This window comes from Streptomyces noursei (genome assembly GCF_001646665.1).
Taxonomy (GTDB): domain Bacteria; phylum Actinomycetota; class Actinomycetes; order Streptomycetales; family Streptomycetaceae; genus Streptomyces; species Streptomyces lavendulocolor.
Window position 1 is genome coordinate 1 of record NZ_LWBU01000384.1, and the last position, 56,678, is coordinate 56,678.

General features: G+C 71.8%; 52 protein-coding genes, 1 pseudogene and 1 riboswitch (1 of these 54 running past the window's edge). Of the genes and pseudogenes, 21 read left to right on the top strand and 32 right to left on the bottom strand.

Annotated features, from left to right (window positions below; translation table 11 throughout):
- Positions 1–252 precede the first annotated feature (252 nt).
- The 4 genes from A4V12_RS30635 to A4V12_RS37790 form a co-directional block, all read right to left on the bottom strand.
- A complete protein-coding gene (locus tag A4V12_RS30635; RefSeq protein WP_064072734.1) occupies positions 253–477 on the bottom strand; it encodes a hypothetical protein in 225 nt (74 codons plus the stop codon).
- A gap of 51 nt (positions 478–528) precedes the next feature.
- Positions 529–738, bottom strand: coding sequence for a hypothetical protein (locus A4V12_RS30640; RefSeq protein ID WP_159028962.1), 210 nt, complete (start codon positions 736–738; stop codon positions 529–531).
- Between the two features lie 70 nt (positions 739–808).
- The gene (locus A4V12_RS30645; protein ID WP_234372390.1) at positions 809–1,228 is read right to left on the bottom strand and encodes a hypothetical protein; all 420 of its coding nucleotides are present in this window, start codon (positions 1,226–1,228) and stop codon (positions 809–811) included.
- 863 nt (positions 1,229–2,091) lie between these two features.
- Positions 2,092–2,385 carry a hypothetical protein gene (locus A4V12_RS37790; protein WP_159028963.1) on the bottom strand — a complete coding sequence of 98 codons (294 nt, stop codon included), beginning with the start codon at positions 2,383–2,385 and terminating at the stop codon, positions 2,092–2,094.
- A gap of 283 nt (positions 2,386–2,668) precedes the next feature.
- On the opposite strand from A4V12_RS37790, the gene A4V12_RS30650 reads away from it, so the two are divergent.
- The gene (locus A4V12_RS30650; protein WP_064072736.1) at positions 2,669–3,295 is read left to right on the top strand and encodes a hypothetical protein; all 627 of its coding nucleotides are present in this window, start codon (positions 2,669–2,671) and stop codon (positions 3,293–3,295) included.
- Positions 3,296–3,322: 27 nt separating this feature from the next.
- Here A4V12_RS30650 and A4V12_RS37795 read toward each other — a convergent pair whose 3' ends face one another.
- On the bottom strand, positions 3,323–3,853 hold the full coding sequence (locus A4V12_RS37795) for an IS5 family transposase (protein WP_159028964.1): 531 nt from the start codon (positions 3,851–3,853) through the stop codon (positions 3,323–3,325).
- Between the two features lie 430 nt (positions 3,854–4,283).
- Positions 4,284–4,475, bottom strand: a complete 192-nt coding sequence (locus A4V12_RS35785; RefSeq protein WP_079137480.1) for a hypothetical protein — start codon at positions 4,473–4,475, stop codon at positions 4,284–4,286.
- A gap of 166 nt (positions 4,476–4,641) precedes the next feature.
- On the opposite strand from A4V12_RS35785, the gene A4V12_RS30665 reads away from it, so the two are divergent.
- From A4V12_RS30665 to A4V12_RS40050, 3 genes are all read left to right on the top strand, one after another.
- On the top strand, positions 4,642–5,001 hold the full coding sequence (locus tag A4V12_RS30665) for a hypothetical protein (RefSeq protein WP_064072737.1): 360 nt from the start codon (positions 4,642–4,644) through the stop codon (positions 4,999–5,001).
- Between the two features lie 74 nt (positions 5,002–5,075).
- On the top strand, positions 5,076–5,576 hold the full coding sequence (locus tag A4V12_RS30670) for a hypothetical protein (RefSeq protein ID WP_159028965.1): 501 nt from the start codon (positions 5,076–5,078) through the stop codon (positions 5,574–5,576).
- 99 nt (positions 5,577–5,675) lie between these two features.
- Positions 5,676–5,885 carry a helicase associated domain-containing protein gene (locus tag A4V12_RS40050; RefSeq protein WP_423549271.1) on the top strand — a complete coding sequence of 70 codons (210 nt, stop codon included), beginning with the start codon at positions 5,676–5,678 and terminating at the stop codon, positions 5,883–5,885.
- 313 nt (positions 5,886–6,198) lie between these two features.
- Here A4V12_RS40050 and A4V12_RS30680 read toward each other — a convergent pair whose 3' ends face one another.
- Positions 6,199–7,752, bottom strand: a complete 1,554-nt coding sequence (locus tag A4V12_RS30680) for an alpha/beta hydrolase (protein ID WP_064072740.1) — start codon at positions 7,750–7,752, stop codon at positions 6,199–6,201.
- A gap of 268 nt (positions 7,753–8,020) precedes the next feature.
- Positions 8,021–9,511 (bottom strand): hypothetical protein, encoded by a 1,491-nt coding sequence (locus A4V12_RS30685; RefSeq protein ID WP_234372391.1) that lies wholly within the window; start codon positions 9,509–9,511, stop codon positions 8,021–8,023.
- 378 nt (positions 9,512–9,889) lie between these two features.
- Between A4V12_RS30685 and A4V12_RS39265 the strand changes: the two genes are divergently transcribed.
- From A4V12_RS39265 to A4V12_RS30700, 3 genes are all read left to right on the top strand, one after another.
- Entirely contained in the window at positions 9,890–10,096 is a 207-nt protein-coding gene (locus A4V12_RS39265) for a hypothetical protein (protein ID WP_234372392.1), read from the top strand.
- An 82-nt stretch (positions 10,097–10,178) separates the two neighbouring features.
- The gene (locus tag A4V12_RS30695; protein WP_234372393.1) at positions 10,179–10,658 is read left to right on the top strand and encodes a hypothetical protein; all 480 of its coding nucleotides are present in this window, start codon (positions 10,179–10,181) and stop codon (positions 10,656–10,658) included.
- Positions 10,659–10,843: 185 nt separating this feature from the next.
- Positions 10,844–11,485, top strand: a complete 642-nt coding sequence (locus A4V12_RS30700; protein WP_064072742.1) for a carbonic anhydrase — start codon at positions 10,844–10,846, stop codon at positions 11,483–11,485.
- Between the two features lie 32 nt (positions 11,486–11,517).
- On the opposite strand, the pseudogene A4V12_RS39270 reads toward A4V12_RS30700, so the two are convergent.
- Positions 11,518–11,661 (bottom strand): annotated as a pseudogene (locus tag A4V12_RS39270) (Sua5 family C-terminal domain-containing protein); the annotation flags it as partial.
- A 666-nt stretch (positions 11,662–12,327) separates the two neighbouring features.
- On the opposite strand from A4V12_RS39270, the gene rph reads away from it, so the two are divergent.
- Entirely contained in the window at positions 12,328–14,925 is a 2,598-nt protein-coding gene (gene rph, locus A4V12_RS30705; protein WP_064072743.1) for a rifamycin-inactivating phosphotransferase, read from the top strand.
- A 464-nt stretch (positions 14,926–15,389) separates the two neighbouring features.
- Here the strand turns inward: rph and A4V12_RS30710 are convergent, their stop codons facing one another.
- From A4V12_RS30710 to A4V12_RS30725, 4 genes are all read right to left on the bottom strand, one after another.
- Entirely contained in the window at positions 15,390–16,157 is a 768-nt protein-coding gene (locus A4V12_RS30710; RefSeq protein ID WP_064072744.1) for a dienelactone hydrolase family protein, read from the bottom strand.
- A gap of 319 nt (positions 16,158–16,476) precedes the next feature.
- Positions 16,477–17,274, bottom strand: a complete 798-nt coding sequence (locus tag A4V12_RS30715) for a maleylpyruvate isomerase family mycothiol-dependent enzyme (protein ID WP_064072745.1) — start codon at positions 17,272–17,274, stop codon at positions 16,477–16,479.
- Positions 17,275–17,615: 341 nt separating this feature from the next.
- Positions 17,616–18,458: a YhjD/YihY/BrkB family envelope integrity protein gene (locus tag A4V12_RS30720; RefSeq protein ID WP_064072746.1), complete on the bottom strand. Its 843-nt coding sequence runs from the start codon at positions 18,456–18,458 to the stop codon at positions 17,616–17,618.
- Positions 18,459–18,612: 154 nt separating this feature from the next.
- The gene (locus tag A4V12_RS30725; RefSeq protein WP_064072747.1) at positions 18,613–19,374 is read right to left on the bottom strand and encodes a hypothetical protein; all 762 of its coding nucleotides are present in this window, start codon (positions 19,372–19,374) and stop codon (positions 18,613–18,615) included.
- 408 nt (positions 19,375–19,782) lie between these two features.
- Between A4V12_RS30725 and A4V12_RS30730 the strand changes: the two genes are divergently transcribed.
- Positions 19,783–21,066 (top strand): M48 family metallopeptidase, encoded by a 1,284-nt coding sequence (locus A4V12_RS30730; RefSeq protein ID WP_064072748.1) that lies wholly within the window; start codon positions 19,783–19,785, stop codon positions 21,064–21,066.
- 159 nt (positions 21,067–21,225) lie between these two features.
- Here the strand turns inward: A4V12_RS30730 and A4V12_RS30735 are convergent, their stop codons facing one another.
- The gene (locus tag A4V12_RS30735; RefSeq protein ID WP_064072749.1) at positions 21,226–22,686 is read right to left on the bottom strand and encodes a low molecular weight phosphatase family protein; all 1,461 of its coding nucleotides are present in this window, start codon (positions 22,684–22,686) and stop codon (positions 21,226–21,228) included.
- A 690-nt stretch (positions 22,687–23,376) separates the two neighbouring features.
- Here A4V12_RS30735 and A4V12_RS30740 point away from each other — a divergent pair.
- The 5 genes from A4V12_RS30740 to A4V12_RS30760 all read left to right on the top strand — a co-directional run bounded on the left by A4V12_RS30740 (position 23,377) and on the right by A4V12_RS30760 (position 29,846).
- Complete coding sequence (locus tag A4V12_RS30740; RefSeq protein WP_234372394.1) at positions 23,377–23,955, top strand: hypothetical protein; 579 nt, start codon at positions 23,377–23,379, stop codon at positions 23,953–23,955.
- Entirely contained in the window at positions 23,955–26,201 is a 2,247-nt protein-coding gene (locus tag A4V12_RS30745; RefSeq protein WP_064072751.1) for a bifunctional serine/threonine-protein kinase/ABC transporter substrate-binding protein, read from the top strand. The genes A4V12_RS30740 and A4V12_RS30745 overlap by 1 nt, the downstream gene beginning before the upstream one ends.
- Entirely contained in the window at positions 26,201–28,414 is a 2,214-nt protein-coding gene (locus A4V12_RS30750; protein WP_064072909.1) for a bifunctional serine/threonine-protein kinase/ABC transporter substrate-binding protein, read from the top strand. Before A4V12_RS30745 ends, A4V12_RS30750 begins: the two co-directional genes overlap by 1 nt.
- A gap of 213 nt (positions 28,415–28,627) precedes the next feature.
- A complete protein-coding gene (locus tag A4V12_RS30755) occupies positions 28,628–29,206 on the top strand; it encodes an ArsR/SmtB family transcription factor (RefSeq protein ID WP_064072752.1) in 579 nt (192 codons plus the stop codon).
- Between the two features lie 274 nt (positions 29,207–29,480).
- Positions 29,481–29,846 (top strand): peptidase inhibitor family I36 protein, encoded by a 366-nt coding sequence (locus tag A4V12_RS30760; protein ID WP_064072753.1) that lies wholly within the window; start codon positions 29,481–29,483, stop codon positions 29,844–29,846.
- Positions 29,847–30,050: 204 nt separating this feature from the next.
- Here the strand turns inward: A4V12_RS30760 and A4V12_RS30765 are convergent, their stop codons facing one another.
- Positions 30,051–30,947 carry a GNAT family N-acetyltransferase gene (locus tag A4V12_RS30765; protein WP_350498030.1) on the bottom strand — a complete coding sequence of 299 codons (897 nt, stop codon included), beginning with the start codon at positions 30,945–30,947 and terminating at the stop codon, positions 30,051–30,053.
- Between the two features lie 595 nt (positions 30,948–31,542).
- Here A4V12_RS30765 and A4V12_RS30770 point away from each other — a divergent pair.
- On the top strand, positions 31,543–32,421 hold the full coding sequence (locus tag A4V12_RS30770; RefSeq protein WP_064072755.1) for a MurR/RpiR family transcriptional regulator: 879 nt from the start codon (positions 31,543–31,545) through the stop codon (positions 32,419–32,421).
- A 215-nt stretch (positions 32,422–32,636) separates the two neighbouring features.
- Here the strand turns inward: A4V12_RS30770 and A4V12_RS30775 are convergent, their stop codons facing one another.
- From A4V12_RS30775 to A4V12_RS30795, 5 genes are all read right to left on the bottom strand, one after another.
- Positions 32,637–33,926 (bottom strand): cyanophycinase, encoded by a 1,290-nt coding sequence (locus tag A4V12_RS30775; protein ID WP_064072756.1) that lies wholly within the window; start codon positions 33,924–33,926, stop codon positions 32,637–32,639.
- A gap of 197 nt (positions 33,927–34,123) precedes the next feature.
- A complete protein-coding gene (locus A4V12_RS30780) occupies positions 34,124–35,341 on the bottom strand; it encodes a M20 family metallopeptidase (RefSeq protein WP_064072757.1) in 1,218 nt (405 codons plus the stop codon).
- Positions 35,338–36,102, bottom strand: coding sequence for an amino acid ABC transporter ATP-binding protein (locus A4V12_RS30785; RefSeq protein ID WP_064072758.1), 765 nt, complete (start codon positions 36,100–36,102; stop codon positions 35,338–35,340). The genes A4V12_RS30780 and A4V12_RS30785 overlap by 4 nt, the downstream gene beginning before the upstream one ends.
- Positions 36,099–37,064 (bottom strand): amino acid ABC transporter permease, encoded by a 966-nt coding sequence (locus A4V12_RS30790; RefSeq protein ID WP_064072759.1) that lies wholly within the window; start codon positions 37,062–37,064, stop codon positions 36,099–36,101. The genes A4V12_RS30785 and A4V12_RS30790 overlap by 4 nt, the downstream gene beginning before the upstream one ends.
- Before the next feature lie 2 nt (positions 37,065–37,066).
- On the bottom strand, positions 37,067–37,948 hold the full coding sequence (locus A4V12_RS30795) for an ABC transporter substrate-binding protein (RefSeq protein ID WP_234372396.1): 882 nt from the start codon (positions 37,946–37,948) through the stop codon (positions 37,067–37,069).
- Positions 37,949–38,327: 379 nt separating this feature from the next.
- On the opposite strand from A4V12_RS30795, the gene A4V12_RS30800 reads away from it, so the two are divergent.
- Positions 38,328–39,758 (top strand): pre-peptidase C-terminal domain-containing protein, encoded by a 1,431-nt coding sequence (locus A4V12_RS30800; RefSeq protein ID WP_234372397.1) that lies wholly within the window; start codon positions 38,328–38,330, stop codon positions 39,756–39,758.
- Positions 39,759–39,852: 94 nt separating this feature from the next.
- A complete protein-coding gene (locus A4V12_RS30805) occupies positions 39,853–40,398 on the top strand; it encodes a GrpB family protein (protein ID WP_064072761.1) in 546 nt (181 codons plus the stop codon).
- Between the two features lie 412 nt (positions 40,399–40,810).
- Here the strand turns inward: A4V12_RS30805 and A4V12_RS30810 are convergent, their stop codons facing one another.
- Positions 40,811–41,596, bottom strand: coding sequence for a DUF817 domain-containing protein (locus A4V12_RS30810; RefSeq protein WP_064072911.1), 786 nt, complete (start codon positions 41,594–41,596; stop codon positions 40,811–40,813).
- Between the two features lie 161 nt (positions 41,597–41,757).
- Here A4V12_RS30810 and A4V12_RS37805 point away from each other — a divergent pair, with 161 nt between their 5' ends.
- The gene (locus A4V12_RS37805; RefSeq protein ID WP_064072762.1) at positions 41,758–42,027 is read left to right on the top strand and encodes a hypothetical protein; all 270 of its coding nucleotides are present in this window, start codon (positions 41,758–41,760) and stop codon (positions 42,025–42,027) included.
- A gap of 145 nt (positions 42,028–42,172) precedes the next feature.
- On the opposite strand, the gene A4V12_RS30820 is transcribed toward A4V12_RS37805, so the two are convergent.
- Both A4V12_RS30820 and A4V12_RS30825 read right to left on the bottom strand, forming a co-directional pair.
- Positions 42,173–42,709 (bottom strand): hypothetical protein, encoded by a 537-nt coding sequence (locus A4V12_RS30820; RefSeq protein WP_064072763.1) that lies wholly within the window; start codon positions 42,707–42,709, stop codon positions 42,173–42,175.
- A gap of 44 nt (positions 42,710–42,753) precedes the next feature.
- Positions 42,754–43,437 (bottom strand): NAD(P)H oxidoreductase, encoded by a 684-nt coding sequence (locus tag A4V12_RS30825; RefSeq protein WP_064072764.1) that lies wholly within the window; start codon positions 43,435–43,437, stop codon positions 42,754–42,756.
- Between the two features lie 113 nt (positions 43,438–43,550).
- Between A4V12_RS30825 and A4V12_RS30830 the strand changes: the two genes are divergently transcribed.
- Positions 43,551–44,483 carry an AraC family transcriptional regulator gene (locus A4V12_RS30830; protein WP_234372398.1) on the top strand — a complete coding sequence of 311 codons (933 nt, stop codon included), beginning with the start codon at positions 43,551–43,553 and terminating at the stop codon, positions 44,481–44,483.
- Between the two features lie 2 nt (positions 44,484–44,485).
- Here A4V12_RS30830 and A4V12_RS30835 read toward each other — a convergent pair whose 3' ends face one another.
- The 6 genes from A4V12_RS30835 to A4V12_RS30860 all read right to left on the bottom strand — a co-directional run bounded on the left by A4V12_RS30835 (position 44,486) and on the right by A4V12_RS30860 (position 51,067).
- The gene (locus A4V12_RS30835; RefSeq protein WP_064072766.1) at positions 44,486–44,920 is read right to left on the bottom strand and encodes a nuclear transport factor 2 family protein; all 435 of its coding nucleotides are present in this window, start codon (positions 44,918–44,920) and stop codon (positions 44,486–44,488) included.
- Positions 44,921–45,234: 314 nt separating this feature from the next.
- Entirely contained in the window at positions 45,235–45,870 is a 636-nt protein-coding gene (locus A4V12_RS30840) for a GerMN domain-containing protein (RefSeq protein WP_064072767.1), read from the bottom strand.
- Entirely contained in the window at positions 45,867–47,438 is a 1,572-nt protein-coding gene (locus A4V12_RS30845) for an ATP-binding protein (RefSeq protein WP_423564389.1), read from the bottom strand. The genes A4V12_RS30840 and A4V12_RS30845 overlap by 4 nt, the downstream gene beginning before the upstream one ends.
- Positions 47,435–48,118, bottom strand: coding sequence for a response regulator transcription factor (locus tag A4V12_RS30850; protein WP_064072768.1), 684 nt, complete (start codon positions 48,116–48,118; stop codon positions 47,435–47,437). The genes A4V12_RS30845 and A4V12_RS30850 overlap by 4 nt, the downstream gene beginning before the upstream one ends.
- Before the next feature lie 22 nt (positions 48,119–48,140).
- Positions 48,141–49,694 carry a murein biosynthesis integral membrane protein MurJ gene (gene murJ / locus A4V12_RS30855; RefSeq protein WP_064072913.1) on the bottom strand — a complete coding sequence of 518 codons (1,554 nt, stop codon included), beginning with the start codon at positions 49,692–49,694 and terminating at the stop codon, positions 48,141–48,143.
- A gap of 176 nt (positions 49,695–49,870) precedes the next feature.
- Positions 49,871–51,067 carry a lipid II:glycine glycyltransferase FemX gene (locus tag A4V12_RS30860; RefSeq protein ID WP_064072769.1) on the bottom strand — a complete coding sequence of 399 codons (1,197 nt, stop codon included), beginning with the start codon at positions 51,065–51,067 and terminating at the stop codon, positions 49,871–49,873.
- Between the two features lie 227 nt (positions 51,068–51,294).
- Between A4V12_RS30860 and A4V12_RS30865 the strand changes: the two genes are divergently transcribed.
- Positions 51,295–52,497, top strand: a complete 1,203-nt coding sequence (locus A4V12_RS30865) for a L,D-transpeptidase (RefSeq protein WP_064072770.1) — start codon at positions 51,295–51,297, stop codon at positions 52,495–52,497.
- A gap of 188 nt (positions 52,498–52,685) precedes the next feature.
- Here A4V12_RS30865 and A4V12_RS30870 read toward each other — a convergent pair whose 3' ends face one another.
- Genes A4V12_RS30870 through A4V12_RS30880 form a run of 3 tightly spaced genes read right to left on the bottom strand, consistent with a single transcriptional unit; the run spans position 52,686 to position 55,527 of the window.
- Positions 52,686–53,465 (bottom strand): ABC transporter ATP-binding protein, encoded by a 780-nt coding sequence (locus tag A4V12_RS30870; protein WP_064072771.1) that lies wholly within the window; start codon positions 53,463–53,465, stop codon positions 52,686–52,688.
- Positions 53,462–54,475 carry a FecCD family ABC transporter permease gene (locus A4V12_RS30875; RefSeq protein ID WP_064072772.1) on the bottom strand — a complete coding sequence of 338 codons (1,014 nt, stop codon included), beginning with the start codon at positions 54,473–54,475 and terminating at the stop codon, positions 53,462–53,464. The genes A4V12_RS30870 and A4V12_RS30875 overlap by 4 nt, the downstream gene beginning before the upstream one ends.
- Positions 54,472–55,527, bottom strand: coding sequence for an ABC transporter substrate-binding protein (locus tag A4V12_RS30880; RefSeq protein ID WP_079137484.1), 1,056 nt, complete (start codon positions 55,525–55,527; stop codon positions 54,472–54,474). The genes A4V12_RS30875 and A4V12_RS30880 overlap by 4 nt, the downstream gene beginning before the upstream one ends.
- Before the next feature lie 12 nt (positions 55,528–55,539).
- Positions 55,540–55,734: riboswitch (cobalamin riboswitch) on the bottom strand.
- Positions 55,735–55,882: 148 nt separating this feature from the next.
- Between A4V12_RS30880 and A4V12_RS30885 the strand changes: the two genes are divergently transcribed.
- Positions 55,883–56,678, top strand: the 5' portion of a protein-coding gene (locus A4V12_RS30885; RefSeq protein WP_064072774.1) for an ABC transporter substrate-binding protein. It continues 764 nt past the right edge of the window; only the first 796 of its 1,560 coding nucleotides appear in the window; the start codon lies at positions 55,883–55,885; the stop codon falls past the right edge of the window.

Consider the following 56,678-nt stretch of genomic DNA (forward strand, 5'->3'; position numbering starts at 1 on the left):
CATCGTCCTTCCCCCTCCTCAGAGCTCTTGATACCGGCGGGGGTGTGCGGCCTGCGCATCCCCAAAGGCCCGGACGGCCGCACGGCAGCCATCAGCCCGCTGACTAGCCCGACCACGGCCGCCACCCGCCCGCGCACGGCAGGCCGCCTTCAGCGGTCGCCAGCGGTGCCCCGGCCGACCGCGCCCTACCGCCCCTGGGCAGCCACTGCGGATGGACAGGCCGGCCCGGGGCAGCGCCGCCGTCCCTGCGCATCAGGCGGCACTGAACTGGTGAGCAGGCCCGTCGCGCCACTCCACCCACCGCGGGCCGTCCAGGACGGCGTCGGGTTCGGTGATACCGGCGCCCTCGAGGAAGACGACCAGGTCGTGGTCGCTGTAGGCGGTGCCGAGGATCTCGTCCTGGCCGTGCCGGTGCACGGTGACTCGCCGGCCGCCCGAACGGGAGGGCCGGTGCACGACGATCGGCGCGCTGCTCACGCCTCCCAGCGTGCCCCGGGCCGGGCGGATGGGCGAGTCAGCCGGCGACGGTCAGGGCGCGACGCCGGTGTCGAGGCGCAGCGGGAGCGGCTGGGCGCGCTCGGCGTCACGGCCCCGGAACCGGCCCCCGCGGCGAAGGCCAGCGGCGGCCGGGCAACCGCGTAGGAGCGGGGTGTCGCGGCGGCCCGCGCGGACGGTCGCCAGCTGGCTGAAGACGTGGGCGGACGAGGGCGTCGTGGTGCGGGTCAGCGAGGGCACCAAGACCCGTTTCGTCCACCACCGCCACACCTTTGGCAGCACCACCGACTGGGTCGCGCCCGGGCGAGTGGCGTCAGGCGATGGTGATGCTGGCAAGGATGCTTTGGAGCCGGCGGATCGCCTCTTCGGCTTCCACGTATTCCTCAAGGGACGGCGGGACGGCGCCGAAGGTGGCGCCGTCCTCAGCAGGCATCGCACGCCAGTGCAGGACCGGCGAAAGGGCTGTGGCAGCGGCGCCGAGGAACCAGGCAAGGCGCCCGTGGACGTGGGCCAGGGCGATGGCCACAGCAGCGAGCGCTTCCCGCAGGTGCTCCAGCCGTTCGACCTCGGGCAAGCTCTGCTGGGTCTCCGGGTTGCCCACGGCGGCGAACAGATCGGCAGCGGCCTTCGCCGCGACGGTACGGTCGTCGAACGACAGGACCCACACGTGATCGCGGATCAGCCGTTCCGCTTCCTTCACCAATTCTTCGATCTCTGCCCCGATGTTCTCCACGAGCGCCATCCTATGCCCGTTTTCGATCATCAACGGATCCCCCATGAGCACCGGACACCCCAGCGGGATCTATCGGACGAGTCCGCCGTCTGCGAGGAGCGACCCGGCGTAGGGCCGACTCCGATACCCCCTCCGCCGGGTGATCACTCGCCTAATGCGCGCGGCGGCCGCGCTCAGGGGTCGGAGCCGCCACGGAGCGGGCGCGGGTAGGGCGTGCATCCGAGGCCAGCACCGCCCTGGGAAGCGCGCGAGAGCAGATCACTCGCCTGAGGGGCGCAGCGCCGTCACGGGGACGGGATGCGCCGCAGTAGCCGGCCCCGGCCCTAGCTCGCTCTCCACACGGCCGCACCCAACAGCTCCACGCCGCTTTGAAGGGGTCCCACCAGCGCCCCGACGGCGCGAGCCTCACCGCGGAACCCCTTGGCCGTGCCCTACCGCGGCAGCATCCTGGTTGGGACAAGAATGTAGGTGGCGAGTCCCGCCCCAAGGTTTCCGCACTGGTTGGCCGGGTTGCTCACAGGGATGGCGGCGGCCAGGCCGGTGGCGCTGCCACTTCCCGCGGCGGTGGCCGCCTGCGGCCCGGGCCCGGTCGCATTACGGCACAAGTTGTTGAATGCTGCATTACCCGCACCGATGATCGAGGTGGCGGCGCGCTACCGGCGCAGCCGACAACCATCCCTGCCGAGAGCGCGACGGCTGCGGCAGTTGAACCCTTCCTCACATGGACACCTTTCCTGGGCTGGCTTCAGACACTCAACTGCCCCCGGTCCAGCCAGGACACGGATCGGTCGCCCCCTCCGCCTGGTGCGTGTCCAACGGCTCCCCGGCACGGGCGAAGCGCCACACCGGGCTGGTGCGAGCCCCTACGCGTCTGCCGGAATGCGCCGGAGTAGCCGGCCCTGTAGCTCGCTCGCCCACACGGCCACGTCTGGCAGCTCCGCGCCGTCTTGGAGGTAGCCGAGGAGCGCCACGACGGCGCGCGCCTCACCAGCGGTGAGCAGCGGCAGCCGGTCGCCCGGCTCGTCCATCACAAGGTCAAGGTCGTCTTCACCAGGGCCAACCGATCCAGGGTGGGAGCGGGTCTCGCCGCGGCGGATGCGTCCGTTGAACTGGTCTACACGGAAGGCACCCTGCGTGGTCTTCGCAAGGAACGCCAAGGGGTCGAATCTGTCGACCGTTGGGGCGGTGAGGTGCCGAAAGGTCCTATTGGCTCCGCCACTCGGCTCTCGTTTGCGGGGTACTGGCCCGGCTACCACGCCACCGGCGGCTTCCCCGGCGCCGGGCCCGCCCCTTGCCGTATCAGCTCCGCCACGTCATCCGAGTCCAGATGGTCAGCACGGATCGTCACACCAATACAACTAGGAGCTGTCCGGTCGATCACGTGGAGGTGGAGGAAAATGGCGGGACGGGGGTTGCTGGCCCCTGGTAGAACATGGATCGATGGGTATTCAGGAACGTGACCGCAAGGTGTACCGGCCTCTGCGGCGGGCTGGCCTTGAGGTGATCCCCAACGCTGTGCCAGCGGGCACGATGCCGTTCGTCCTCGGATACGGTGCGGAGGACCTGGCCGGAGGCTTCTCGCACCGATACGACACCTCGCGGCTGGTCGAGCGGCTCAATGCGGACTGGTACGACCTGGCGCTCTCCTTGGGCCTTTTCGACTACCGGCGCGAGTTTCTCGTGCAGCTTCCGCAGGGCACCCGTTCGCATCGGGCCACTCTGCAGCACCTGCACAGCGGCAACACTGCACCGGCGCTCTGGACCCGGGTCCGGCTGCTGGATCGCTGGGACATCATGGGCCGAGGCGCGGCATCGGCGTTCCTGGGCGTGCACTCGGGCCACCCGGGCTTCGGCATGATGGCTCTGGACGGCAGCGTGTACGTCGCAGCCTCGACGGGCGAGACCGGCATCGACGTGCTCGTGGTGCATCACCCGGACCGCTCACAGAACGTCCTGCGGCACCTGGAGTGGATCACGCGTTACGACAGCCCCTACGTCAACCGCGAGTTCAAGGAGCGGATCGCCGTCTGGCTCGTCGGCCGTGCAGGGGGTCTTCCGGGTCGCTGACGACGAGGTCCCGGACGGGCTGACTGATCATGTGCGGAGCCAGATGACGAGGGCGGCCGCGGTGACGGTGCCGAGGAAGACGTATCCGCGCTTGTCGTAACGGGTCGCGACGGCGCGGGAGTTCTTCAGCTTGTTGATGGCCCTCTCCACGGTGTTGCGCTTCTTGTACCGCTCTTCGTCGAAGCCCGGTGGCTGGCCACCTCGCGATCCTTTCCGCAGGCGGGCGGCCTGACTGTCGGCTTTCTCCGGGATCGTGTGTCGGATGCCGCGCCGCCGCAGGTACTGACGGCAAGGGCCGTTGCTGTAAGCCTTGTCGGCCGCGACGCTGTCGGGCTTCTTGCGGGGTCTGCCCAGTCCGAGGCGGGGGACCCGGATCTTTTCCAGCACCGGAACGAACTGGGTGCAGTCGGCTCGCTGCCCGGGTGTGACGATCAAGGACAGCGGGCGACAGTAGCCGTCCGCGCTCAGGTGGATGTTGCTGGTGAAGCCGCCGCGTGAGCGGCCCAGGCCCTCGCCTCCCGCACCACCTCCACCAGCCGGCCGACGAGGCTCTGCCACGGACTTTCGCGCTGGTGTTCCAGCGCCTTCTCCCCCTTTGAGGCAGTGAGAGCCGGCGGCGCTCCGGCCCACATCTTCGCGCTGCCGTACGAGCGACTGCCCGACATCCGCGCCCTGGCGGCCCCTGCAGGCCCGTGCTGCCTCTCCGCCGAACTCAGCGACCACCGGTTGGCCGCGCCCTTGGTCCGGCCCTGCCCCGTCGTGTGGTGCTCCGCCTCGAGATCCACTTTCGTACGGTTTTTGTATGTTGAAGGTACGTCCTTCGTGCGCCTTTGTACGCGGATGGCGGTGGTGGTGACGGTTGCGAACCGGGCTGGGCCGGTGTGAACGTAGCCCCTCCGGCGCGGCGGCCGGCCGTACGCCGACCTGGTCCAGGACGTCGCGGGTCAAACCTCGAGGTAGGCGACGACGACCACGGCCCGAAGGGCGGTCACCCAGTACAGAAGGCGCACACGCTCGACTTCATCGGCGTACTGGCGTCGGCGCGGGTCTTGGCCGCGTACGCACGGACCGCGTCGGCGGCCGCGGGCTCCAGCTGCCGGGCGGAGGTGTCGGCGGGGAAGTCACCTCTACCGACTATCTGGACCCGCGCACGGGTTCCTTCCCGGGCGCAGGTTCGCATTTATACAAGCCGTACGGTGAGCGCTACAGCAGTCTGTTGCCCTACAAACCGGGCGTTGAGGTTTGCCGAAGTCCGTACGCGCCGCTATTGGCGGGTGTCCTTGATTTCCTGAGGGGACGATAAGGCGGCCGATACAGCAAAGAAGGGATCAACAGCATGAACAATCGTGCCCTTGCCGTTGTGGGCCGGACTCGTCAGCACGCTGCTCTTCATCGGCCAGACGGCCGCGCACGCCGAAGCGATTCGCTGTTACACCAGCCCGTCCTACCTTGGGCATGCTGTGCTGGACATGACCCAGGACCTCTTCTACGTCGAAGACGGCGATGCAGACGCACGGCGGGTTGTTGCGAGTGCCTACAACTCCGCTGGCACTCGCCTGGCCTATGCCTATGACGCCAACGGCGCCGACAACGGTCCCGGAGCGGGTGTCTATGTTGACGCGTCGCGCGTCTACAGGGTCACGACGTGCACACAGCGGGGCACGGACATCACGACCCGTGCCAACTGCTGGAACACCTACTTCTGAGTGCCTCGCCAGGTGGCTTCGTTCACCTCCAGCAGCGTTTGTGGGGCAGTTAGCGGCTCTCGGGAGTGTCGGGCATGTTCATCAGGAACGAGGGGATCAACGTGCAACGGAAGAAAGATCAGAGGACTTCGCGTAGCTGGGCGCTCGTCGTGACCAGTGGGGCGCTGGCACTGGCAGGGGTATGCGCCTCCGCGGGCACCGCTCAGGCGGCCACCGGGTGGAACGCGACCGGTACCGGAGCCGATGTGGTGGGGGCCTGGGCACATGGCGAGTTCTGGTACGGCGGCACAGCGTCCGACACTGGCTACGCGAAGGTGACGATCACCGACTCGCAGCCGGACGGCGCCAGCGGTCGCCTCTACTTCCGCTGGCGCTGGGCGGTGGGAGGCACCAGCGGCGCGTACGGGCCGCTCACCGCCTCCGGCTACCAGAACGAGAAGACGCAGACGTACTCCTACGTCCGCCAGGGCCTCGACTCGTGGGACCCGTTCGAGGTGAAGGAGTGCCGAGTCGACGACGGAGTGGAAGTCGACTGCGGCGACTGGGACGTTCCGGAGCCCTTCAACAGCCACTGAACGTTCTGTCTGGCCCCGTGGCCACCGGCATAACCCCACTTCTGCCGGTGGCCCAGGTCAGGGCCACCGCTTCGGTGGCCTGAGCGCCCCTCAGCGGTGGTGTGCGAGCCGGGCGAGGAAGCGTGGGAGAACAAGCTCGCCACGCTGCGCTCATACCGGCGGGCGACCGGGCACCTCGCACCGCGGCAGGACGCCGTCTGGGACGACCCGGCCGACGGCAGCCCCGTGCCGATCGGTCAGCACATGGCAAACCTCCGCAGGAAAGGCGGCCTCGGAAAGGACCCGGAGCGGGCCCGCGAGCGTCGCTGAGCCAGGCGGAGCAAAGGCCCTTCAGGGGCCGCGGGCGGCCGGTGGGGGCAGTCGCTCCGGGCGCGCTGAGCGAGGACCGGGCCGCGCAGCTCGCGGAAATCGATCCGGACTGGTGCCCAGCCTGGCCGATCGACTGGCAGCGGCACTACGCGGGCATGCGGGCGCTGGTGGGTCGACGGCGCGGTGCGGCGGTCGATGAGATCACCCCGGAATGACCGTGCACGGCTCGGACCGGGCGGTGTGGTGGTGCACGCCTAGGGCCCCTGCGAACAAACCGGTGTGCTGACGGCCGCCCGGCGGATCCGTACGGGCCTCAGGACATGCTGCCCCGGCACACCGTCCCCACGGCCGGGGTGCGGCCCGTGCGGAGGTATTTGTCGACCGCCTCCGTGACGCAGCGGTTCTGCGGGTATGTGCCGTGGCCCTCCTCCTCGGCCGTCAGGAGCACGCCGACACCGTCGCCCAGGGCGCGTGCCATGTGGCGGGCGCCGGGATATGGGGTAGTCGGGTCGCCGGTGCCGCCGACCACCAGGACGGGGGCCGCGCCGTCGGCGTTCACCTGGGGCGTGGCGCGCTCGCCGTCGAACGGCCAGTCGTAACAGAGGTAGACGCCGGTGGACCAGGCCGCGCCGAAGACAGGTGAGGCGGCTTTGATGCGGGCCTCGTCCCTGTCGAGGCGTTCGAAGCCAGGGCGCAGGTTGGAGTCCGCGCAGGTGATCGCGGTCTGGGCGGCGCGGCTGCTGTCGCGCGGGGTCGCTGCGCGGTCAGCGGAGCCGATGTCGTCCGAGCCCTTGCTCAGCGGACCGCCGTCGTTGTGGTCGATGAGCGCGGTAAGGGCCTTGGCGAGCGGCGACCAGCCGTCTGTGCCGAGGTCGAGATGGTCGCTGACGGTGTGCGCGAGGTCGTCGGCGTCGAGGTTCCTTCCGCCGCCGGCCGGGGCGGGCGTCTTCTCCAGGCGGTCGGCCAGGCGCGCCATGCGTCGCGCGGCCTCCTCGGGCCCATCGCCGGTCGGGCAGTGGCGGATACGGGCCGCGCAGTGCGCAGCGAACCGGTCGAACGCCGCCTGGACCGCCTTGACCTGCGACACCTGCTCCTCGTTGAGGTCCTCGGTCGGATCGACGGACGCTTCGAGGACGAGCCGTCCGACGTGCGACGGGTACAGGTGGGCGTAGACCGCGCCGAGCGCCGTTCCGTACGAGACGCCGAAGTAGTGCAGCCGCTCGTCGCCGAGGAGGTAGCGCATCAGGTCGAGGTCGCGCGCGGTGTGCGAGGTGCCGATGTACGGGAGGAGCGCCCCGGAATGCTCGGCGCAGGCGTCGGCCCCGTCGTAGCCGGTGTCGTCCGCGGTCTTGCCGCAGCGCACGGGGATGGTTGCGCCAACGCCGCGCGGGTCGAAGGAGACCAGGTCGTAGCGGTCGAGGAGCGGCTTGTACTGGTTGAGTCGTTCGGGCAATCCGCTCACGCCGGACACGCCCGGGCCGCCGAAGTTGAGGACGAGTGAGCCGATGCGCCGGGCGTTCGGGCCGGTGGCCTTACGGCGGATCAGGGCGACGTCAATCGTCCTGCCATCTGGTTTCCGGTAGTCGAGGGGGGCCTTCATGGCGGCGCAGTCGTAGCCCGTGCGCGCGGTGGGCGGCGAGGTGCAGCGGGACCAGTGGAGGTGCTGGCCGGTGGTGAGCGCGGTGGGCAGACCGGCGGGCGGGTTGTTCGCGGTGAACTCCGTACGCGGCTCCGCACTCCGGCCGGGAGCGTCGTGCTGGAGCCAGGCGCCGACGGCCCCAATCGCGGCGAGGACGACTCCGGCGATAATCCGCGCACCGACCGAAAGGCCGGGTCTGCGGCTTCGTATCGGATGTGCGTCACTCATCGAAATCCCCGCGCTCCCGCCCCTGGACGCCCGCCCCGTGCCCGCATGCCCGTGTCCGTGATCGTCCGATCGTCGAATGAGTGGAGAGTACAAGCCGTCTCGGACAGCAGCTCAGCTCCTGGCGTCACGGATACCCAACCCGGTGAACGTATGCGGTCACAGCACAAGTGATCACCCCGCAGTCGCTGCTCCGGACATCGAAGCACACGACGACCTGTTGGGGTCAGCCTGCCTCTCAGCCGTGTCGGCCAAGGACGCCGTCGCGGACTCAGGCACCGCCCCGGCGGAGCCCAGCCACCGCCCACTTGGCCCGCGTGGACAGACCGCTGAGGGTCTTTGCCGACTCCGCGCCGATCCGGTCCAGCAGATACCTCCCGTGCGCCATCGTCGTACGTGCGAGGTCCGCGTCACCCGCCTCGACGGCGGCCAGTACCAGCTCCAGGTGCTGCTCGGTGATCAACCGGCCGAGCCCCCTGCGGTGCCACTGGGCGACCGTGTCGTCCGGCGCGCCGCCCTCCACGCCGACCGCCGTCCGCGCCCGGTGCAACGCACGCGCGGCGGCCGCGAGGTCGCCCCTGCCGCGCTCCACCCGGGCGAGGACGTACGCCTCCGACGCGCGGTCCCATGCCGAGTCCTGGAGCGAGAGCAGGTAGACCTGGGCACGGGCCGCCTGCGCGTGGTCACCGACACGCTCCAGGGCACGGCTCAGCTTCCTCAGCCGCCCGGCGTCCGGGCCCGTGTCGTCCAGCAGACGGATGAGGGCGGCCCGGGCATGTTCGATCCGGCCCTGCCGGCGGGCCAGCTCAACCCAGGTGAACGGGCTCTGCGCGGCCGGGCCGAACCGCTCGGCCTCCTGGACACGCGCCCAATCGACAGCTCCGCCGCCACCGCCGGTCGCTGCGGACGTCGCCGAACGCAGCAGCTGAGCGTCCTCGTCGCGCCCGTACGACGCCACCAGCACCGCCGCGAGCCACCGCGTCTCGTATCCCTCCGCACCGACGGCCTCCTCCCGCTCGGGGACCTCCCGTCCCACAACCTCCCGCTCCAGCAGGAAACGGAGCAGCGGCAGATCGTCGTCGCGCCGGTCCTCGTACGCCGCCCACAGCACCCCTGCCCGCAGCACCGCGTCCCCGGCCGCCGCGTCGCGCGCGCCGGGGGCACCGGCCCGCACGCGTCCCAGCGCCTCGCGACCGGGGCCCAGAACGATGTCGCGCAGGGACAGGTGGTAGGACTCGTCGAGCCGGTACGCGCAGAGGTCGCGCGCGTTGAGCAGGACATGGTGCGGATCGGTGCGCCCGGCCGCGGACTCCGCCATGGCGAACAGCTCGACCAGGGGCCTTCGCGGCAGACCGAGACCGCTGAGCAACGCCTCCCGCTGCGCGTCCAGTTCGGGCGCGAACTCCTCGCGCGCCTCGTCGTCGGAGGCACGCACCGCCGCGATCATGCCATCCTCGTCCAGGTCGGTGGTGAGGCCCTCGCACCAATCGGGCAGCCGGACGAGCATCTCCAGCGCCTCGCCGACGCCGTCGGCCATCAGCACGGCCTCGCCCTCGGAGGAGGCGTGGAGGACGGCTGCGCACGCGCACAGGAAGTACGTCCCCCCGGTGTCGTCACCCGCTATCGGCTCCAGCGGCGCACCGGACGCCAGCCGCACGTCCTCGACGTGGTACACCCGTTCCACGTCGAAGTTGAACGGGAAGGCCGCCAGTTCGGCCAGGTCGGGTCGGGTGCGCAGCAGGTGCAGAACGGGGTCGGTCATGCGACCGAACCCTAGCCACCCCGGAGTCCCGGGCCGCGCGTGCGGGTAGACGACGACTGTCCCATAGTCCGAGGTATGGACGCGCGCGAAAGGGCGCTCCGACAGGCACACGGCCACGCCCTCGGCTGGCTGGCCGCCCTGCCCGACCGCCAGGTCCCCCACCCGCGCCTGGGTCGACGAGATCGTGCGCGCGCTCGGCGCCGACCTGCCCGAGGACCCGAGCGCCCCCACCGACGTCGTCGACCTCCTGGTCACGGCCTGAGAGCCGGGGCTCACCGCCTTCCCGGCGGACGCTTCTACGGCCTCGTCGTCGGTGGCACCGAACCGGCCGCACCCGCCACGGACTGGCTGGTCAGCGCCTGGGGGCAGAACTGCGTGATGCGCACCCTCTCGCCCGCGTACGCGGCGGCGGAGGACATCGCCGGCGCCTGGCTGCTTGACCTGCTCGGCCTGCCCCCGGACAGCGCGGTCGGCTTCACCGCCACGACGGCGAACTGCACCTGCCTCGCCGCCGGGCGCGACACCGCGCTGCGGCGGGCCGGCCGGGACCACTTCTGCGACGGACTGGCGGATACGCACGGATGAGTGGCGTACCAGGACGTCCCACGTCTTCAGCACCGTTGTAACGTTGTCCGCAAACGATCGGGGGGATTCAGTGACGAGGTCCTTGCACTTCGGCTGGGAGCTGAGCGGCTCCGGCTGGGCGACGTGCAGGATCTGGGACGGCTCGACGAAGCATCGGGACATCGTCAGCTACGGCACAAACGCGCTCGCCGACTTGTTGAAAGGCGTGACGGGCCTCTACGGCCCCCTTGGCATCCAGCGGTTCTCGTTCGACCTCGAGCCGGCAGAGGCGCGGTGGATTCTTCGTCGCCGAAACAACGACGTGCACATCACGATCCGTCGCTTCCCGGACATGTCGACCAGCTTTGACGCACCGGACGGGAAGGGCGCCCTCGTGTGGACGTCCACACGTCCTCGCACATCCCTGGCACATGCGGTCCTGATGGCTGCCGAGAAGGTGCGGCGAACCCACGGCGAGGACGGCTACCTCCAGAAGTGGCAGCTGCACGCCTTCCCCACCACCGAACTGGAAACCCTTCGTCACCTGCACCTGGCAGCAGATGACTGCGCTCTCCAACACTGAACCAACGGTGCCTCACCGCGCAGACAGAAGCTAAGCCAGAAGATGCCAGCAGCGACGGCATACGGCATCTCTGCGGGGGAAGCAGCGCGGGAGGCCGGGCTGCGCCCGCCGGGTACAGCCGCACCACCCGGGCCCCGGCGGGACCAGGTGGTGCGGTAGCCGGTGCCGCCTCGTACGCTGCCGCCATGACTGAGATCCACACCCCGACGCCCCGTGACGCCTTCGACCTGCTCATGGCCGGCAACCAGCGCTTCGTCGCCGGTACCGCCGAGCATCCGAACCAGGACGCCGCCCGCCGCAGCGAGACCGCACCGTCCCAGCAACCGTTCGCTGTGCTGTTCGGCTGCTCCGACTCCCGGCTGGCCGCCGAGATCATCTTCGACCGTGGCCTGGGCGATCTGTTCGTGGTCCGCACTGCCGGCCACGTCGCCGGCACCGAAGTGCTCGGCTCGATCGAGTTCGGCGTGAGCGTTCTGGGCGCGCCGCTGGTCGTCGTCCTCGGCCACGACTCGTGCGGCGCCGTCGCCGCGGCCTGCTCCGCCCTCAGGGACGGACGGACTCCGAGCGGATTCGTCCGCGACGTCGTCGAGCGCGTCACCCCCAGTGTGCTGGCCGCCCGCGCCGCCGGCCGTGAGAGCGCCGAGGAAATCCTCGCCGAGCACATCGAACACACCGTGGACCTGCTCCTGGAGCGCTCTCGTGTACTGGCCGACGCGGTGACCGAAGGCCGGACAGCCGTGGTCGGGCTGTCCTACCGGCTGGCCGACGGCAGCGCCCGGCTCGTTGCCACCCGCGGCCTCGACGCGGCAGCCACCGCCGCCCTCTGACCCGCCCCGCGGGGGTCCTCCGAAGCCAAGGCACGGGACCCCGCGGCCCGGCCCAGCCGGTTGACGATCCCCAGCCCCAGCCCCTCCGTCAGCAGGGAGGCGACGATGAGGTCGCACCCCTGCTGATCGAGTCCGCGCAACGACCCCTACAGCCCCCGGGCGTAAGCCGTTGTGCTCAGCGCCTCCAGCCACCTGCCGTCCAAGGAAGCCGACGACACCCACACGACCGCCGGCTCGGCCGGCGCCGATCCGCGGCTGCGCACTGCGCGCGGACGCGGCGGAGCGGATCATCGTCCCGGTCACCGGCCCGCGCGGCATCGACCCGGAGCCATGCGACGGATCCTTCGCCCTAAAGGCCCTCGGGCAGCTCCCCCGTGACCACCCTGCGCGGCCGGGCGCAGTCCGGCCGGAGGCGGTGGACAGAATCGCCCGCACGGTCATCGTCTTCGTCCGGCAGGTCCTCACTGCGGTACGCACCAGCGCGGAGTTCACTCGATGGCGTCCACTGCGGTGGGGCCCGTCGAGCAAGCTTCAGTCGATGAACTCCACTCGGTGCTGACGTGGCCGGTTGGTACCACGAGTGGCTCCCCGGAAAACACCGAAGGCAAGGAGAGAGATCTCCTTGCCTCTCCCAAGGTATAGCGCATCGGGGGGCTTGCGGCAAGGCCCCTGCCAGGGCGCAGAATCGTCGGCCGAGACCACAACCTGCGGAAACGGGGACACGAGGTGCGTGTGTTGGATATGAGGACCTGCTCGGCCGGCTGTTCGGCAGCGCTGAAGACGCTGCCGACCCGAGCGGCAGACGCAGGACGACGGAGCCCGGCCGCCTCGGGGGTGTCGCGATGAGTGAGCAGTTCGTGCGGGACCTTCAGGAGGTCGACGAGACACAGGTCGCGGGCGTCGGCGGCAAGGGCGCGCACCTGGGCGTGCTGTCGCGGATCGAAGGCGTCAGCGTGCCAGGCGGCTTCTGCGTGACGACTGACGCCTTCCGGCGGATCGTGGCGGAAGCGCCGTCGATCGGGGACCGCCTCGATCAGCTGTCACTGCTGCATCCCGACGACCAAGGGGCGGTCCGGAGTCTCAGCGCGCAGATCCGCCGGGCCATCGAAGAGTTCACCATTCCGGGCGATCTCGCGACGGCGATCACCCGCGCGCTCGCCCGGGTCGGCGAACAGGCGGCCTACGCAGTGCGGTCCAGCGCGACGGCGGAAGACCTGCCGACGGCGTCCTTCGCCGGCCAGCAGGACACGTACCTGAACGTCGTCGGGCCGGAGGCGATTCTCCGGCACGTCAGCCGGTGCTGGGCCTCACTGTTCACCGAGCGGGCCGTGACCTACCGCCGGCGCAACGGCATCGATCACCGCGCGGTCCACATGGCCGTGGTCGTACAGCGGATGGTGTTCTCCCAGGCGGCCGGCATCCTGTTCACGGCTGATCCGGTCTCGGGCAACCGGAAGGTCGCCACCGTCGACGCCGGCTTCGGGCTGGGCGAGGCCTTGGTCTCCGGCCTGGTGAACCCGGATGTCTACAAGGTGCGGGACGGCCGGATCGTCGCAAGGACGATCGCCGCCAAGGAGCGTGCCGTGCACGCACTGCCGAACGGCGGCACGCGGACCAGGGCGATCGACGCTCGGCAGCAGGAGCAGCCGGCGCTGACCGACGAACAGGTCGTACGGCTGGTACAGCTCGGGCGCCGGATCGAGGAGCACTTCGGCAGCCCGCAGGACATCGAGTGGTGCCTGGCCGGTGACGGCTTTTGGATCGTGCAGAGCCGGCCGATCACGACGCTGTTCCCCATCCCCGAGACCGACGACGAGGCGAATCACGTCTACGTCTCCGTCGGACATCAGCAGATGATGACCGACCCCATGAAGCCCCTGGGGCTGTCCCTGTGGAAGCTGACGGCTATGGCGCCGATGCACGACGCGGGCGGGAGGCTCTTCGTCGACGCCACCCGCGCGCTGTCCTCGCCCGCGAGCCGCGCCGGCCTCATGGACCTCGTGGGGAGGTCCGATCCGTTGACCAGGGACGCACTGGAGACGGTCCTCGACCGGGACGACTTCGTCCCCTCCTTCCCGGACCCCGAGCCCGGCGGCCGTCCCGTCGGCGGCGCGCCCACCCCGATCGAAACCGACGCGGCCGTCGTCACCCGGCTGATCGAGCGCAGCGAGAAGTCCGTCGTCACTCTGCGGCGTGACATCGCCGGGAAGTGCGGACCGGCGTTGTTCGACTTCCTGCTGCAGGCCTTCGAGGAGCACAAACGGGTCCTCACCGATCCGCTGAGCCTTCAGGCGATCATGGCGGGCATGGAGTCCACGTGGTGGCTCAACGACAAACTGTACGAGTGGCTGGGCGAGAAGAACGCGGCCGACACCCTCACGCTGTCCGCGCCTGACAACATCACCTCGCAGATGGGATTGGAGCTGCTCGACGTCGCGGACGTGATCCGTCCCCATCCGGAGGTGGTGGAGTTCCTGCAGACCGTCGAAGATGACGACTTCCTCGACGAGTTGGCGAGGTTCGCGGGCGGGCCCGAAGCGCGCGACGCCATCGAGGCCTATCTCGACCGGTACGGCATGCGCTGCGTCGGAGAGATCGACATCACGAGGCCCCGCTGGCGCGAACGCCCCAGCACGCTCGTGCCCGCGATCCTCGACAACGTCAGGAACTTCGAGCCGGGCGCGGCCGAGCGGCGCTTCGAGGAAGGCCGGCAGAAGGCGCTGAAGAAGGAACAGGAGGTGCTGACCCGCCTGCGGGCCCTGCCCGACGGGGAGAGCAAAGCGGACGAGACCAAGAAGATGATCGACCGGGTCCGGACCTTCATCGGCTACCGGGAGTACCCCAAGTACGGCATCATCAGCCGCTACTTCGTCTACAAGCAGGCCTTGATGGCAGAGGCCCGGTGTCTCGTGCGGGCCGGCGTGCTCGGCGACGAGGAGGACATCTTCTACCTCACCTTCCAGGAGCTCCACGACCTCGTGCGGTCCAAGCGGGTCGACGGCCGGCTCATCCAGCGGCGCAAGGAGGCGTTCCGGTCGTACCACGCGCTCAGGCCGCCCCGCGTCCTCACCTCGGAGGGCGAGACCGTCAACGGCACCTACCGACGCGACGACGCGCCGGCCGGTGCCCTGGTCGGCCTGCCGGTTTCCGGCGGGACCATCGAGGGGCGGGCCCGCGTCGTCCTGGACATGGCGCAGGCCGATCTCGAACCGGGCGACATCCTGGTCACGGCCTTCACCGACCCCAGTTGGTCACCCCTGTTCGTCGGCATAGCGGGCCTGGTGACGGAGGTGGGCGGTCTGATGACCCACGGCGCGGTGATCGCCAGGGAGTACGGCTTGCCGGCCGTCGTAGGCGTGGAGCAGGCCACCGGTCTGATCAAGGACGGCCAGCGCATCCGCGTACACGGAACCGACGGATACATCGAGATCCTCCCCTGACCGATTCCGTTGAGGAGACGCTTTGGCAGGTTCCGCCAGGGATGGCCACCGCATCGGGACAGGGCGGTGGCCGCTCCTCCCCCAAGCGTCACCACCCTGCTGCCCGACAGGCAGGCCACGACCGGCGGCCCCCTCGTCGACGCGCAGCGGAAGCGGCCGGGCCCGCTCGGCGTCACGGCGACCCCCACTGCGCCACTGCGGGCCGGTGACGGCGTGGGAACGCGGTGGCACGGGGCGGCGGACGCGCGCGTACCTGCCCCCGTGAGGGCACCTGGCAGGAGCGCCGCGCTCCAGCAGCGAGTACTTCGTGCACGACGGCCAGGAACACCCCTTACGTCTGGGGACCTGGAATCGACCTTCTCGCCGGGCGACGCTGTGCACCGACCGCCGGCCCTCCCTGAGGGAACCGGGAATGCACTGGTCACGATGTGGTTCTGCCGGTGCGGACCGGAGTAAGGGAGCCTTCAGCGTCCGGCGCCAGGATGCTTACCGGGGTCGTGCCCCAGGTCCTCCGTCACGGGCAGGCACTCGGCGAGCAAGTCGACGACGTCGCGCCAGGCTCGCTGTGCGTGGCGTGGGTGGTGGCCGACGCCGGGGACCACGGGGTGATCGACCGGTGGGTGGTGGAAGGCGTGCAGGGCGCCGCCGTAGACAGCCAGGCGCCAGTCGACGCCCGCGGCCTGCATCTCCGCGGTGAACGCGTTCCGTTGCGCGGGCGGCATGATCGGGTCTTCCGAACCGACCCCGGCCCATACCGGGCAGCGAATGCTTGCCGCCTCGCCCGGCCGGCCCGTGGTCAGTGCGTTGACTGTCCCGATCGCGCGCAGGTCGACGCCGCCGCGCCCGAGTTCCAGCGCGACGGCGCCCCCGGTTCCGTAGCCGATGGCGGCGATCCGGTCGGGGTCGGTCCGCGGTTCGGTGAGCAGCACGTCGAGCGCCGCATGGCCGATGCCCCGCATCCGGTCGGGATCGGCAAGCAGCGGCAGACAACGGGCCAGCATCTCCTCGGGATCGCCCAGATAGCGCCCGCCGTGAAGGTCGAAGGCCAGCGCCACATAACCCAGTTCGGCGAGCGCATCGGCCCGGCGGCGCTCGACGTCGCTGAGCCCCATGCCCTCTGGTCCGATCAGCACCGCAGGCCGACGGTCGACACCGGCCGGGAGCGCGAGGTGCCCGATCATCGTCAAACCGTCGGCCGGATACTCGACCGTACGCGTCGTCATCATCGTCACGGGACTGGACTGTAGTGATCGCCGAGCCCGGTCTGGCCGGTGTTCTGCCGCCGGCAGAACAGTGCGTGCTTTGCTCCAGGAGTAGCCCTTCCCGTCGTACAGAGGCGGGGGGGCGTCCACTGGTGGCTGTCGGGTGCCGGGTTCGCGCACTCCCGCTGGCAGGGGGCCGCCCGCGCACCGTGCACCGGTTCGTGCGATGACGGCAGTCGGGGAGCGCGGCGGTACCCGCTCTCGTGCGGTTCTGCTGTGCCCGATTCCCCGCAAGCGAACCCGCCGTGTGCTACCGGCTGGAGGCGCGACCAACCGTCCTCGCCACGTCCTACTCCTCCGGTTCCCAGGCGCGGAGCAGGTCGAGCAGCCCTGCGTCTCCATCGACGTGCAAGGATTCGGCGGGGATACGGTCGTACAAGTAGAGGACCAGCTCACTGGCCGTGCCACGTACGGAGGCGCCGGCTGCGTCTGGGTCCTCGCCGGCCGCGGCAGTGGGTGCGGAGATACGGGTGGAGCGTGCGCCGTCGCCGTCGACCGTGAGGCGCCAGGAGCGGCCCTCGGTGGTGTGGAAGTCGAAGGCCGTGGGCTTGTGTGGCCAGGCGCTGGCCGTCGCGACGCAGGTGAACAGGAACTCCTCGACACCGTCGAGTGCGACCTCGGCCGGCAGCGGCTGCGGGTCGCCCGCGGCGAGCAGGGCGTCATAGGTGTGCACGGCGCTCTCCTGGACCCGGTGCCGGGCCACTCCGCCAGAGGTCCGCGGCGTCTGCAGGGCACTCCACCACGCCCAGCAGCCGGCGTCCGGTCCTGCCTCGCGCAGGGCGCTCAGCAGAAGCCGGGTCGACGCGGCCAGCCAGGCCAGCAGGGCGTCACGGTCCCGCGGCACTTCCAGCGCGGCGCGCGCGGCGGCGGCCTCGGCCGGGGGAGCGTCGGCAGGCCCCGCGCCGACGATGGCGGCCCAGTAACGGTCTCCCCCACCCAGGTGCTTCACCAGATCGAACAGCGTCCACCCCGGGCAGGTCGGCACCGGTGCGTCGAGGGTGGGCGCGGCGGCGACCGCGGTGCGGAAGGCGGTCGACCGTTCATCGATCAGTCGCAGCAGATCAGGGAACTCAGGATTCTTGTCCACGCCGGAGATCTATCACCGTCCTCCGGTGAAGGACAGCGATTTTCGCAGTCGCCCGCCGGTTGGCCGTTGCGGACGACGTCCCGGCCTCCCACCGCTCAAGTGCCGGGCTGCGCACTGCTGCGAGGACGCTCGGTGGTGATGACGTACGCCCGGCGTCGTACTGCCGGTGTTCCAGGCTCGCCGTGTGCGCAGCGTCAGGTCGGTGTACTGGATGGGGCCGGCCGACGGTGGGCGAGGCCGGTCTTCCACGGCAACGGGCGCGTCATTCCGAGTTCTTGCACCGCGGCGGAGGGTGGTCCGCCTTCGGAGCGTTCGGTCCTGCGGGCCTCCGCTGCCCGTGGTCAGGGGGCGGGGGGCGACGGCTTCGGCGGGCGCGCGTGACCGCTGAGCATTTGGCCGATCACCGCGCCCAGGTGGATGACCACCCCGACCGCCACCAGCCAGGAGATAATGATCATGACGACGCCGACGGGGCCGTACCGCTGTTCGTTCGCCACGATCGCCGACGAGAAGTAGCGCGCCGAGAACACGCCCAGACCCGTCCAGCACACGCTGGTGACCAGCGCGGCGGGCAGGAGGGCACGCCACCGGACGGCGCCGGACAGGAGCACCCATACCGTGCTCCACCAGAAGGCGGCCGCCCAGGCCCAGCCCGCCAGGCTTTGCAGTGGCAGCCCTTCCGCCACCCGGCCCAGCGCACTCTGGACCGCGGTGAAGAGCAGGAGGTACACGAGCCAGACCAACTGGATCGTGACGTCGTGCCAGCCCCGATGTGGGACGTCGAACAGCGTCTGGTACCAGCTCTGGAGAGTGCCCGCCACGGCCATGGCCCCCAGTGCCATGAGGAAGCCGCTCACCACCGTCACGGTGTCCGCCCCGGGTCCGGGCACGAAGAGCGACGCCACGGCCTCCGCCGCCTCCTGGTTCAGCCCCAGCCATCGCACGACGACCGTGGTGGTGTCCCGCCCCGTGGCCTCCGTGAGCACGATGAGCATCGGGAAGAAGCACAACAGGGCGAGCGCGGCCAGCTGGAGCGCGTGGTTGAAGAAGTCGGCCTCCGTGAGCTGGCCCCACAAGCCGCGCCACAGCCTGCCCGGCCCGCTCTCGCGGAGGCGCCGGGCCTGCCGCGACGCCCAGTGCCGGGGCGGCGGGCCTTCCCGCTTCCGACGCGCTTCGCCTCCCATGGAGGCATTGATACCGGCGCGTTCCCCGGTTGTCGCGCCGCCGTGCCGTGGCTCACGGCTGGGTGAGCCCGTCCAGGAGGCCACGGCCGTACGTCCACGTTCCTGGCCCACCGGCGGAGTCGGGGGCAGCGGCCCTGCTCCCGCGCCAGGCGCTTCAGCCGTCGCCGGGATCGTGCGGGTTCACCCGGTAGGTCAGTTCGTAACGCGCACCGGCGTCGTCGAAGCGGGCCACCTGGAAGCCGGCGCCCGCGAGTGATGTGGCCAGCTGCACCGAGCCGATGACGTCCTCTACGCTGCCGTCCTCGTTGGGCCGCACCACCACCTCGACCGTCGCCGGGCCGGGCAGCGGCCGGGTGACATCCAGCGACCACGTCTCGCCCTGCTCCATCTCCCGCCGGGCGACCTGCTCACCGTTCCACCGCAGCGTCACGACATCGACCTCCGGCACACCGGGAACGTTGTGGTTCGAGCGCGGTGACTCGCAGAAGATCCAGCTGAGGACCCCGTCGGCAGGGGCGGGGGCGGGGGTCGGGGCAGGTCCGGGTACGTCGTCGATCTGCCTGACCTTGTAGGTCAGCTCGTACTGGGCCCCGGCCTCGTCGAAACGGGCCTCGTGGAAGTCGGTGGCGGCAAGGCCCGTGCCCACGTCGGCGGCGCTCAACTGCACCGAGCCGATGACGTCCTCTACGCTGCCGTCCTCGTTGGGCCGCACCACCACCTCGACCGTCGCCGGGCCGGGCAGCGGCCGGGTGACATCCAGCGACCACGTCTCGCCCTGCTCCATCTCCCGCCGGGCGACCTGCTCACCGTTCCACCGCAGCGTCACGACATCGAGCTCCGGCACACCGGGAACGTTGTGGTTCGAACGGGGCGACTGGCAGAAGATCCAGCTGAGGATTCCCTCGTAGGACGGCATGGCGTGCGCCTCCGGGCTCGACGGCGGGTCCCGAACACCGTCCGCCCTCGCGCCCCGCCCCGCCACCCGGCCTCCGCCATCCGGAGCTGCCGAAGGCAGGGTCACCGGCGTCCGCGTCATCGGCGGTACGGTGCGTCCGCCGTGGCCGCGGGCGCCTGCGCGGCAGGCGGGCTCCGGTCGCGGTGGCGGCCGCGAGCCGCCGGCGGAGTCCTTGCCGACGGCTCGAGAACCGCCGCATCGCGGCTGTCCCGGGAGGGTCCGTGGTATGAGGCCTCACCCGCTCTCCGGGGTGTGGCCGCGGTATGCCTGCGGGCCGGATCCGCTTTACGCGCCCGCCCGTTCGTGATCAGCTGCACACCGAACAATCGAACGACTTCTGGGGAGAGGTCGAGGAGGGGGAGCGTGCCGATGAGCACGAACACACGGGAGACGGCACGACGGTGCCCCCGGTGCGGAGGCGCGGTGCAGGGCGGCGGGCGGTTCGTCGTCTGGTGCTCCGAGTGCGACTGGAACGTCGATCCGGTGCCGCCCGAGGAGGACCGCGGGCGATTGGGGAAGGCGCGGCGTGCCCTGGCACGCCGCCATGGCGAACAACTGCTCGCCGAGATGACCGGCGGCGCAGTTCCGGCCCCGAGGCGTGACCCGGCCGCACTCGCCGCCTATGCGATCGCCCTGCTCGTGCACGGTGTCACGGTCCTACTCGCGGCGGGCGGGACGTGGTTCCTCGTGACGGGATGGGGCCGTCCCCTGATGGCCGTGGGCGTGTTCCTGCTGGCGCTGGCGTGGACGCTCCGGCCCCGGCCGTACCGCCTGCCCGAGGACGGCACGCCGGTCCTGGCGCGGGCGGACGCCCCGGCGCTGTACGCGTTGATCGACGAGGTCGCCGGCGTCGTGGGGACCCGGGGTGCCGACCTTGTCGTGGTGGACGGTGGCGTCAACGCGAGCGTGACGACCCGCGGCGTGCGCGGCCGGCGAGTGCTGACGCTGGGGCTGCCGCTCTGGGAGATCCTCACGCCCCAGCAGCGGATCGCCCTGCTGGGGCACGAGTTCGGCCACTACAGCAACGGGGACGCCCGGCACGGCCGGGTGCTCGCGACCGCGTACCGCTCCCTGACCACCTGGCGCTACTACTTCGCGCCCACGCCGGACCCGTCCCTCCTCGACCTGCTCGTCAACCTGCTCTCCCTGCCGCCCCGCGCGGCGGTCCACGGTGCGCTCGCCCTGCTCGACCGGCTGTCCCTCCGGGCCACCCAGCGCGCGGAGTACCTCGCGGACTCCGCGGCCGCCCGTGCCGGTTCCACCGAGGCCGCCGTCGGACTGATGGACCGGCTCCTCGTCGCCGACTCGGTCGTGACGACACTGCGACGGGAGGGCAACGCGGCCCAGGTCGTCCGGCGCGGCACCGCGACCGGGGACCGGGCGGACGGACTGTGGGAACGCCTCGCCGCGGAGACGGAGTCCATCCCGGAGGACGAGTACGAGCGCCAGCGCCGCGTCGGCGCGCTGCGCGGACACAGCGTCGACTCGACCCACCCGCCGACGCACCTCCGGCGCGCCTGCCTCCTCCTCGGCGACGCCCGTGCGGCGGCGGTGACCATGACGGACGACCGGGGCGGCTCGATCACCGCCGAGCTCGCCGGCCCCCGCAGCGTGGTGGCGCGGCACATCGTCCGGCAGGGATTCCCGGGCTAGGCCGAGGACGACGACCGGTTCCCCGCGCTTGGCGTCGACTCCGTCGGACACCCGGGGGGCTCCGCCCGGAGCGGGGATCGGCCGTCCGTCTCCTCCAGCGACCGCACCGCCGCTGCGGCGTTCGGTGTACGGAAGCAGGCGCTCGGCGCCCCCATCCCTTCAACCGGTGCCGATCAGCTGGTGCAGACGCTGCCTGACCGCCCGCTGGATGTGCTGGGCGCAGCGCAGGTGGGCCTCGGCCGATCCGCCGTGCGGGTCGGTGATGTCGAGGTCCGGGTCGAGGCACAGGGTACGGCCCTCCACGTCCGGTACCAGCGTGAGGAGCGCGTCCCGGTGCTCCCGGGTCATGCAGTAGATGTGCGTGCTGCTCCGGCACAGCCGCGGGGTGAGCGGACGGGCACGGCGCAGCCGGGGGTGTCCCGGACCGAGTGCCGGGCGTATGCCCAGACCGGCGAGGACCGGGCCGGTGTGCGGGGACATCGGCGCCCCCCACCGCCACGCCGTGGCCCCCAGCCCCGCGCTGGTGATCCGCAGGGCGGCCCCGGCCTTCCCGTACCGCCGCGCCTCGCTGCGGGCCATCGAGGCGGCGAGGGGTGAGCGGAAGGTGTTGCCGCCGCAGACGAACAGCACTCGTTGCGTCGGCCCGGCCGGGCGGCGCCACCGCGACGCCGCCGGATGGCTCAGAGCACCGATCGCGGCGACGATCAGGACCAGTGCCAGCAGTTCGGCGTCCGTCGGGGTGGGCAGCCCTGCCGTGTGGTGCAGCAGGTAGGCGGCTGCCAGGCCCGAGAGGAGGCTGGCGCAGCGGTTGACCGGTACGCACCAGGAGAACGCGCGGCGGTCGAGGTAGATCAGTGTGCCGAAGACGAACAGGGCCTCGTAGGCGACTCCTACCGCGGCGGCCGTCCAGGCGGGCGGGGTCGTGAGGAAGGTGGTGAAGCCGGCGCGCAGTCCCGGCTGGCCGGCCAGGGCCCCGGCTGCCAGCAGCACGGCGAGCCAGAGGGGGGCGGTGGCGTGCTCCACGACGAAGTACCGGCGGTCGGTGGCCACCGCGCCGGATTTCGCCACACGGCTCATGATCTCGAACCGGGCGGCGTAGCAGACGAGGTAGACGCCCACGCTCGTCGCCGCGAGCAGCGGGAGGTGGAAGTCCCGGACACCGCTGACCGCCACCAGCACCGCGGCCAGGCTCAGCAGCAGGGCGGCCCATGCCGAGGAGGGCACGTGCCGCTGCCGGGCCTTGTCGATGAGCGGAGAGGTGATCAGGACTCCCCCGCGCATGAGCAGCAGGACGAACAGGACCGAAACGTGGGTGAAGGTGAAGTTGAGCGTGGTGGCACCGATGACGAGGGAGGTGAAGAACCCCGCCCACACCAGGCTCCAGGTCGCGGACCTGGAGCGGTCGGGGTCGGGGACAGCGGGCCGGCGTGCGTGACGCCACCACCCGCTGGCCAGCAGGAAGACGGGCATGGCGGCCAGCTGGCCGAGAGCCGCCGCCGGCAGTAGCACCAGCCCGTCCACCGGCTCGCCGGCGAACGGGGGAATGCCGTTCGTCAGTGCCTTGAGCAGCAGTACGTAGGGAATGTAGGAAAGGAAGTATCCGAACGCGAGCCAACCCATTCTCACCCCTCCCCGCCCGGTCCCCTCCGGGGGCGAACGCGCATGGCCGGTCCCCCGTAGGAGCCCCCGCACTCATCCGCGTCTCCTCGTGCCCGCCCGGATCGGCACGCCCCGTAGAGAGCGTGACCTCCTGCCGCGGTGTCCACAAGCGCTTGCATCGTGGGAATCGATGGTGTGGTTGCACGCCAGCGCAATACCGGTACGACCAGCCCGACACCCGCGCCCCCACCCCCCCGAGCCGCCGCACCTGCACGACGCAGGGCCGGACAGGCCGCGGCAACACAGCACAGCCGCGGCCGGGACGGCGGGGTGTTCGTGCCGTTTCGCCGGAGCATCGGCCCGGCCCCACGGCACGGAGGCCCCGGGGGCGTTCCGTGTATCCGGAGCGGCTCCCACGCGGGGCGTCATCGCCGTACGATCTGCGCCAGGGGGAGCCGAAGGGTTCGAGGGGGGCACGTGTCCGGTGCGAGAACGTTTGCCAACAGGCGTGGTCGGCGACGCCGGGTGGTCGCCGCTTCGGCAGCCGCAATCATGCTGTCGGGCTGCTCGGGCGGCGCGTCCGGGGGCGGCGGTGCGTCTTCGCCACCGCGCTCCCCGTCCCCTTCGTCGCAACCCGGCAGTCCCTCCGCCGAGCGGTTCACCGCGGATCCCGACCGAGCGCCGAAGAGCGCCCGTCAGGCGGAGGAGTTGGTGGACCACGTCGTCCTGCGGCCGGCCGACTGGGGGCCGGAGTTCGTGCCACAGGCTGTGGCCGAGAGCCGGCCCCGCACCGTCGCCGTGCTGGACGGGAAGTGCCGGTGGCAGCGTGAGCCGTTGCCCGCGGGGGTGTGGGCATCACTGTCCCGGTACGCCGAACTGCCCGGCCGGGACGGGAAGGGCACGGTCCGTGTGACCGCCGTGGCGACCGTCCACACCTCCGAACTCGGCGCCGACGAGCAGTTGTCGACCACCCTTGAGGAGGTGCTGCGCTGCCGCGAACAGGAGATCCGGCCCGGTGAACGACTGACGGAGCTCGGATCGACCGGAACGCCCTTCGGCCTGCGGGGCCAGCAATGGGCGGACGACAACGTCTACGAACGGGGCATGTACGTCACCCGCGAAGGAGCCCACCCCTATGTCTGGAGCGTCGCGCGGGTCGGGACCGTCACCGTCGGAGTGTCCGTGAAAGGGGCGGCGGGCCATACCGCCGAGGAGCTGAACCGCTGGGTCACCCAGTCACTTCCCCAGATGACCGGGCGTGTCAAGACGCGTACGGGCAAGGAGGGGTGATGGACGCGCTGTGTGGATCCGACCCCGCGCGCATCGCGGGGCACCGACTGCTCGGCCGGCTCGGAGCGGGAGGCATGGGCGTCGTCTACCTTGCGCGTACTCCGGGCGGAGCCCTGGTGGCGCTCAAGGTCATCCAGGGCGAATACGCCGATGACACCGGCTTCCGGGACCGGTTCCGGCGGGAGGTGGAGGTCGCCCGGCGGGTCACCAGCCGTTGGTCGGTAAGCCTGGCCGACGCGGATCCGGATGCCGCCGAGCCCTGGCTGGCCACCGAGTTCGTGCCCGGGCCGTCGCTCGCCGAGGCCGTCGCGCTGCACGGGCCGCTCCCGTCGCACGGGCTGCGGGTGCTCGGGGCCCGTCTGGCCGAAGCGCTCGACGACCTCCATGCCGCCGGGCTCGTCCACCGGGACCTCAAGCCCGGCAACGTGCTCCTGGCTCACGACGGGCCGCGGCTCATCGACTTCGGGATCGCCCGGGCTCCCGAGGACACCTCACTCACGGCCACCGGGGTCGTGGTGGGTACGCCCGGTTATCTGGCGCCCGAGCAGGCCGGCGGCCGGGACGTACCGGTGGTCGGCCCGGCCGGTGACGTGTTCTCCCTCGGGTGCGTCCTCATGTACGCAGCGACCGGCAGGGCCCCCTTCGGTGGCGGACCCGTCGACGCTCTGCTGTACCGGACCGTGCACGACTTCCCGGACACCGACGGCGTTCCGGAGGAAGTGGCCGGTGTGGTCGGCGGCTGCCTGGAGAAGGATCCGCGGCACCGCCCGACCGCCGCGGAGGTGCACCACGCCCTGGCGGAGGGCGGGCGCGCCGCGGAGGGTCCCGTCCGGTGGCTCGCCGAACCGGTACTCCGGCTCATCGCCGAGCGTTCGGCCCACGCGCTGGCGCTGCCCGGGATCGACGACACCGAGGTGTCGGAGGGGGCCGTCGGCGATGACGCCGCCGGTAGCGGGGGTGAACGTGTCCCGCCGGGCGCCGGGCACGCCGATCCGGCCGACGCGGACGGGGCCCCGGCCGGCGGGCCGGGTTCCACGACGGGACGCCGGCGGTTCCTGGCGCTGGCAGGAGGGGCGGCCCTGGTGGTGGCGGGGGGTGGAACGGCGCTGTGGGCGGCCCTCGACCGCGAGGGCCCCGCACCGGCCGGACATCCACGCCGCTCGCCCTGCACGCTCGCGCTGCACGCCGACCTGAGCGGCGGGGACAAGGCCACCGGCCTGGCTCAGGAGCGCGGGCTGCGGCTCGCGGTGGAGCGGTTCAACGCCCGCCGGAACCGTCCGTACACACTCGCCGTCAGGGCAGAGGACGACGGCGGCGATCCACGAGCCGCGCTCCGCGTGGCGAAGACGCTGGCGGCGGATCCCACGGTGCTCGCCGTCGTGGGCCCCACCACCGACACCACCGCGGAGGCCTCCCTGGTGGCGTACGACACGGCTCTGGTTCCGGTGGTCGCCGTCTCCCCCGGATCGATCGCCCTCGCCCTCCAGGGGTACCGCTCCTTCCTGCACGCCCGCGTCCCCGACAGTCTTCTGGCGTTCTACCTCAACGTCCACCTGCGGGGGTCCGCCGGGTCGCGGCGGGTCGGGATCGTCGACGACCGCGCGGCCGACGACCACGCCTGGGAGATCAGCAGCACCCTCAGCAAGGTGCTGCACCGGGACGGACATCCGCAAGTACCGGAAGTCGTCAGCGCCTTGCGCAGCGACTTCCGCCCGCCCGTGGACGCCCTGCTGGCGGCAGGTGCCGACTCGGTCGTCTTCGCCGGTTACCCCGACCGAGCGGCGCTGATCGCCAAGGTCCTCCATGACCGCCGCTTCGCCGGGGCACGCGTCTCCGCCCACCCGCTCCTCGGTGAACGGTTCCTCACCGCGGCCGGCCGGGCCGCCGAGGGATGGGTCGCGGTGGCCCCGGCCGCCGACCCCGCGCTCCTGCCGGCCGGGGCGGCGTTCACCGCCGCGCACCGGCGGCGCTTCGGGGCGGTGCCCGCGCGGTACTCCGTCGAGGCGTACGACGTCACGAACATGCTGCTCGCCGGTCTGGAGCGGCTGGGCCGCGCCCGCCCGACCCGCGCCGCCCTGCTGGCCGCCGTACGCGGCACGCCGTACCAGGGCATCACCAAGAAGTTCGCCTTCCGCGCGAAGACGGGTGAGTTCGTCATCGGCGCCGACAACGGCGTGTTCCGGTGGCGGGTCGAACGGGGCGCCTTCCGGTGCCACGGCCCGGCTCCGGTCTCGGTCCCCTCCTGATGCGTCCGCTGCGTCCGGGCGACCCGGCCGGGGCGGGCCCGTTCCGCGTTCTCGCCCGGCTGGGGGCGGGCGGCATGGGTGTCGTGTACCTGGCTCGATCACCGTCCGGCGTGGTCGCGGCGGTCAAGGTCATCCATGCCGCTCACGTCGGGGACGCGGCCTTCCGGGCACGGTTCCGTCGCGAGGCCGACGCCGCCCGGGGGGTGGTCAGCCCCTGGGTGGCGCCGTTGCTGGACGCGGACCCGGACGCGCGGGAGCCATGGCTGGCGACCGCTTTCGTGCCCGGCCCGTCCCTCGCCGAGGCCGTCGGTCTCCACGGGCCGCTGCCGCACTCCACCGTGCGGTTCCTGGGCGCCCGGCTGGCCGAGGCGCTGGAGGCGGTGCACCGGGCCGGCCTGGTCCACCGCGACGTCAAGCCGGGCAACATCCTGCTCGGCGTGGACGGCCCCCGTCTGATCGACTTCGGCATCGCCCGCTCCGCCGACGCCACGGCCCTCACCTCCAGCGGCATGGTCGTCGGTTCACCGGGCTTCCTCTCCCCGGAGCAGGCCCAGGCCCGGCCCGCGGAGATCGGCCCGCCCAGCGATGTGTTCTCCCTGGGCTGCGTGCTGGCCTACGCCGCCGCCGGTGTACGTCCTTTCGGCGGCGGGCTCGCTGCCGCCGCGCTGCTGCGCACGGTGACCGAGCAACCCGACCTCGACGGTGTACCGGGTGAGCTGACGCCCCTGCTCAGAGCCTGTCTCGCCAAGCAGCCGCAGCATCGGCCCGGTCCAGCAGCCGTGCGCGCCGCCCTCGGCGGAATTCAGGACGCCGCCGGGCCGTGGCTCCCCGAACCGGTCGTCCGCCTCATCGCCGACAGGTCGGCGCAGGTTCTGCGCATCGCCGCCGCCGGCGGGACGACCGAGGTTTCGCCCCCGCCCCCGAAGGCCCGCCTGTCGGACGCCGAGACGGTGACCGCGGTGCCCATCGGCACCGGACTGCCGGGCATACCCACCCGCCGGCGCTTCCTCGCACTCGGCTCGGCCGCTGGGGCCGCCGCAGCGGGCGCAGGCGCACTGTGGTGGGTCCGGACGCGGCCCGGTACCTCTGGGGCGGAAAGGGACGCCGCACAGGACCGGCCGGTGCTGACGCTGGCTCTTCACGGGGATCTGTCGGGGGCGGCCGCAGCAGCTGGACAGGCGCAGCGGAACGGGGCACGTATCGCCGTCGATGACGTGAACGCCCGGCGCTCCACACCTTTCCGGCTCGCCCTGACCGTCCATGACGACGGGGGCGTCCCGTCCCGCGCGGCCGGTGTCGCCCGGCGGCTCGTCGACGACGCCTCCGTGCGGGCGGTGGTGGGGCCGACCACCGACGCCTGCGCGCTCGCCGCCGTGCTGACGTACCACGAGGCGTCGCTGCCCACGGTGGCCGTGTCACCGGGTGTGGACGCCAACAGAAGGATCGTCGAGGACGTCAACCCCCGTGCGTACATTCCCGGTCGCGTTCATGACCAGCTGATGGCGGTCCCCTGCATCACCCATCTGAGCCGCACCGTCGGTGCGCGCCGGGTGGTGCTTCTCGATGACCGGGCACAGGGCGACCTGAGCTGGAACATCTGCCGGCAGGTCGCCACGGCCCTGCGGAACGCCGGCCGCACAGCCACGGTCAGGGCCGTCGGACGGGCGATGAACGCCGGGGCCCTCGCCGCAGAGGTGAAGGCCGCCCGCGCCGACGCTCTGCTGTTCACCGGAGACGAGCTGCGCGCCGCCGCCCTCGCACGGGCCCTCGCGTCGACGGGATACACCGGCGCACGGATGGGCATCCGGCAGGGCTTCGGCCCGCGGTTCCTGCGCACGGCGGGCGTCACCGCGGAGGGCTGGGTGTTCACCACGCCGTTCGTCGAGGCCGCCCGCACACCTGCCGCCAGTGAGTTCACCACCACCTACCGCGGGAAGTTCGGGACGATGCCCCCCCGGTGGGCCGCGGAGGCGTACGACGCGGTTCGCTTCATCGCCGATGCCATGACGAACGGCCGGACGCCCGTCACGGACAGGGGTTCCATCATCCGGCGCGCACAGGAGATCCGCTACCAGGGCATCACCCGGACGCTCTCCTACTCCGTGGTCGACGGAGGGGCCTACGACAAGGAGGGCCTCTTCCTCCATCAAGTACGGGGCGGGACCTTCACGTTCCTCGGGCAGTACGCGAGAAGCCGGCTCAGCAAGGGCTGAATCCTTCCGGGCGTTCGCCGGGTGGGCATAAGGGCTTCGCCGATGCCGATGCCGGTCACGAGGGCATGACCCGGTCCGCCTGGCGGCCGGCCAGTGCCACTGCCGGCAGCTCCCGGGCAAAGACCGCCTTGCCTCCGGATCCGCCCGCAGCGTTCCCTGGCACGTCGGAATCGCGTGAAGGCGGTGGCGGCCGGCCTCGTGGCTTGTCATCGAGTGGCGGTCGCACCGTACTGGGCGGCTGCCCGGCAACAGCTGGACGCCGTACGGGCGCAGCACGCCCGCACGTTCCTGGAAGGGGGAGTCGAGGCGCTGCTGGCTGCTCTCAGCCCTCCGCTGGTGCGCTGGTGCGCACCCGTGCTGGAGATTCGCCACCCGCGCCCCGTCGAGGTCCATCTGGGCGGCAGAGGGCTGATCCTGGTGCCGACGCTGTTCTCCTGGCGTGCGTTCAGCCTGCTGTACGACCCTGGCGACGACGCGGCGGCGCCGCGGCTCACCGTACCCGCCGTGACCGACCCGGTGACGGGTGCCGCGCTGTGGCACCCCGCGGGCCCACCGACCGCGGATCCCCTGGGCGCCCTGCTCGGGCGCACCCGGGCCGCCGCGCTGCGCGTGGCCGCCGACGGGTGCAGCACCACTGAACTGGCCGCGCGGCTCGGTGTCTCCCAGGCGGCCGCCAGCCAGCACACCAAGGCGCTGCGCGACGCACGCCTCATCACCACCAGCCGGCGTGGTGGTTCCGTGCTGCACCTGGCCACTGCCCTGGGCCGGGAACTGCTGGCCGGGAACCGATAGCGCCGCGCGCAGCGTGGACGCCTGGCCTTAAGCCATGGCTTAAGGCCGTGGCCGCCGGTGCCGGCAGCCCGGAACATTCATGGTGTTCGCGCGTCCCGGGGTGGTGGATGCCACCGCCTGAAGGTGCGCCCGGCCTCCGCGGCCCGGCAGACCGCCGGGGCGTGAGAGGTGCGGTGAACGGACTCGCGGGCGGGTGGTGCGTCGATGCGCAGCCCGGCCGGGCCGTCTTCGGAAAGCCGCAGCAATCGGTAGTCCATCAACGAGGAGTCCTCAGATGAAGGCAAGCAAGCCCATGCGCTCAGTCATGATCGCCGGCGTCCTGGCGTTGGCCACACTGACCACCGGCCAGACCGCGCAGGCGGTTCCGAGCAGCACGAACGCCACGTGCCCCTCCAATGCGATCTGCCTTTGGACGGGCGTGTCCCACAGCGGCGCTCAGTACAACTGGACGGGCGGATACAAGGACCTGCCCGCGGCCTGGCGCGACCACTCGTATTCCTTCATCGCGAACCGGTCCGGTGCCTTCATCGACTGGAGTGGCGGGCAGAAGGTCTGCCGCTCGGTCAGCAGGGGCCACTACGCCGCCCGGTACGACACCGGATTCGGCAAGAAGATCGACGCCGTCGCCGACACCTGCTGAGGCAGGATCGGGCGGCCCGGCCTCCCCGCTCCACGACGTCCACCAGGGCCGGGCGGCCATGATCCCACCTGGCCCGGGCACCGGGACCGGGCATGTTCCGGTCGTGGAGCGGCGAAGGCGCCGGACGTGAGCGCGGCGCACGCGGTGTCGGTCACCGTGTGCGCCGCGTCGGCCTGCGGGGCGGCCCGCCGCGAAGGGCTCGGGTCAGAGGAAGTGCCCGCTGGCCAGATAGGGCGCGGGGGCGGTCATGCCGCGGACGGCGAGATAGCCCTCCTGGCCGAGGTCCAGACGGGCGGCGAGCCCGACGTCGACGGCCCAGTGATTGGCCGTGGTGATGCAGTTGACCAGGGTGTCCCCCTCGGAGGACGCCAAGGCCTCCCACAGCAGTCCCTGCGCGGCCTCCTCGTCGGCCGCGGCGAGCAGCACGGCGCGTCCCCGCCCGTCGATGTACGCGTACCCCGGCTTGACCTTCACGTCGCGTGACACGACCAGCCGCAAGGTGCGCAGCATGTAGGCGTGATCCGGGCCGTGGCCGGCGCCGCGCAGTTCCTCGTCCAGCCGGTCCATCCACTCCAGGTCGGACGCCTCGCCGTCCCGGAGGCCGCCGACCGCGGGAAGCGTGGATCGGTCGACGGTGCCGACCATGCGCATCTGCGGGTGGAGGGTGAAGCCCGCCAGCCGGTAGCGCCGGGTCGCCCCGGGATGGACGGTCGAGGAGAACATGCCCCGGCGGCCGCCCGCGTGCGCCAGGACGGCGTCCATCAGCCGCTTGCCGATGCCCTTCCCCTGCCGGCCGGTGAGAACGCCGTACGTGGCCAGGTACCAGAGCTCCCCGCGGTTCTGCGAGATGGCGAACCCGACGACTTCCTCGTCCCGCTCCACCGCCACCCAGCAGCCCCCGGGGTCCTCGGCGAGGAAGTGACCCATGCGCTCGATCCACTGCTCCGACTGCGCCGCCGAGCGCGGTTCGATCTCGGGTTCGCTGACTCTTCTGCTCCGCCGGTCCGCATCGTGGAAGGTCACCGCCGACACTCGTTCCGCCGGCCTGAGGTCTTCCTCGCGCATCGGTCGCACTCGCACTGAGTCCACGTGTTCCAACATATCGTCAGTTCCTGTGTTCCAGGCTCACGTTGGCGCCTGCCCCGAGCAGTCAGGTCGCCGCCTCCCGGGTGGCGGGGACGCTTTCCGCCCCGCAGACCCGCCAGCGCCTCGACCGGTCCGCACCACGCCCCGGCGGCCGGTGGGGCGCCGCACGCTGTCCGCGCCGCGTGGCGGGCTCCCTCGACCGCCGTACGCCCCGTTCCGTCCAGCCGTCGATGATGAACATCCCGCCGACCTACGTCGATCCGTCGGCCGGGTAGGCGGTGATCCGGGCGGTCGGCGGACGGGCCCTGCACTCCGGCCGGGGCGCCTGGGGCCGTGAGCGCGCCACAGGACGCCGCCCTGCCGGCGGAGGACCGGATCCCGGCCGCCGCGCCGCAGCACCTCCGGTGTGAGGCGCACGTCGTACGGGCCGGCGGAGCCAAGCGGCGAGCGCCGTGGCGCCGCCAGGGCACGAGGGGGGCTGTGCCAGGGTCGTAATGGACGGTACATTTGACCTTTGAAACACGATGTTCTGAAACGTGGGAAGCCGTAGGGGGTGGCCCCGACGGCTGCGGGCAGCCATCGGTGATCCCGCGCCGCAGGAAGGAAAGCCATGAGCGCCACGCTGGCCGACGAGATCCGCACCAGGCTCGGCGAGCTGAGCCCGGCGGAGCGCAAGGTCGCGCGCGTTCTGCTCGCGGGCTATCCGGCAGCGGTCTTCGAGACCGTCGCAACCATCGCGGAGCGGGCCGGCGTGTCGGCGCCCACGGTGCTGAGGTGTGCTTCGCGGCTGGGTTTCCGGGGCTTCCCCGATCTGCAGGCGGCTCTCCGCTCGGAGCTGGACGCCCGCAACGCCTCGCCGATCACCCTCTACACGCCCGCGGAATCGTCGGAGCGGGCGCGGGAGGGGGCTCCACGGGACTCCGCGGCGGCGCATCTGGGCGAGCGGGCCGTGCTGGTGCAGCAGGCCGTCGCCCAGACCTTCGACGAGGTGGCCGCGCACGAGTTCGAGGACGCGGTGGGCCTCCTCGGCGATCCTCGGCGCCGGGTGCATGTGGCCGGGGGACGGTTCACCCACCTCATGGCCGAGTACCTGGGCATGCACCTGATGCAGTTCCGCGACCAGGTGAGCCTTCTGCCGCACAGGGACGTGGAACGGACGTCCTTCCTGACGCAGCTCGCCCGGCGTGACGTCACCGTACTGTTCGACTACCGGCGGTACGAGGCCGACAAGACCCTCATCGCCGAACTGACCCGGGAGCGGGGCGGCAAGGTCATCGTGTTCACCGACCCGTGGCTCTCCCCCGCCGCCGCCCACGCCGACGTCGTGCTCATCACGCAGGTCTCCTCGGACTCCCCGTACGACAGCCTGGTCCCGGCCCTGGCGGTCGTGGAGTCGCTCGTCGCCGCCGTCCTCGACCGGATCGGCGGCGACGGTCACGAGCGGATGAAGAAGGCCGAGAGCATCGCCCGCCGCACCGGCCTGCTGTAGCACGGGGGCCGCTCACGGCGGTGGGCGGCGTGAGGGCCGGGCGCCTGTGGGGTGCCGGCACCCCGGTACCGGCGTCCGTGTACGGGAACGGTCGCGGCGCTCCCGCGTCCGGCGGCCGGGCAGGTGGGTGTCGTGGCCGCCGGGCCGTGAACCGGTGGCGGCGCGCGAGGTGGCGAGCCGGCCCGTTCCGGGAGGCCGGCCCGCCGCTTCGCCGGTCACTTCGCCGTGATGTCGATCCGCAGGGAGACGAGAGTCCCGGCGCCGGCGCCGTCTGCGGTGAAGGCGGCGAATCCACGCGCCTTGGTGAGGGTGACCGTGAACCGCGGTCCGGTCTCGAAGGTGGTCGCCGTCGCGCTGTTCTGCGCCCGGGTCGCGGCGAGGGCGCGGGCGGTGGTGCGGAGGGAGTAGGGGGTGCCGTCGGGGTTGGCGGCCGAGTGGAAGACGTCGTTGTTGGCCGGCACGGGGTTCGTGGCGGTGGGGGTCAGGCGCTGCTTGTCCGGGTGGACCCGAGGCGTCCAGGTGTGTGCGTCGTACTGGTCCTTGTCGGTGAGGTAGCTGTACCGGGCCTTGCGGAGGGACCAGGCTCCCGCCGACTCGTGGGCGCGGGCGCCGCGCAGGTCGAGGACGGCGACGCCGGTCGGGCCGAGGACGGTCATACGTTCGTAGCGGGTGCCTGGCCGGTCGACCACCAGGGCGGTGTTCTCCTCCAGGGCGTAGACGCGGTCGTGGCCGGTGTCGGAGGCGAGACGCAGTGCCCGGCCCTCGCGGCCGTAGGCCCCGGTGTGGGTGTCGATGAGTCCGGAGCGCAGGAAGCCGAAGCCGCCCCGGGGGATGTAGCCGAGTCTGGCCGGGTCGTCGAAGTAGCCGGGCGCGCTGCCGTCCCGGAGTCCCTCGTAGGACTCTCCGCCGCTGACCATGTCGGGGCCGGAGGCGATCTGCGCGCCGGCGGAGGACCCGGACACGACGGCGCCGCGGGCGAGCTTGGCACGGATGGCGGCGAGCACCTTGGAGTCAGTGTGTTCCTCGCCGCGCAGGAGGGTGGTGACGTAGCGGTACTGGTCACCGCCGCCGAAGAAGAATCCGCTCATGGACTCGACCTGTGCGACGACGGAGTCCGAGTCGGCGTTGGCCACGTGGTCGATGTCGAGTGGTATCCACTGGGCGTCCGCGGCGCCGTGCCGCTTGAAGAGGTCGGCGTAATAGGCGCCGTTGCAGGCCGAGTTGCTGCACCGGGCGGGATCGCCGGCGTGGGGGTCCTGGCTCTCGGGCACGGAGGCGGCGGTGATGACGCCGATGCGGGCCTTCGGGCCGCCGGCCCGCTTGATGATCTCGCCGTAGACCTGGGTGTTGTTCTCCTTCAGGGCTCCGCCGATCAGGACGAGGGATCCTGCGTGGTTCCGGGCGGGCCGGGGGTCGGCACTCGCGGCGGACGCACCGGCGAGGAGGGCCGCGGCGATGCCGCAGGCGAGGACGGTGCGGCGTGCGGGAGCGGAAGGGACGCGCATGGTGCCTCCGGGTCGGGAGAGTGGGTGGGGTGTTCGTACGGCCGGGGCGGCGGACGGCGGTGGCCGCCGCGGGTGCGGCTGGGGTGATCGGGACGGGGCGGTGGAGGGAAGCGCCCCACCTCCCGGAAGCGCGGCTTCCGTTCAGCAGGGGGCTTCCTCACGGAAGCGGGGGCTCCCTCTCCAGGCGCCGACCGCTTTCAGTGGGTGCCGATGTCGCCGAGGGAGATGATCAGAGCGGCGAGCAGGGCGATGCGCTGGGGGACGCTGGTGGTGTCGAGCCACTCCTGGGGCGTGTGGTCGGCGCCTCCGACGGGTCCCAGGCCGTCCAGGACCGGGACTCCCGCTCCCGCGATGAGGTTGGCGTCCCCCACACCGCCGGTCGCGGCGGCGCCGATGTCGATCCCGGCCGAGCGGGCCGCGCGCCGTGCGAGGCCGAACATGCGCCGGGAGGCCGGGGTGTCCTCCATGGGCGGGCAGAGGTCGAGCTGTTCCACCTCGACGGTGACGCCGGGGACGCCCGGGTGGTCGGCGGCTTCCTGGATGGCCCGGGTGACGCGCCGGATGTCGGCCGTGGTGGCGGCCCGTACCTCGATGCGCAGTTCCGCCTGGGGGCACACGATGTTGGCGCGGGTGCCGGCGCGTACGACACCGACGTTGACGGTGACGTCGTCCCAGTGGCCGTTGAGGGCCTGGAGTGCGACGGTGAGGTGGGCGGCGGCGAGGGCCGCGTTGGCGCCGCGCTCCGGTTCGATGCCGGCGTGGGCCGCCCGGCCGGTGACGGTGAGGCGGAAGTCGGCGACGCCCTTGCGGGCGATGACGAGGTCGCCGTTCTCGCGGGCGCATTCGAGCCCGAGACCGTAGTGCATTCCCTTGGCGGTGCTCTCGATCAGCGCGCGGCTGGCGGGCGATCCGATCTCCTCGTCGGGGGTGGCGAGGAAGACCAGCTCGTCGTAGGCGTCGGCGCCCAGTTCGCCGAGCATCTCCAGCGCGGTGAGGCCGGCGAGCAGGCCGCCCTTGTCGTCGCTGACGCCGGGGCCGTGCGCCGTGGACCCGTCGAGACGGAAGGGACGGCCGGCGGCGGTGCCGTCCTCGAAGACGGTGTCCATGTGCCCGGCGAGGATGATCCTCCGGCCGCCCGCCGACTCGGGAAGCGCACCGCGCCGTCGGCCGACGAGTGCGTCGCCGGTCCGGCGGCCGTCCGGCGCGGGCGGGAAGCGGACGCGTTCGACGTCGAACCCGATGAGTTCGAGACGGCGCTCGACCCAGTCGGCGACCGCGTTCACGCCCGTGGCGCTGTAGGAGCCGGAGTCGATGCAGACGAGCTGCTCGAGGTCGTGGAGGTAGCGGGAGCGGCGGGCTCGGGCCAGGCCGAGGAGGCGCTCGGGACTCGCCGGTCGGCGGGTGGGGGCGCTCACAGGACCTTGGACAGGAACGCGCGGGTGCGCTCCTGCTCCGGGTCGACGAGCACGCGGCGGGGGTCCCCCGCTTCCACGACGACGCCTTCGTCCATGAAGACGGCGGTGTCGCCGACCTCGCGGGCGAAGCCGATCTCGTGGGTGACGACGACCATGGTCATGCCGTCGGCGGCGAGTTGCCGCATGACGTCCAGGACGTCCCCGACGAGTTCGGGGTCGAGCGCGGACGTGGGCTCGTCGAACAGCATGAGCTTGGGTTTCATGGCGAGTGCGCGCGCGATGGCGACACGCTGCTGCTGTCCGCCGGACAGCTGGGCGGGGTAGTGACGGGCGCGGTCGCCGAGGCCGACCCGGTCGAGCAGGGCGTGGGCCTGCTCCCGGGCGTCGTTCCGGGAGACCGCGGCGACCTTGACGGGGGCCTCCATGACGTTCTCGACGGCGGTCATGTGCGGGAACAGGTTGAACCGCTGGAAGACCATGCCGATGTCGCGACGGCGGTCGGCGACCTCGCGCTCGCGCAGTTCATGGAGCTTGTTGCCCTGCTGGCGGTATCCGACGAGTTCTCCGTCGACGGTGAGCCGGCCGCCGTCGACCTTGTCGAGGTGGTTGATGCAGCGCAGGAAGGTGGACTTGCCCGATCCGGAGGGGCCGAGGAGGCAGCAGACCTGGCCGCGTTCCACGGTGAGGTCGATGCCCTTGAGGACCTCGAGTCCGCCGAAGTGCTTGCGGACGCCTTCGGCGCGCACCATGGGGGTGCTCATCGGTTCTGCTCCTTGCTGTTCTTGCCCGGCCGCGCCGTGGTTCCGCCGAGGAGGCGCCGGAAGGCGGAGGCGTGTCCGGCGCGGGTGGTGCCGCGGCCGTAGCGTCGTTCCAGCCACGCCTGGGGAACGCCGAGCAGGGTGACGAGGGCCAGGTACCAGATGCTGGCGACGACCAGCATGGGGATGACCTGGTAGTTCTGGGCGTACACGTCCTGGATGTTGGACATCAGGTCGTGGGCGGAGATGACGGAGACGAGGGCCGTCATCTTCAGCATGTTGATGGTCTCGTTGCCCATCGGCGGGATGATCACCCGCATCGCCTGGGGCAGCACGATCCGGCGCATGGTCAGCGCGGGGCGCATGCCGAGCGAGTGGGCGGCCTCGGCCTGGCCGGGGTCGACGGACTGGATGCCCGCGCGGACGATCTCGGAGGCGTACGCGGCCTCGTTGAGGCCCAGCGCCAGGAGGGCGGCGATGGCCGGCGTCAGCAGGGCGTTCGTCTCCGCCTGGAAGAACGTGATGTCGGTGAAGGGGATGCCGATCTTCACGTACTTGTACAGGGCGGCGGCATAGCCCCAGAAGATGATCTGCACCAGCAGCGGTGTGCCCCGGAAGACCCAGACGAACGCGGTGGCCAGACCGTACAGGACGGGACTGGAGGAGAGCCTCATGACGGCGATCAGCGTGCCGAGCGCCAGGCCGAGGAGCATGGCGGCCGCCGTCAGCCACAGGGTGGTGGCCAGGCCGTCGAAGATGAGGTCGGCGAAGAGGTACTGCCCGACGACGTCCCAGCGGACGTTGTCGTTCTTGGCGAGGGAGCCGATCAGGCCGACGAGGGCCATCAGCGAGGCGACGGCCGCCGTCCAGCGCCCGTAGTTGCGGACGGGGACGATGTCGAGTTCCGTGGCGGGCGGCTGGGCCGTGCCGGCGGGCGTCTGCGGAATCTTGGTCGTGCTGGTCATCCCTAGTCCACCGCCGCGTTCTTGGTGGCCTTCTGGACGGCGATCGAGGCGACCCCGTACTGCTGGTAGATCGCGGTCAGGGTGCCGTCGTCGATGAGCGCCTGCAGCGCCTTCTGGATCGCGTCCGTCAGCTCGGGCAGCTGCTTGCTGACGGCGATGCCGTTGGGCGAGGCGTTGTAGCCGCCGGGTGCGGCGGGGTCCTCGACCAGGTCGAACGCCGCGCCCTTGTCGGCGGTCTTGGCGACCCAGCCCGCGGCGGGCTTGGTCAGGACCTGGGCGACGACCTTGCCGGAGCGCAGGGCCAGTTGGGCGTCGGAGTCCTTGGGGAAGGTCTGGATGTCCATCGTCCCCCTGCCCGCGGCGGAGCAGGTGGCCTGGCGCGTCTTGAGCAGGTCGAGCTGGTTGGTCGCCGCCTGGACGGCGACCTTCTTCCCGCACAGGTCGTTCAGGGTGGTGATCCGGGACGGGTTGCCTTCGGCGACCAGGACCCCGGAGCCGGACCGGGAGTAGTCGACGAAGTCGACGACCTTCTGGCGTTCCTTGTTGTCGGTGATCGCGGACATGGCGACGTCGAACTTGCCCGCCTGGAGAGCGGGCACGATGCCGTCGAACTTCTGGGGCGTGAAGGCGAATCTCACGCCGAGCTTCCCGCCCAGCGCCTGGCCCAGGTCGTAGTCCAGGCCGGTCAGGGCGGGCTCGCCCTCCTTCACGAACATCTCGAACGGCGGGTACGGCACGTCGGTCGCGACGCGCACCTCCCCCGCCTTCTTGATCTTCTCGGGCAGCAGATCGTGCAGCTTCTCGTCCTTCACGATCTCCTCGCCGGCGACGACGACCTTCCCGCCGGACGGAGCGGCGGGTCCATCGCCTCCACAGGCGGTCATAGAGACGAACATGGCCGCCGTGACAGCGGCGGCCGCCGCAGGACGTACGAAGCGAGCGTTCATCGCGTGGAGCCTCTCGGTGATTTTCTGCCGACGGACACTGGCCGCCAGACACTGCTGCGAAGTTACAGAGGAACCCACTCAGTGGCTAGATGTAAGGCCCATTACGTTCACGTAACAGGGCGCGGAGGCTGAATCTCGCCGCCCTTTCGAGCGTTTTGTACTGCTTTGGCGCCTCGATCGACAGCCCGAGAAGTTCATCCGGACGTACATCTTCCCCTGCCCGGACACCAGTTGTATGTTCCGCTACCAACCCGAGGCCATCGAGAGGTGACCGCGGAATCAGGCCAACCCCTCCCCCACCCTCCCAGGAGTGCAGATGACACACCGTCCACTCAGGTCCTGCTCGGCGGCCGCCGTCGTGCTCACCGCCATGGCCTCCGTACTGACGGCGCAGCAGCCCGCGCATGCGGCGGCCGACAGGATCCGCCTCGGCAACACCGCGGACGTCAGCCGCGGCGCGTGGAACGGCCCGGCCTTCACGATGAACGGAGCAGGCGGCGTCGTGGCGGCCACGATGACCAGAGCCGTCGACGAGATACGCGGCGGCACCGGGACCCTCGACGTCGTGGTCCTGGCCGGATCCGCCCCGACCTCCGGCAGCAGGACCCCGGAGTGCGACACGATCACCGCGTCGGCCGGAGTGAATTCCTGTACGACGTGGACGCTGACGGCAGCGGCCGACGGCAACAACAGCCAGGTCAACACCGACGTCCGGAACGCCGAGTTCGTCTACTTCGCCGGCGGCGACCAGTGCCGGTACGCCGCCTGGAAGGGGACCGCGCTCGAGGCGTCCGTCGAGTCCGTGGTCGCCAAGGGCGGCGGCTCCGGCGGCGGCAGTGCGGGCCACCACATCAACAGCCCCATCGTGTACGACGCCTGCAACGGCAGTGTCACCAGCGCCGAAGCACTCGCCAACCCCTACGACCGGTACATCAGCTTCACCACCGGCATGTTCGCCTGGGCGAACTACGGGTCCGTCATCAACGACTCGCACTTCGTGACCCGCGACCGGATGGGCCGCACGATGTCCTTCCTCGCCCGCGCGGTGAAGGACGGTCTCGCGCCGGGGGGCGCCGCCTGGGGCGTCGGGGTGGAGGAGGGCGGTGGCTCACTGTTCCTCGACCGCAACGGCATGGCGACCCAGTACGGGAAGGACGCCTACGTCGTCCTCGCCGACCACCAGCCGGAGCAAGCGGTCGACAGGAGGCCGCTGACCTACTCGGGCTTCAAGATCTGGCGGCTGACGCCCGGCTCGACCTTCGACTTCAAGAACCGTCCCACATGCGGCTACTACCTCCGCAGCGTCACGAACGGGATCGCCGACACCAACCTGTACAGCGGGACTCCGGTGAGCGACTGCGGCGGCCAGGGCGGCGGCACCGTGCTCGCCGAGAGCGAGCCCAACGACACCCGTGACACGGCCGACGACGCCACCTCCCTCACCTTCCCCGCCTCCCTGACCGGCGGCATGAGATCGACCAGCGACCGCGACTACTTCAAGATCACCGTGCCTGCCGGGCAGACGGTCGCGGTGAACTGCGCGGTCCCCTCCGCCTACGACGCGGACCTGTACTGGCTCGACGCGAACGGCAGCACCCTGGAACGCTCCGTCAACGACGGGGCCGGCACCGACGAGTCCCTGTCCTTCACCCGCACCGCGTCCGGCACGGGCACCTACTACCTCGACATGGAGGCGTACAGCGGGTCCGGTGCCGCCTCGTACGACTGCAGGGTGACAAGGAGCTGAGGCGACCGCGGCCACCCTGCCCGGCCCGGCCCTCATCTCGCTCCGCCCAACGCTCCCGGGTCATGGCGCAGCAAGGCGTGGAACACTCCTCAGTATGGGAGAGCCGGTCGAGATCATGCCCTACGACCCCGCTTGGCCAGGCATGTTCGCCACGTGGGGCGTGGGCCTGCGTGCAGCCCTCGGTGACACCGCGGTTCGTATCGACCACATCGGGTCCACCTCGGTGCCGGGGCTGGCGGCCAAGCCGGTGATCGACATCCAGATCTCAGTGCCGTCGCTGGAGCCGACGGACGAGTTCCTGGTCCCGCTCACCGGCATGGGTTTCGTGTACCGGGCGGACAACCCCGAACGGACCAAGCGATATTTCCGGGAACCACCAGGTCAGCAGCGCACACACGTGCACGTGCGGCAGCTGGGCACTTTCTCCCAGCAGTTCCCCCTCCTGTTTCGCGACTACCTCCGCTGCCACACGTCTGCCGTGACCGAGTACGCGGCGGCCAAACGGCGCTGCGCGGCCCGGTTCCACAACGACCGGCCCGGCTACGTCCAAGCGAAGGATGCCTTCGTATGGGACATCATCCGACGCGCTGACGCATGGGCCCAGCGCACCGGCTGGGTCCCCGGCCCCAGTGACGCCTGAGCTTCCCCTCCACATCACAGCTGGAACCGACATCGGCGGGTTTGCGGGACGATCCTTGGCCGTCGGGCTGTGCGACCAGCGAATGCCCGATGGCCTCGTCGCGTCCACCGCGGGCGGCCTCACCGGACCGCAGGACGCCCCGGCGATCTTGGTCGGTGACGCCGGTGGGGCGTCGAGCACGTCTCCGCGACCGGCCACGGAGCCGCGGACGTCGTGGTGCGGACATCGGCGGCGCGAACCGCTGCGTCTCTGCACCGGGCCGCCCGCAAGGCCGGGTCAGCTGCGGCGGGGTCCCGGCACCCCAGGCGCTCACGCTTCGTGCTGGTGCGCGGCCCGGTACTCGGCCGGGCTCCCTCTTCGGGTGCGCCCGGCCGGCGCCACGGGCCCCGCGGGGGCGCGTCGGTCGCCGCGGTCACCCGCCGGTGGTCCGGGGAGCGACCGTCACCGCCTTCATCCGCTCGGCCAGGACGAAGGTCACGCTGATGAGCAGGGCCCACGCACCGAACTTGGTGAGCGCCACCGGTTCCCACCCGTCGAGCTGATGCGGGTAGCTCCAGGCACCGACATAGGTGGCGGCGTTCTCGGCGACCCACAGGAAGAAGCCGATCAGGACGAAGGAGACCGCCAACGGCATACGGTAGCGGCGCCGGCCCACCGTGAACCCGACCCAGGCCCCGGCGGTCACGGCGACCATCGCGGCGGCCAGGGGCCACCGGAGGTCGGGCAGCCAGTGGTGCGTGAAGAAGTTGACGTACACCGCGGCAGCGACGACGGCGGTCGCCGCCGCGCGGTATCCGGTGAAGCGCAGCTCGAACAGGTGCCATGCGCGGCAGACGTAACCGGCCACCGCGGCGTACATGAACCCGCCGTACAGGGGCACACCGGCGATCTTCGTCACCGCGTCCTCGGGATAGCTCCAGGAGCCCAGGCGCACCTTGATCAATTCGAACAGCAGCCCCACGACATGGCACACCGCGATCACCATCGTGTCGCGCCGGCTTTCCCACCCCAGGCGGCGGGCGGCCCACGTGAGCAGCAGCCCGTAGACGAGTACCAGGTCGTACCGCGCGACCGGGAGGTCGGGCAGCGCCCGTGACACCGCGATCCCGCCGAGGAGCGCCACGGCATACGCGCAGCACCGCGCCTGGAGGACCGTGAACCTGGCCAGCTGGCCCACGCCGCTGAAGAAGGTGTGCATGGCGGGAAGGACGCCGCAGGTCACGCCGCGGTTCACCGCTCCGTCCGGGCAGGAGGCGCCGGTGGAGTCGGGAGGCGGAGAGTCGGCGGTGAGGCGGTCCTCCACCACCCGCCAACCGATCTGTTCACATGGCCTTATGGCTCAGATGGATGAGCCCTTCGATGGAGGCCAAGCGGGTATGCAGGGCGGGGTTCGCCACCGGCGTGGTCGTGGAGCAACAGCACTTCGACGGCTGGGTGTTCGGCGGCATGAAGGTCGTCCTCGCCGTCGTCGCCGGGGATCGGATTGGGCTGAATCTCGATCCGTCCGCGGCGGCTGTCGGCGAGGTGGTAGCTGCCCCGGTAGGGGCTGTCGTGCTCGATGAAGACGAGTCCCAGGTGGCCGCTGACGAGCCGGACCAACTCGCCGACGGTGTATGTGCTGTGCCGTAGGTGTGGTGGTCGGTCATGGTGCACCGAATCGTGTGCCGTTGCGCTTGTGGCCCGCCAGATCGGAGCAACCTGGTCGTCACGGGCGAGCGGTCGGGCCCCTGCGGACCGTGTCCGCAGGGGCCCGACCGTCCGGTTGCCTGGCAGGTCATGGGGTCCAGCGGTGTTCCGTCAGGGGCCCGAGCGGGCCAGGGTTCTCCCGTTCGTCGGCGAGCCAGGTCTCGTAGGCCCCGGCTCCTTGGAGGCGAATGCCCCAGTGATAGCCGGGGTCGACGAAGAGGCGCTGCTTGTACGCGAACTCGAACTCGGCGCAGCGGACCGTGCCGGCAGCCGTGTCGGATTCAGCGTTGAGGACGTAGCGGACGGCGACGACGGACTGGTCGGTGAGATCACCGAGATACTGCGGGCCGCAGCCGCCCACGGTGAACTCCTCGTCCCCTCCGGCGAGCTCGTGCGGGAACTCGTAGTCCGTCACCTTTCTGATGGACAGCTGACCGTGGTTGCCGAGGGACTCCAGCAGGACGTGACCGCCCGAGTCCAGGGCCAAGTACACCTGGCGGCCCAGCGGGGTGAACCGGGGCACTCGTTCGTCCCGGTCGGTGTACCCGGCGATCCGGATGTCGTAGACCTTCTCACCCCTCAGGGCCCCGAAAACCTGCTCGTACCTGAGCGATCCCGTGCCCATGCCACCCCCCACGAGCGTTCAGCACCCCGTAGGTCTACGGGCGGTCAGGCCGACACACGCTCCTCGGCGATGAACTTTTCCACGAACTCGTCGGCGCGCCGGTCGAAATCGGCGTACTGCGCCTCTCGTTCGGCGCCCGCGACCGCCGCGCCGATCAGGAGGTTGCCCTCGGCGTCGACGCGCTGGGGGCGGTCCTCCGCGTCGGTGAGCAGGCCGACGGTGGAGTGGGAGAAGCCGCAGTAGTAGGCGATGCCTTCGCTCAGGTTGGTCTCGAGGACGGTTCGCATCCCGTCCACGATCGGATCGGCGCCGGTGGCACCGGCCAGGCCCAGCCACAGCATGCGCTTGCCGGCGAGGCGGGGCTTGCTGCGGCCGTAGGCGAACCCGTAGTTCCATACGCGGTCGATCCAGCCCTTGAGGATGGCGGGCACGCTCTGCCAGTACACCGGGAAGACGGCCACGACGACGTCGGCATCGAGGATGCGCCGCATGTGGGCGCGCACTTCGTCCGAGTAGGGCTTGTCCCTGTCGCCCCAGTCCGGCTGGTCCGAGGTGTTCATCCGCGGGTCGAATCCCTCGGCGTGCAGGTCGAGGAGGTCGATGCGGTATCCGGCGGCTTCGAGCCGGGCGGCGGCACGGCGGGCCGTGTGCGCGGTGAGGGAATCGGTGCGGTGGTGTGCGACGACCACGAGTGCTGTCCTGGCCTTGGTGGTGTCCTGCTGCGTCACGGTGTCTCCTGGGTGGTCCCGGTCGGTTCGATGTGTCCAGTACAGCCGCGGGGCCGTGGATGATCCATGGGAAAAGCCCTCCAAGGCATAGGAGATCGTCTACGGTGCTTCTTGTGGATCCTTTGAGTTCGCTCCTGAGCGGCATACGGGCGGAGGGCTCGGTCGTCAGCCATGCCGTGCTGACGGCCCCCTGGACGATCCGCTTCGCCGACGACGCGCCACTCACGATGATCAGTGTGCTGCGCGGCGGGGGCACGCTGATGCTGCCCGACGGTACCGAGCGGGCGGTCGGCGTGGGGCATACGGCCATCGTGAACGGCTCCGCACCGTTCCATCTCGCCGACCGCCCCGGCAGCGTCCACGGCTCCCACGAGGCGTACGAAATCGCCTGCTTCACCGCGAAGTCCGAGTGCGCCGCCCAGGAACTCGCCGGCATCCGGTGGAGCGCCGACGACCCGGAGAAGGCGACCGCGCTGATCGTGGGGGCCTACCGGGCCTCGGGCCACCGGCACGAGCGGCTGCTGCGCGCCCTGCCGCCGGTCCTGGTCATCAAGGAGGACGTCGAGGTCTGTGCCTGGCTGGAGACGGCCGCCGCTGACGCGGCCCGACTGTCCGCCGGGTCGCAGGCGTTGATGGACCGGCTCCTCGACTGGGCCCTGGTGTGCACGCTGCGCAGCTGGTTCGACCGGGCGGGTGCCGACGCGCCCAGCTGGTACCGGGGCCTCACCGACCCCGTCCTCGCCCCTGCGCTGCAGGCCTTCCACGACCGGCCCGCCGAGGCGTGGACGGTGGCGTCGCTGGCCACTCGAGCCGGTGTCTCCCGGGCGCTGTTCGCCAAGCGCTTCACCAAGCTGATGGGGCGTCCGCCCCTCGCCTACGTCACCGAGTGCCGCATGGACGAGGCCGAGGCGCTGCTGACCGACACCAGTCTCAGCATCGCCCAGATCGGCAGATCGGTCGGCTACGCCGACGCTTTCGGCTTCAGCGCCGCGTTCAAGCGCCTCAAGGGCCGCAGCCCCAGCGCCTTTCGCGCCGCCGGCGCCTGAGGTCAGCCCAGGCCGTCGCCCCAGCCGCTCTGGATCATCGTCTGGAAGGCCCAGGTCCCACCGCGCCGAACGAGGATGTCGGCGTACCGCAGTCGGTGCGTCTCCTCACCGGCCGTCATGGTCGAGTCGGTGAACACCACGGCCATCGACGGGCTCAGGAAGACCGGGGTGCGGGTCGACGCGAAGGAGATCGGCTGGTCGCCGCTGTCGCTCATGACCTGGCTCATGGTGTCGATGAACTGTTCGCGGCTCCACTGAGCGGTACGGCCGTCGCCCTGGGAGTCGTCGCTGACCAGGTTGAGCGGGAAGACCGCCATGTCGGCCATGCGGGCGATGTCGCGCCGGGCGCCGGCCTCGTCGTACGCGGCGAACCAGGCGTCCAGGCCGGCGCGGTCCTCGGCGGACGGCGTGAAGCCGGTGTCGGGCAGTACGGTCATGAATCCCCCTTGTGCAGGTTGCTGACTCGTCGACGGTATGCCCGGAAACCCGACTAGTCAAACTTGATTAGTGGCCCGCTTGCCGGCCGACCTGGTGACCCGGCGTCGCCGGCGGTGTGCCGGTACGTCGAAGCCCTGCACTCGGTGATCGCCGGCAATCTGGAGTGGTCGTACCTCACTCCCCGCTGCAACGGGCGTGGCCGCGTCTGGAGCGGCGACACCACCGCCACCGTCGTCCTCTCACCGCACCGGACCGTGTACTGCCACGGGGATGCCGTGCGCCGGGGGACGGCGCCTTCGGTCGTCCGTCCCCGTCAGGGGGTCGGGCCGGGCGGTGCCGTCCGGCCGCGGGTCGCGACGGCGGTGGGCGTGGGTCCGGGGTCCTCGCCGTTGAGGTCCAGGCCGCAGATGCCGGTCGCCGTCACTCCGTCCCGGCCCTTCACCAGCACCGTGACGCGGCCGTCGCGGTCCTTGCTGTAGGCGGCGGTGCAGATCAGCTGGCGCACCGCCGTCGCGTCCAGGGCGCCGAGCGCGAGGGGGAGGTTTACCAGCACCCGCCCGTCCGCGGCGGACCGGACCCGGACGCCGCCGGCCGTGGTGGTCCGGGGCAGCGACGTGCTGAGCCCGGCGGCCTCGTCCTCCTTCGCCGGGCCCGCCAGCAGTGCCAGGACCGCCCTCTCCGGCGACCGGGGCAGAACCGGCCCCCCGGTCTGCTCGTACTCGTCGGGGAACGCGTTCGCGGGTGGGAACGACCGGACGACGGGCGTCAGTTCTCCGTCCGGCAGCCGGAAGAACAGCAGGGCGTCGAAGTCGGGGTCGGGGCCGACCCGCACGCTGGCCGGCCCGCCCGCTTCGACGACGCCGGTTCCCTGGATGCCGCATCCGGCCAGCAGCAGGGCGCCCACCGGCGCGGCGGCGAGCGCCCACCGGCGTACGTGCCCGTGCCTCACCGGCCGTCCCCTTCCGTGTGCAGCGGTATCTCGACGGTGAAGACGGCGCCTCCCTCCGGCCGGTTCCCCGCGCGGACGGTCCCCCGGTGCAGCCTGACGTTCTCCAGGGTGATCGCCAGGCCGAGACCGCTGCCCTCCGAGCGGGTGCGGGCCGCGTCCGCCTTGTAGAAGCGGTCGAAGATGTGGGGCAGCGCTTCGGGCCGGATGCCGGGACCGTTGTCGGCCACTTCGGTGACCAGCAGGGGCACGCCGTCGGAGCCGGTCCCGCGGCGCAGCCGTACGGTGACGGGCGTGCCGCCGTGCCGCAGCGCGTTGCCGACGAGGTTGGCGACGACGACGTCGAAGCGGCGCGGGTCGAGCCGTACGCGGATCCCTTCGGGCAGCTCGGTGCGTACGCGGCCGTCCGTCCAGTGCCGGTTCTCCAGCGTCTTGCGGACGGCCTCCGCCGCGTCGAGCTCGTCGGTGTTCAGCTCGGCCGCGCGTGCGTCGAAGCGGGAGATCTCCATCAGGTCCTCGACGAGTCCGGCGAGTTTCCCGGTTTCCGAGCTGATCAGCCGCACCGCGCGGGCGGTGTCGGGGTCAAGCCGCCCGGCGTCCTCGTCGAGCACCTCGGTGACCGCCAGCATGCCGGCGAGCGGGGTGCGCAGCTCGTGCGAGACGTCGGACGCGAAACGGCGGGCCCGCGCCTCGGCCTGGCGCAGTTCCCGGACGGAGTGCTCGAGCTGTTCCGCGGACTCGTTGAAGGTACGGGCGAGGTCGGCCAGTTCGTCGCCGCCGCGCACCTGGATGCGGGTGTCGAGTCTGCCGCTGCCCATGCTCCGGGCGGCCCGGCGCAGCTCCCGCACCGGACGCAGCACGCTGCGGGCGGCGAGCAGGCCGGGCAGCAGGGCGACGACGAGTCCGGGCAGGGCGCCGTCGCGGGCGGCGGTCAGCAGCGCCTCGACGTTGATCTGCTCGTCCGTCATCCGCATGACGGCGTACAGGACAAGGCCGGTGGGCAGCACGCCCTCGGGACCGGTCGGGAAGACCGTGGGCATGGCGATGGTCAGGTACGGGACGCCGTCCTTGACGACCCGCTGGAAGCTGCCGTGGGGATTGGCCCGTGCGGCCCGCCGCAGCTGCGGGGTGATGACCCCGGAGACGGGGCTGGTGCCGGAGGAGGCGCGGATCGAGCCGTACTCGGCGAAGGCGACCCAGGGGTGCGGCCTGCCTTTGCGGGCGATGTCGCGCAGGACTCCTTCGATGCCCTCGGCCTGGAGGGGCATGGGGAAGCCGGTCTGCCGGACCTCGTCGCGGAACGACGAGACGGCCGTGTCCTGCGCGGTCTGCAGCAGGGCGCTGCGGGCCTCCCGGTAGGTCAGCGCCGCGGTGGTGCCGGCGCTGACGGCCGCGACCAGCAGGAACGCCAGGGTCAGGCGGGTGCGCAGCCCGAACGCCCAGCTCCACCGCGCCCGTCTCCGCCCTCCCGGGTCCCGGCGCCCTCCCCCGCCCTCGGGGTGCTCGGCGCCGTCGTGCACCGGCGACCCGCCGTCGGGGGCCGGGACGCCGGCGGTGGGGGCCGGGCTCACAGCGGCCCGAAGCGGTAGCCGAAGCCGCGCAGCGTCTGGACGTAGCGGGGCGTGCCGGAGTCGTCCTCGATCTTGTTGCGCAGCCGGCGGACGCACGCGTCGACCAGGCGCGCGTCGGCGTGGTAGCTGTGCTCCCAGACGTGCTCCAGCAGTTGCTGGCGGCTGAAGACCTGTTCCGGGGCGGCGGAGAGGTGGAGCAGGAGCTTCAGCTCCGAGGGGGCGAGCGCGAGGCGCCGGCCGGCCTTGGTGACCGTCAGCGCGGCCCGGTCGATGGTGAGGTCGCCGTGGACGCGGGTGGCCGGGCGTTCCGTGTCGGTGGGTTCGATACGGCGCAGCACGGCGCGGATGCGCGCCTCGAGCACCTCGGGGCGGGCCGGCTTGACGATGTAGTCGTCGGCTCCGGCCTCCAGGCCCACGATCATGTCGAAGTCGTCGCCGCGCGCGGTCAGCATGATGATGGGCAGCTGGCTGTTCTCCCGGACGCGCCGGCAGACCTGCACTCCGTTCATCCCGGGCAGCATCAGGTCCAGCAGCAGCAGGTCGGGGCGGAACTCGCTCAGCGCCTCGAGTCCCGCCTCGCCGGTGGCGGCCGACCGCACGTCGTGGCCACGGCGGCGCAGGCCCAGTTCGACGCCTTCCCGGACGGCGGGGTCGTCCTCGATGAGCAGTACGCGGGGCATCAGCGGTCTCCTCAATGGTGGTTCAGCGCCGGGCCGCTCTGCGGCGTACGCCGGAGAGGAGCGCGTGGAGTTCGGTCAGCCGCAGCGGCCTGGCGAGCAGCACGAAGACGAGCAGGACGACGGCCGCTCCGGCGGCCGTGGCGACGGCGACGCCCGCCCGCGCGGCCCCGGACGCTGCGAGGTGGCCCAGCGCGGTGGCGGGCACGGCGGCGAGCAGCAGCCGTGCGTGCGCCGCGACGGGGGACGACCGCCACGGCCGGGTGACGGCCAGCCGCCGGCTCAGCATCCGGCCGGTGAGGGCCCAGCCCGCGAAGAGGGCCACGGAGTACGCGGCCGCCATTCCCGTCACCGCCCAGCGGGCCGGCAGCAGTTGGGCGGCGGTCACGGACAGGCCCGCGTTGAGGGCGACGATCACCAGGTTGATCAGGAAGGGCGTACGGGTGTCGCCGAGCGCGTAGAAGGTGCGGGAGAGCACGTACTGGCCCGACATGGCGGCGAGTCCGGGCGCGAACGCCATCAGGATGCCCGCCATGGCGGCCGTGTCGCCCGCGCTCGTCCTGCCGTGGCCGAAGACGAGGGCCATCACCGGCTGGGCGAGGGCGAGCAGCGCGCAGGCGGCGGGGACGACCGCGGCGGCCGAGGCGCGCAGGGCGTGCGAGACGTCCCGGCGCAGGGCGGCGGTGTCCTTGTCGGCGGCCGCCGCGCTCATCCGGGGCAGCAGCGCGGTCATGAGGGAGACCGTGATGATGCCGTGCGGGACGACCCACAGGACATAGGCGTTGTTGTACGCGCTGTAGCCGGGGCCTCCCTGGAGGCCGGCGGTGGTGGCCAGCCGGGTCGTGACCCAGTAGGCGGCCTGGTTGGCGAGGACCAGCAGCACCAGCCAGCCTGCCGACCGCAGGGGGCGGGTCAGTCCGCTGCCCCGCCAGTCGAAGCGGGGCCGCCAGCGGAAGCGGGCCGCGCGCAGCGCCGGGACGAGGGCGAGTGCCTGGACGGCGATCCCGGCGGTGGTGCCCCAGCCGAGCAGCGCGGTCTCGGTCGCGTCGAGCGTGTCCCCGCCGCCCATGGCCAGGGCCAGGAACACTCCGAAGACGCCGATGACGACGACGTTGTTGAGGACCGGTGCCCACATCATGGCGCCGAACCGGCCGCGCGCGTTGAGCACTTGGCCCAGCAGGGTGAACAGTCCGAGGAAGAAGATCTGGGGCAGGCAGTAACGGGCGAACGCGGTCGTCATGGCCGCCTGCCGGCCGGTGTAGTCGGTGTAGGCGTCGACGATCGCGGGTGCCGCCCACACGGCGGTCGCGGTGATCGCGAGCAGGGCGACGACGCAGACCGTGATGAGCCGGTCGGTGTACGCGGCTCCGCCGTCGTCGTGCTCCTTGGCCGCCCTGACCAGTTCGGGTACGAAGACGGCGTTCAGCGCGCCGCCGAGGAGCAGCATGTAGACGATGGTGGGCAGGGAGTTGCCGACCGCGTAGCCGTCGGCGGTCGGGCCGATGGTGCCGAGCGCCGCGGCGACCACGGCGGACCGGGCGAAGCCGGTGCCCCGGGAGACCAGGGAGCCGGCGGCCATGACGGCACTGCTGCGTGCCGTGGAGGCCGCCTTCCGTGCGTCCTTCGGTGTGTCCTTCGGCGCGTCCCTCGGTACGCCCTCGGGTGCGTCCTCCTCCGGTACGGTCCCCTGGGCGTCGCCGGCGTCCGCTGCCGTACCGGCGGGGCCGTGCGCCCTGCCGGTGTCCGTGGGCGGCCTCACCGGCGGTTCAAGTACGCCTGGAAGGCGCGGTAAAGCGTCTGGTTGGCGGTTCCGCCCACGGTCTTCTCCCATTCCCCCAACGTCTCGACGACCCGCCCGCCGGTGCCGAGCTTCCACCGCAGCAGCCCGTACGCACGTTCGTCCGGATCAAGGGTGGAGGGTACCCCGCGCATGTCGTAGACGTCAGCGCCGGCCGCGTGGGCGTCCAGCAGCATCCGCCACTGCAGGGCGTTGGAGGGGCGCACCTCCCGGCGGTGGTCGGCGGAGGCGCCGGTCTGGTACCAGACCTTGCGGCCCACGGTGATCATGGTGTGGGCGGCGAGGACCTCTCCCTGATGGCGGGCCAGGTAGAGCTTCATCCGGCCTGGCTCCTCGGCGTTGAGGGCCGCGTACTGGCGTTCGTAGTACGCGAGTGAGCGGCCGAGCCGGAAGCCGTCGCGCTCCTCGGTGATCCGCAGCAGCCGGTAGAAGGCGGGCAGGTCGGCCGCACTGCCCACGACCACCTCCACGCCCTCCTTGCGGGCGCGCCGGACGTTGCGCCGCCACTCCTGGTTGAGCCCGGACCACAGGTGCTCGGTGGTGCGCCCGGCGAGCGGCACGCGGAAGACGTGCCGCGGCTGGGCGTCCCCGTCGCCGGTGGGCCCGTCACCGCCGCAGCGGTGCCAGCCGCGGGCGCGCAGCCGTTCGGCGACCGCGGTGCCGAGCGGGTCGACCTCGCTGGCGAGGACGTCGGCCAGGCGCCGGCCCGGGCCGCTCAGCGACTTCAGGCGGGCGGCGTCCCAGCTGCGGTAGGCCGGGGAGGGTCCGATGCGTACGGCGAAGGCGCCCTCGGCGCGCAGGTGTTCCAGCAGGGGGTCGAGCCAGCCGTCGACGTGCGGGTCCTCCCAGTCGGCGACGGGTCCCTCGGGAAGGTAGGCGAAGTACTTGCGGGTGCCCGGGAACTGCCGCAGCAGCACCAGGGCCACTCCCGTCAGGCGGCCGGCCCCCGGGTCGGGCCCCCAGCCGAGCAACCGGGTGTGCCAGCCCTCCTTGACGTCGCCCCAGGACGGGCACTGCAGGAAGCCGGCGCCGAGCGCCGCGCCGTCGCGGGAGGCGAGGAAGGCTCGGTGGGCCGCGGGGGTGATGCGCTCCAGCCTCGGGGCGCGACCGCCCTCCTCGTGGGGGCGGCGGGGCGGTACGAGCAGCGCTGACACGGTGTGGCCTCTCCTTCTCCCCGGTCCGTCACGGGGTCGAACGAGATGCTCACCGCCGGTCGTGACCGTTCCGCTCGGCGAATGTGACCGGACCATGAGCGTTCCTCACCAGTCCCCGTCACATCGTCCGCACCCCGCTGACCTGGACTTCCCCGGCTCTACAGTCACGGCACGGACTGCCCCGGCCCTTCCTCGCCGGCTCTCGTCCGTTCCCTCAGGAGGTCCAGTTGCCCCGCACACGTGTCCGCGTCCACGCCCCGGTGCGTACCGTCCTCGCCGCGGCCCTGCTCGTACCGCTGGCGGTCGCCTGCTCCGCACGGCCGGCTCCGGCACCGGCGGACACCCGCGCCACCGGCAAGGGCGGAGACCGGCCCGTCACCGTGACGGTCACCCCGACGGGCCGTCAGGCCGCCGCCGGGGAGCGGGTGAAGGTCACCGCGGCGGGCGGGCGCCTCACCTCGGTGACCGTGACCGACGGCGAGGGCCGCCGGCTCACCGGCGAGGTGGCGTCCGACGGCCTCACGTGGCTCTCCGGGCGCAGGGCCGTGCCCGGCACGGCGTACACGGTCACGGCGGCGACGGTGAGCCCTGGCGGTACCGCCGGCACGAGCCGGGCGTCCTTCGCCACCGCTCCGGCCGACAAGGTCAACAAGGTCGACAGGCGGCCGGGGAACGGCGCCACCGTGGGCGTGGCGCAGCCGATCTCGCTCGTCTTCGACCATCCCGTCGAGAACCGGGCGGAGGTCGAGAGGCAGTTGACGGTCACCACCTCGAACGGCACCCGGGGTTCCTGGGGATGGGTGCGCGACTGGTCGGGCAGGGACCGGGTGGACTGGCGGCCCGAGCACTACTGGAAGCCCGGCACCAAGGTCACCCTGGACGCCCGGCTGAACGGCACCGACTCCGGCGACGGCGGCTGGTTCGTGCGCGACTACACCACCACCTTCACCGTCGGCGCCCGGCAGGTCGTCGAGGTGGACCTCGACGACCACCACCTCACGCTCGTGCGCGACGGCAGGGCCGTGCGGCGCATCCCGGTCTCCGGCGGTACGCCCGGCGGTGACCGGCGCTCCTGGCGCGGGACCGCCGTCCTCATGGCGAAGGAGGGCACCATCAACATGAACTCCGAGACGGTCGGCCTGGGCAACGCCTACGACAAGATGGTCGACCACTCGATGCGGCTCACCTGGTCGGGCATGTACGCGCACGCCGCCCCCTGGAACGCCCGCCACCTCGGCAGGGCCAACCGGAGTTCGGGCTGCATAGGGATGGGCGACGCCGACGCGGCCTGGTTCTACGGCCAGGTGCGGGTGGGCGATCCGTTCGAGATCACCGGCAAGGACACCAAGGGCGTCGTCGCGCCGGGCAACGGCTTCGGCGCGTGGAACCTCTCGTGGGCCGACTGGCAGCGGCGGAGCGCGCTGCGCTGACGGGCACGCGGAGTGCCGCGGAACGGCGGCCGGGCCGCCGGCCCCGGGCCGCGGAACGGTCCTCGGCAGGGCCCGGTCCTCGGCAGGGCCCGGCTCCTCGGGAGGGCCCGGTCTCTGGAGGGCCCGGTCTCCGGAGGCCGGCCCTCGGGACGGGCCCGGCCCTCCCGAGCGTCCGGTCCCGGTGTCCTTCAGTGTCCGCGGGACAGGGTCCCCACCACCCGGATGTGCGGGCGGCCGTCGGTGTCGGGATCGGTGACGACCGCCCGTACGCCGTAGACGTCGGCGATCAGCGCCTCGGTGAGGACCTCGCCGGGTGTGCCCGCGGCAACGACGCGGCCCCGCCGCAGGACCACGACGTGATCGCAGTACATGGCGGCGAGGTTGAGGTCGTGCAGGGCGACGACGCTGGTGACGGGCAGCGTGCGGACGAGGTGCAGCAGGTCGTGCTGGTGCTGGATGTCGAGGTGGTTCGTCGGCTCGTCGAGGAGGAGCTCGCGGGGTTCCTGCGCGAGGGCCCGGGCGATCTGTGCGCGCTGGCGCTCGCCTCCCGACAGGGTGTGCCAGGGCCGGTCCGCCCGGTCGGCGAGGCCGGTGCGCTCCAAGGCGTCGCGGACGGCCCGGTCGTCCGGTTCGGCCGGGGGTGCCCAGGCCCGCCGGTGGGGGATGCGGCCGAGGCGTACGACGTCGGCGACCGTCAGCTCGACGAGGGTGTCCGCCTGCTGCTCGACGACGGCCACCCGCCGGGCGACGTCCCTGCGGCGCAGCTGGTCCAGGGGCCGGCCGTCGAGGGTGACCGCGCCGGCGGCGGGGGCGGTCACCCCGCACAGCAGGCGCAACAGGGTGGACTTGCCCGAGCCGTTGGGGCCGAGCAGGCCGGTCATGGCGCCGGGGGGCGGGGTGATGCTGACGCCGTCGAGGAGGGGCGTGCTGCCGGCTGTGCGGGTGACGCGGTCGGCGGCGAGGGTCATCGGCGGGTTCTCCGGGTGCGGTACAGGACGAGGACGAAAGCGGGGACGCCGACCAGGGAGGTCACCACGCCGACGGGGACCTCCTGCGGTGCGATGACGGTCCTGGCGAGGGTGTCGACCCAGACCAGGAAGACGGCTCCACCGAGCGCGGCGGCGGGCAGCAGACGCCCGTGGCCCGGTCCGGTGAGGGCCCGGGCGGCGTGCGGCAGCACCAGGCCGACGAAGCCGATGGCTCCGGCCGAGCTGACCAGGGCGGCGGTGAGCAGTGCGGTGACGCAGAGCAGGACCGCCCGCGCCCGGGCGACGTCCACACCGAGGGTGGCGGCCGCGTCCTGGCCGAAGGCGAACGCGTCCAGCGTCCGGCCGTGGCCCAGGCAGACGGCGAGGCCGAGTGCCAGGGCGGCCAGGCACAGCCACACGTCGGTCCAGCCGGCGCCGCCGAGCGAGCCGAGCAGCCAGAACAGCACCCCGCGGGTGGTCTCGGCGTCGGCCGAGGTGACCACGACGAAGGAGGTGAGCGCGGAGAACAGCTGCATGGCGGCGACGCCGGACAGTACGACCCGGTCGGTGGTGCCGCCGAGGACGTGGCTGAGGAGCAGCATGGCGGCGAACGAGCACACCGCGCCCGCGAAGGCTCCCGCGGAGACGGAGAGGGCTCCGCCGCCGAAGCCGAGGACGACCACGACGACCGCTCCGGTGGAGGCCCCGGAGGAGACGCCCAGGACGAAGGGGTCGGCGAGCGGGTTGCGCAGCAGCGACTGCATCACGGCCCCGCAGAGGGCCAGCCCGGCGCCGCACACGGCGGCCAGCAGGGTGCGCGGCAGCCGCAGGTTCCACACGATGCCGTCGCGGATGGGTGAGAGGCCGGTGGCGTCCCCGCCGAGGTGGGAGGCGACGACGGACCAGACGTCGGTGACGCCGATGTCGGCCGGTCCGATGGTGATGGCGAGGGCGACGGACGCGGCGAGCACCGCGAGGCCCGCCGCCGTGCGCAGCAGGGCGGCCGTCACTTCGCCGTGCCGAACCGCCGAAGTCCGGCGGCGACCTGCTCGATGCCCTCGACCGTGCGGATCGTCGGGTTCATGGACTGGCCGCTGACGAGGACGTACCGCTTGTGCTTGACGGCGTCCATGGTGCGGGTGACCGGATCGGACTCCAGGAACTCGATCTTCCTCGCCGCGCTCTCCCCGCTCTGCGCCTTGCGGGTGAGGTCGCCGATGACGAGGACGTCGGGGTTGCGGTCGGCCACGGTCTCCCAGTTGATCTGGGGCCATTCCTCGGCGGTGTCGTCGAAGACGTTCTTCGCGCCGAGTTCCCGGGTGATGATGCCGGGGGCGCCGCAGCATCCGGCCATGTAGGGGGACTTGGCGTCGGAGAACCAGTAGAGCAGGGTGACGTCCGACGCGTCGAGCCCCGCGGTCGCCCTGGTGACCCGGGCCTCGAGGCTCCGGACCAGTGCCTCGCCGCGTGCCTCGGCGCCGAAGACGCGGGCGATGTCGCGCACTTCGCCGTACACGGTGTCCATGCCCAGCGGCTCGGTGCGGACGCCGTCCCCGTCACCGCTGTTGTCCTTTCCCCGGCAGTCGGACGGGGAGAGGTAGGTGGGCACGCCCAGCTGTGCGAACTGCTCCCGGGTGGCGACGCCGCCCTTGCCGAGGGTGGAGGCGAACGAGGCGGCGACGAAGTCGGGTTCGACGGCGAGGACCTTCTCGAAGGAGGGGTTGTTCTCGGCGAGGCGCGGTACGCCGGCGTTCGCCTTCTCCAGGCCCTTCATCACGGGGTCGGTCCAGGTGGCGGTTCCAGCCATCCGGCCGGCCAGTCCGAGCGACAGCATGATCTCGGTGGTGCCCTGGTTGAGCGACACGGCCCGCCGCGGTCCGTCCCCCTCGATCTCCACCGTGCGTCCGCAGTTGTCGAGCGTGCGTGTCGCGGAGGAGGGCGGGCCGCCGGATCCGGGGGCGCCGGCGCAGCCGGTCAGCGGGAGGGCCGCGCACAGGAGCGCGGCGAAGGAACGGGTGGGGTGCGTGAGGGGCACGGCAGATCCTCGGCGTCGAGGGCCCATGCGCGGGGCCCGTCCGTACGGAACGTGCCAGCAGGTATTCGGACTCGGGGTCAGCCGGACGCGGCGCCTTCCCGGGCCGTCGTCCGGCCCAGTGGCGTGGTTGCCGCGCCCGTCGCCCTCACCGCTGCGCGTCAGTTCCGGGTTCGCACCGGATTCCCTGACTCACGTACATGCGTACGGAGTACGACTGGCCTGCGCAAGCTACCACAGGCGCCGACCGGCGGGACCGGACTGTCGGACCATCAGACGATGTTGACAATCATTTTCATATACAGGATGCTGTCCGGGCCCCGCACCCTCCGCCCGTCCGCGGCCGTGGTGCGGGGACCACTCCACGTGATCCCCTGGGAGCAGCATGTCGATCTTGCGTAACCGTCGAGACTTCCTCGCCCTGACCGGCGCCGCCGCCGGTGCCCTGGCCCTGGCCGGGTGCGGTGGCGGCGGCTCCGGCGACGGCGGTGCGGCCGGCGGCGGCAAGGCGGAGCCGCGGCGCGGCGGCCGGTTCCGTGCCCTGTTCACGGGCGGCGGCGAGCTCGAGACCATCGACCCGCACGCCGAGGCCCTGGCCATCGACATGGCGCGGACGAAGGCGCTGTTCGACCGGCTCGTGGACCTGGACGCCGACATGGCGCCGGTCCCCCGGCTCGCCGCGAAGTGGGAGTCCAACGCCGACGCGACCGTGTGGCGCTTCACCCTCCGGGAGGCGCTCTTCCACGACGGGAAGAAGCTCACGCCCGAGGACGTGCTGTTCAGCTTCGGCCGGATCCTCGATCCCAAGGCGACCGACCACTTCGCGCAGGGCATGCTGTCGGTCATCGACCTGAAGAAGAGCCGGGGCGTCGGCGGCAACACGGTCGAGATCGCCCTCAGCCGTCCGAGCGCCGAATTCCCCGCCCTGCTGGGCACTTTGGGCACCGCCGTCGTCAGTGCCCGCTACCGCGACCCGGCCAGGCCCGTGGGCACCGGCGCGTTCCGGCTGAAGTCCTTCCGGGCCGGCCGGTCGTTCGTCGCCGAGCGCTTCGACGACCACTGGGACGGCGGGGCGTACGTCGACGAGCTGCACATCCTCTCCGCCGACGCCGACGCCCGCGGCAACGCCCTGCGGGGAGGCCAGGCGGAGTACGGCTACGAGATGACGCCGACCTTCGCCC

Bases quoted from the DNA above. Each gene is read 5' to 3' on its own strand.
- A4V12_RS30750 (WP_064072909.1), top strand. From the start codon at position 26,201: ATGCGTCCGCTGCGTCCGGGCGACCCGGCCGGGGCGGGCCCGTTCCGC.
- A4V12_RS35785 (WP_079137480.1), bottom strand. From the start codon at position 4,475: ATGCGAACCTGCGCCCGGGAAGGAACCCGTGCGCGGGTCCAGATAGTC.
- A4V12_RS30880 (WP_079137484.1), bottom strand. From the start codon at position 55,527: ATGGGCCCTCGACGCCGAGGATCTGCCGTGCCCCTCACGCACCCCACC.
- A4V12_RS30685 (WP_234372391.1), bottom strand. From the start codon at position 9,511: ATGACCGACCCCGTTCTGCACCTGCTGCGCACCCGACCCGACCTGGCC.
- A4V12_RS30805 (WP_064072761.1), top strand. From the start codon at position 39,853: ATGGGAGAGCCGGTCGAGATCATGCCCTACGACCCCGCTTGGCCAGGC.
- A4V12_RS30785 (WP_064072758.1), bottom strand. From the start codon at position 36,102: ATGAGCACCCCCATGGTGCGCGCCGAAGGCGTCCGCAAGCACTTCGGC.
- murJ (WP_064072913.1), bottom strand. From the start codon at position 49,694: ATGGCCGCCGGCTCCCTGGTCTCCCGGGGCACCGGCTTCGCCCGGTCC.
- A4V12_RS30800 (WP_234372397.1), top strand. From the start codon at position 38,328: ATGACACACCGTCCACTCAGGTCCTGCTCGGCGGCCGCCGTCGTGCTC.
- A4V12_RS30850 (WP_064072768.1), bottom strand. From the start codon at position 48,118: ATGCCCCGCGTACTGCTCATCGAGGACGACCCCGCCGTCCGGGAAGGC.
- A4V12_RS30835 (WP_064072766.1), bottom strand. From the start codon at position 44,920: ATGACCGTACTGCCCGACACCGGCTTCACGCCGTCCGCCGAGGACCGC.
- A4V12_RS30735 (WP_064072749.1), bottom strand. From the start codon at position 22,686: ATGGGTTGGCTCGCGTTCGGATACTTCCTTTCCTACATTCCCTACGTA.
- A4V12_RS30770 (WP_064072755.1), top strand. From the start codon at position 31,543: ATGAGCGCCACGCTGGCCGACGAGATCCGCACCAGGCTCGGCGAGCTG.
- A4V12_RS30745 (WP_064072751.1), top strand. From the start codon at position 23,955: ATGGACGCGCTGTGTGGATCCGACCCCGCGCGCATCGCGGGGCACCGA.
- A4V12_RS30725 (WP_064072747.1), bottom strand. From the start codon at position 19,374: ATGCCGTCCTACGAGGGAATCCTCAGCTGGATCTTCTGCCAGTCGCCC.
- A4V12_RS30760 (WP_064072753.1), top strand. From the start codon at position 29,481: ATGAAGGCAAGCAAGCCCATGCGCTCAGTCATGATCGCCGGCGTCCTG.
- A4V12_RS30670 (WP_159028965.1), top strand. From the start codon at position 5,076: ATGTTCATCAGGAACGAGGGGATCAACGTGCAACGGAAGAAAGATCAG.
- A4V12_RS30790 (WP_064072759.1), bottom strand. From the start codon at position 37,064: ATGACCAGCACGACCAAGATTCCGCAGACGCCCGCCGGCACGGCCCAG.
- A4V12_RS30650 (WP_064072736.1), top strand. From the start codon at position 2,669: ATGGGTATTCAGGAACGTGACCGCAAGGTGTACCGGCCTCTGCGGCGG.
- A4V12_RS30765 (WP_350498030.1), bottom strand. From the start codon at position 30,947: ATGTTGGAACACGTGGACTCAGTGCGAGTGCGACCGATGCGCGAGGAA.
- A4V12_RS30730 (WP_064072748.1), top strand. From the start codon at position 19,783: ATGAGCACGAACACACGGGAGACGGCACGACGGTGCCCCCGGTGCGGA.
- A4V12_RS30870 (WP_064072771.1), bottom strand. From the start codon at position 53,465: ATGACCCTCGCCGCCGACCGCGTCACCCGCACAGCCGGCAGCACGCCC.
- A4V12_RS37805 (WP_064072762.1), top strand. From the start codon at position 41,758: ATGGAGGCCAAGCGGGTATGCAGGGCGGGGTTCGCCACCGGCGTGGTC.
- A4V12_RS30720 (WP_064072746.1), bottom strand. From the start codon at position 18,458: ATGGGAGGCGAAGCGCGTCGGAAGCGGGAAGGCCCGCCGCCCCGGCAC.
- A4V12_RS30795 (WP_234372396.1), bottom strand. From the start codon at position 37,948: ATGACCGCCTGTGGAGGCGATGGACCCGCCGCTCCGTCCGGCGGGAAG.
- A4V12_RS30680 (WP_064072740.1), bottom strand. From the start codon at position 7,752: ATGAGTGACGCACATCCGATACGAAGCCGCAGACCCGGCCTTTCGGTC.
- A4V12_RS39265 (WP_234372392.1), top strand. From the start codon at position 9,890: ATGCGCACCCTCTCGCCCGCGTACGCGGCGGCGGAGGACATCGCCGGC.
- A4V12_RS30820 (WP_064072763.1), bottom strand. From the start codon at position 42,709: ATGGGCACGGGATCGCTCAGGTACGAGCAGGTTTTCGGGGCCCTGAGG.
- rph (WP_064072743.1), top strand. From the start codon at position 12,328: ATGAGTGAGCAGTTCGTGCGGGACCTTCAGGAGGTCGACGAGACACAG.
- A4V12_RS30700 (WP_064072742.1), top strand. From the start codon at position 10,844: ATGACTGAGATCCACACCCCGACGCCCCGTGACGCCTTCGACCTGCTC.
- A4V12_RS30810 (WP_064072911.1), bottom strand. From the start codon at position 41,596: ATGCACACCTTCTTCAGCGGCGTGGGCCAGCTGGCCAGGTTCACGGTC.
- A4V12_RS30775 (WP_064072756.1), bottom strand. From the start codon at position 33,926: ATGCGCGTCCCTTCCGCTCCCGCACGCCGCACCGTCCTCGCCTGCGGC.